This is a genomic window from Streptomyces sp. RKAG290 (assembly GCF_023701695.1).
GTDB lineage: Bacteria > Actinomycetota > Actinomycetes > Streptomycetales > Streptomycetaceae > Streptomyces.
The window spans coordinates 3,207,397-3,265,067 of record NZ_JAJOZC010000001.1; the positions used below are offsets into that span (position 1 = coordinate 3,207,397).

Consider the following 57,671-nt stretch of genomic DNA (forward strand, 5'->3'; position numbering starts at 1 on the left):
CTTCACCACCGACCAGGACACCTTCGCGGCCATCGGCAGCGGCAAGCCCACCTGGACCGTCGTCTACTCCGCCAAGGCCGCCGTCATGCCCACCGCCCGCACGGTCTTCCGCCCGTTCGCCCCGCCCGCACCCGCCATGCAGACCTACCTCGCCGTCCGCCCGACCACCTCCACGCGGCTCCTGGCCCCCCTCCTGAACGCCTGCCGCTCCCAGGAACCCTGACCGGAGCGGTCGGCCCGACCGAGCGAGCGCGAGCCGCGTCTCCGCACCGCGCAGTACGGGTGATCGCTACGCTCACCGGCATGGGGCTGGACATCACTGTGCTGATCGCCGACTGGGCATGGCTGGGGGAGGCTCCGCCCGGGGAGAGGCTGTCGCGGCTGAGGGATGCCTGGTACGCCGACGACACCGGCCTGTGGGATCACGACGCACCCGGGGCCGAAGGCGCCTGGGAACGGCCACGAGGGCCTCACAGCGACTCCTTCGACGTCTACGAGTTCCGGGGCACCCTCGGTTCGTTCAAGCCGCATTTCCGGGCCGGGGAGCGGTGGGAGTCCGTACGCGAACATGCCGACCCGCCGTTGCGGGCCGAGGTGGACACGTTGCTGCTCGGGCTGATCTGGGGAGGCCTGGACGGCGAGGCGGAGCACGTTGACCCAGGCTTCTTCTGCGATGACCCCGCCGTCAGCTACGGCGTACTGCTCGCGCGGTCGCCGGACAGCGTGCGGGACCTTGCAGCGACGTCGCAGCGGGTACGGGCCCGGCTCGGCGGGCTGCGTGGGAGCTACGACGAGCACGCTGCCGTTCCCCGAGGGTGGGTCGGCGACTTCGACCAGTTCGCCGTCCTGCTGGACGACTGGGACCGCGTACTGTCCGAAGCCGCCCGCCGGGGCTGGGGAGTCGTGGGGCTGAGCGAGTAGGCGGCCACCACCACCTGCCCTCAGGGCGCCTTCAGTAGGTCCCTGAGGTTGCCGACGAGCGCATGGATGTCGCGTGCGACGGGCGCCTCGGCGGGGGCGACGGTGTCAGGAACAGTGTCGGGGACGGGCGTGCGGCACTGCTGGCAGAGGCCGTCCGGGAGCGCTTCGGGCCTGCCGGGGGTGCGGCATTCGGAGCACTCGACCATGAGCCGCGGGGGTGGTGCCACCCCTGTTGCCGGGGCAGCGGGGATGTGGGGCGGGATCTTGTCGCGCAGGCGGCGGCGGAGGAAGCCCACCGGTGAGTCGACCCGCTCGGGAAGCCCGGCGACAAGGGCTTGGGTGAGGTATTCGGCGTCCACGCCCCGGGCGAGCCAGGCCGCGGCCAGCTCCTCCAACACCGCGCAGTCGGCGGCGGAGAGGGTAAGACGGGGCTCGACGCGGCCGAGCCGGGCCAGAGCGGCGTACGCGGGCGAAGGCACCACCGGCGCCGGCTGCGGGTTCCGCTGCCGAGGCAGCACGGGCGCGCGGGCGGGGGACGGGGTTTGCGCGTACGCGGCCTCGTCCTCGGCCTCGACCTCGACCGCGTCCAGGGCCGGGACGGAGACCGCGGCGGGGACCGGTCCCGTGACCGGGAGCGCGGCCGGGGCCGTGACCGGGAGCGAACTCACAGGCTCCGGCGCGGTGCAGGCCTCCTCGGCCGCGAGGAAGAAGGTCACCCACCACTCGTTGTCGCGGGCGGTGCGGGACCAGAAGGTACGCGTCACCCAGCGGACCTGGTCACCGTCGGCCGCGGGGCATCGCACATGGCGCAGATACCCGGCGACACCCAACGCCCTCAGCGCACTGCCGACCGCCATCTGCCCGTACAGCGGAAGGCTCTTGGCCAGCGACTTGATGTCCATGGCCGCGCCGTCGGGGAGCCTGTCGACGTACCCGGCGATGAACCTCTCCCGTTCCGGCAGCAACGCGAAGTCGTCGGCGCGCGGCGGAAGCTGGGAGGGTGCGGATCGCTTGCCGTAGCCGGGATTGGCCCTCGCGTACGGAGGCGAGCATTCGGGCGGGCGCGGGGCGGAGCTAAAGTTCTCGGTAGCCACGAGATCGGTTCCTCAATTAGTCGATCTTGGGTGAGACCCCGGCCGGTGCTGATAACACCGCGTCGGGGTCGTTACGTTGAGGGCACGGTAAGCAGCCGCGACGCTGCGCCGCAAGTCGGTCACAAACGGTCATACTTGCTCGTCGCGAGGGGGTAGGGGAGGTGGGGAGGTTTCCCAAACCCCTTCTTCTACCTACCGGTTGTACGACACCGCTCGAACCCCGAACCTCGCATCCCGACGCCCGGAACCCGAAGCTCAAGCGTCGGGCCGACACCCGGCCCGGTACCCACTGACCTGACGGATGTACGCCTCCATTCCGGCGCTCGAACCCCGAAGTCCGAGACTCGGCTCCCGAGGCTCGGTTCACGAAACTCGGAGCCCGAACCTCGGCTCCCGAACCCCGAACCCCGGGTCGCGGGGACCATGACGTTCGAACAACTCGCGTGCCAAGCCCGGCCCCGGACCCGAGACTCATGCCATGCCCCTCACCACCACCACACGCCTCAGACGGTCAGCCGCGGCAGCCGCCCTCCTCGCACTCACCGTGACCGCCTGCGGTACGGAACACGGAGGGCAGCAGGCACAGTCGGTGACCCCTCCCCCTTCGTACGCCCCCCGGCCGAAATGTGCCCAGCCCGCCGAGACTCCGCCGCCCCAGCCCTCCCCTTCAGCCACTCCGAGCGGGGCCGTGCCATCGCAGGAGGGAGACCGAGAGGGGGACAACGAGGACCGTCCCCCCAACTACGCCGACAACCACGCCTACCGCATGTCGGCGAAGCTCAGCCCGGACCAGCGCGCAAAGGGCGAGGCGTCGGCCGGGCTCATTCGCAAGGAGTTGGATAAGGCCCGGAAGGAAGGCGACCTCAGCGGGAAGCGGATCACGGCAGCGCTGGCACATCTCGGCTGCGGCGAGAAGCACGGGGTCTACATCGCCGACGGGTTCTACAGCGTCCACACGGGCGACGTCTGCGTGTCCGGGCACGTGACGAAGGAGGAGCTCAGCATCGAGGTGCACGGCGCGTACGCCGAACCCCAGCCCGGAACGGGGCCGTGCGTGGAGAACCGGGGAGGCCACTGACCGGGCCCCGACACCTGGGCAGGCCGAGCACGTGTCCGAAGACCTCGCCGCGGGCATGATCAATCGCATGAAAGCGGGCAAGAGGGACGTCGCGAGCAACGACACGAGAATCCACACGAGCAACCGCACCAGCAGGGGTCCGGGTCAGATCCTGCACTGGAACTTCTTCATAGGCGGCCACCTGAGCGCCTCCGTGCCCGTACGCCTGGTCGAACGCACGGCCGCGGGGCAGCTGGTATGGATGGAGACCGGCACACCGATGTGGCGCACCGCCCTGCCGTTCGGCACCACACACCTGCGGGACATCGCACCGCACGAGCGTCCCGCCGAGGGCTACCCGGTGGTCGCCGACCGGTGGCCGATGGGCAACGCGCTCTTCTACCAGCCGACCGGCGCGGCACACTCCGTCCTGTGGCTCTTCGGGCGCAGACAGAAGTTCCGCGGCTGGTACGTCAACCTGGAACGCCGGGTCCACCACGGCGACGACATCGACATCGCCGACCACGAACTCGACATCAACGTGACCCCGGACCGCACCTGGCAGTGGAAGGACGAGCAGTCCTTCGCCGATAAAACCGGCCACCCCGCGTACTGGACCGCCGAGGAAGCCGTCGCCATCCGGACGGAGGGCGACACGGTGGCACGGCTCGCCGAGGCCGGAACGTTTCCCTTTGACGGCTCATGGTGCGATTTCCGGCCGCCGTCGGCCTGGACGACACCACCTCGCCCGCCGAACCCGCCCCGCTCGCTCCTCTGATCGAACCGCGCCCCACCTGGTCACGCATCCCCTGATGGGTGCGGTTCGAGCGTCGATGCGGGTCTCGGTCAGGGTGGCGTGATGACAATCATTGCCCGGCGTCACCCTCCGTGATACACAGAGTAACGATACGAAATTCGCTCACACACCGATTCGAGCCGCAGGTCAGGGCGGTCAGACCGGTCAAATGTGCGAGATCCGGGTAAAGAGAGCCGTCAAGTCGTCGTGGAGAGCAGTTTCATCAGCGAAGATAGAGGGTGACTCGTGCCGTGCGGTACGGGCATTGAACTACCCAACAGGGGCGGTGACTTACATGATCCTGGCAGCTGAAAAGGGCGACATCACCACCATCATCGGCGGAATCGCCCCGAACTGGGGCCCGTTCGGGACCTTGGGCAACGAGGCCCGCGTAATGATCGAGGTCGTGATGGCGATCGCCATCCTGCTCTGTCTCGGCATCGCGGTCTGGGGAGCGGCAAAGCAGCGGATCGGTGCGACGGCTCTGCGCGACACGTTCAGCGCCGAGCAGGGCAAGGGGCTGATCGTTGCCGGTCTGACCGGTGTGTTCATCATCGGATCGCTCGGAACCCTGTTCACCATCGTCTACGGGATGGCCGTCTAACTCGTCGTCAGCCCCCGCCAGGGGCCGTCCGCTCGCCCGTCTCCCCCATCCGTCCGTCGTGCCCACCGGCAGAGGTTGCGTCTCCCTGATGTCGAGTCACCACACCGCGCCCGCGCGGAAACCAGCACGGCTACCGTCGTACTACGCGGTTCAGGCAATGGTTGAGGGGGCGTACGCGGCATGAGTTTCGGCGACGAGGACGGCTACGGCAACGACTCGGGGCGTTCGAACGACGGCTACAGCACCCTCGGCGGCACCCGCCAGACCCGCACCCGCCTCCCTGACGGCGAGGGCGGCGACGGCTACGGCCCCCGCCGACCGGCCCGGAACTCCCGCTCGCTCTTCACGGTCGTCGGCGTGGTCGTCCTGCTGCTGGGCGCTATCGCCTTCGCGAACATGGGCGGCGGCGGCGGAGACGACGGCGGAGACGGCACGTCGGGAAGCAACGGCAAGCAGGCCGGCGCGGCACCGACGGCTGCCACGGGGACGAAGCCGGTGACGGGGAAGAACGGCGGGATCGCGTCGGGGTTCGCGCATGACGCGCAGGGGGCGCAGAGCGCGGCCTCCAACTTTGCGGTGGCCCTCGGTTCAGCCGACATGTTCAACTCGGCCTCTCGTCGCACCATCGTTCAGGCCACTCATGACCCGGCAATCGTCGACAGGCTCGTCTCCGACCTGAACACGGCCTACTCGCCCAGCTTTCTCAAGAACGTCGGCCTGAACGATGACGGCAGCACCCCCAGTGGCCTGACGTTCGTCTCGCGGACGGTCCCGGTGGGCACGAAGATGATCGAGCAGAGCGGCGACACGGCCACTGTCGAGGTCTGGTGCACAGGTCTCGTCGGCATGGCCGGTCAGGGATCCACAAAGCCCGTTACCGAGACCTGGTTCACGATCTCGGAGAAGCTCAAGTGGATCGGAAACGACTGGAAGATCGAGTCGTCGAGCCAGACAGAGGGGCCCACTCCTGTCAGCGGCGACAACCGGGCGTCCACGGCCGATGACATCGCCGGCGCGGTTGAGGGATACGGAGGCTTCACTTATGCCCGATAACCGCCGCCGCGGCGGGCGCACTCTGTCGATCTTGAGCGCCCTTCCGGCCATGTTGATCCTGCTGGCTTCGCAAGCCGCAGCGGCGCCGTCTCCGTCGCCATCGCCCAGCAAGAAGGGCAACGAGGCGTGTGACCTCATCGTCGGGCTCGCCAAGGACTACTGCGAAGGTAACTCCTCCGCCAAGTCCACGCCCCCGCCCAGCACCGACCCCGCCCTCGACCCCCTCACCTCCCTGGGCCGAGGCTGTGCCGATGCCGCCGCGTGGATCGTGGGCAAGCTCAGCGAAGCGGTCAAGAGCACCGCGAACGTCGACTTCACGAACACCCGGTTCCTCCAGCAGTACGCGATCGTCTTCGCCGCCTCCACCGTGCTGACGCTCGTCCTGTGGCTGCTCGCCGTGGCTAAGCGGGCCATTCGGGGGTGCCGGTCACCACCGCGATCTCCGAGGCCATCGGGTTCCTGTGGCTGACGGTGCTCGCGTCCGCGTTCACGCCCCTGATCCTCTACACGATCGTCTCCGCGACCGACGGCGTCACCGAGGTCATCGCCTCGTCGTCCGGCGGGCAGACCGATGTCTTCTTCGGGTCGTTCGCCGAAGCGCTCAAGAAGGACTCCGACATCGGCGGCGGGCCGATCATGCTGATCGTCGTCTCGCTGGTGTCGATCCTCGCCGCAGGCATCCTCTGGCTCGAACTCGTGATCCGGGCCGCCCTGCTCTACGTGGGCGCCCTCCTCGGAACCGCCGTGTACGCGGGGCTCGTCGACAAGAACATGTGGGGACACGTGCGGCGCTGGGCGGGCATCATGATCGCGGTGATCATGGTGAAGCCGGTCATCGTCGTCGTGCTCGGCCTGGCCGGCGCACTGTCCTCCGACGACGGACCCGACGCCTTCTCCGCCGTGGTGTCCGGACTGTCCATCATCCTGCTGGCGATCTTCGCCTCCGGCATGATCTACCGCTTCGTCCCTGGATTCGGCGACGAGATCCAGGGCGCCCGGACCAACCGCAAGCAGGCCACCGACGGCTCCCAGGCCGCCGCGATGATCAGCTCGCCCGCCGCTCTCGTGTCCCAGGGCATCAAGACCCACAGCAGCCGCGGCGGCGGCGACAGCGGCGGCAACAACAGCGGCGGGGGCCGCCCCGCCAACCCGGTCAGCGGCGGGGTCGCCGCACACAGCTCCCGTAACTCCGGGAGCGGGGTCGGCGGCGGATCTGTCCCCTCCGCCGCACCTCCGCCCCGCAGTGGATCGGGTCCCACCTCCGGTACCCCGCACAGCAGCCGGGGCTCGCGCGGCGGGTCAGGCAGTTCAGGTAACAAGAGCACAGGAGGTGGCGGGCGTTGAGCACGCAGTCCCATCCGATCGCGCCCCGCCGTACGTATCTCATCGGCCGGGCCCGGCCGAACGCGATGGTCGGCAAGAACCGCGAGACCGGCGAGATCGCCCTGATCATCGGCGGGGCGTTCCTCGGCATGATGAGCGGGCTGCTCGTACCGGTCCTGTCCATGCGGATCGTGCTGCTCACCGGCTTCCCGCTGCTCGCCCTGGCCATCGTCTACGTCCCGTACAAGCACCGGACCTTCTACAAATGGTTCGAGATCAACCGCAGCTTCAAGCGCTCCCTGCGCCGCGGCACGACGTACCAGTCCGGCGCCATGGAAGCGGGCGTGAGCGCCGACGGGCGTGAGGTCGAGATCGGGCCGCCCCCCGGCATCGGCCGGATCAACTGGCTGGCCGCACCCTTCGGACCGGACGAGATCGCCGTACTGCTGCACGCCGACCGCCGCACCGTCACCGCGGCCATCGAGATCGAAGGGCCAGGCGTCGGGCTGCGCGACAGCGAGGACCAGGAGGCGCTCGTCGACCGGTTCGGCACGCTGCTCAAGCACGTCGCCAACGGCGACGGCTTCGTGAGCCGCATCCAGATGCTGGCCCGCACCCTGCCCGCCGACCCCGACGCGCACGCCAAGGACGTCGCCCAGCGCGGCGACAAGGCCTCACCGGGCTGGCTGCAGGAGTCCTACGAGCAGCTCCAGTCCATGGTCTCCACCTCCAGCGAGCAGCACCGTGCCTACCTCGTCGCATGTATGGAGTTCAACCGCGAGCTCGCCGCCGAGGCCAACGCCATGGCCCGCGCCGCCCGGCCCCACGCGGGCCGCAAGCTCGACCGGGACGCGGGGCTCGCCGTCGTCATGGCGCGCGAGCTCACCGACATCTGCGCCCGCCTCGCCGAGGCCGACATCCGGGTGCGCCAGCCGCTCGGCCAGAGCCGCCTGGCCTCCCTCGTCCACTCGATGTACGACCCTGATCACCCCATCGACCACATCCAGGCCATGACGAAGCGCAACGCATGGCCGGCCGAACTGGACGCGGTCGAGCCGACGTTCCTCCAGGCCAAGACCCGTGAGTCGTCTACCCGCGCGCCCTGGTGCCACTCCACGGCGTGGGTGAAGGAGTGGCCGATGACGCCCGTCGGCGTCAACTTCCTGGCCCCGCTCCTGGTCCACACGCCCGACGTGATCCGTACCGTCGCGGTCTGCATGGACCTCGAACCCACCGAGATCGCCATCGAGCGGATGCTCACCGAGAAGACGAACGACGAGGCCGAGGCCAGCCGTCAGGCCAAGATGAACCGCACCGTCGACCCCCGCGACATCGCCGCCCACGGCCGGCTCGACCAGCGGGGTGAAGATCTCGCCAGCGGCGCGGCCGGAGTGAACCTGGTGGGGTACATCACGGTGTCGTCTCGTTCGCCCGAGTCCCTCGCCCGTGACAAGCGGACGATCCGGGCCTCCGCCGGCAAGTCGTACCTGAAGCTGGAGTGGTGCGACCGCGAGCACCACCGCGCGTTCGTGAACACCCTGCCGTTCGCCACCGGCATCCGCCGCTAGCCCCACACGACCGAGAGAGACGAAAGGGAGGTCGGTCACGCCATGCGAGATCCGCTGTCCGCGTTGTCGGACGCCTTCACCGCCTTCCTCTTCGGGAAGGTGGAGACGACCAGGCTGCCCGTCCGCACCTCCACCGGACAGGCACAGGCGGTCTACCTGCCCACCGCGGCCCCCGGTCTCGGCGACTCCGGCGTGATCATCGGGCGCGAGGTGTACTCCGGCAAGGGCTACATCTACGACCCCTTCCAGCTGTACGGACAGCAGCTGCCCGCCCCGCACTGGCTGGTGCTCGGCGAGTCGGGGAACGGCAAGTCCGCGCTGGAGAAGACCTACGTGCTCCGCCAGCTCCGCTTCCGCGACCGCCAGGTCGTCGTCCTGGACGCCCAGGGCGAGGACGGCGTCGGCGAATGGAACCTCATCGCCCAGGAACTGGGCCTGACCCCCATCCGCCTCGACCCCACCTCCGCGCTCAACGGCGGCATCCGCCTCAACCCGCTCGACCCGGCGATCACCACCACCGGACAGCTCGCCCTGCTTCGCACGATCATCGAAGTCGCCATGGGACACGGCCTCGACGAACGGTCCGGCTTCGCCCTGAAGGTCGCGCACGCCTTCGTGAACGAGACGAAGACCGACCGCCAGCCCGTGCTCATGGACATCGTCGACCAGCTGCGCCACCCGGAACCCGAGTCCGCCGAGGCGATGAACGTCGACATAGACGACGTACGGGCCTGGGGCCTGGACGTCGCCCTCGTCCTGGACCGTCTCGTCGACGGTGACCTGCGCGGCATGTTCGACGGGCCGACGTCCGCCGACATCGACCTGGACGCCCCGCTGATCGTCTTCGACCTCTCCCACATCGACCGCAACTCGATCGCCATGCCGATCCTGATGGCCATCGTCGGCGTCTGGCTGGAACACACCTGGATCAGGCCCGACCGCAAGAAGCGCATCTTCCTGGTGGAAGAGGCCTGGCACATCATCAATTCGCCGTTCGTGGCGCAGCTCTTCCAGCGCCTGCTGAAGTTCGGCCGCCGGCTCGGCCTGTCGTTCGTCGCCGTCGTCCACCACCTCAGCGACGTGGTCGACGGAGCCGCGGCGCGAGAAGCGGCCGCCATCCTCAAGATGGCGTCGACCCGCACGATCTACGCCCAGAAGGCCGACGAGGCGAGAGCGACCGGGCGGGTGCTCGGGCTGCCCCGCTGGGCGGTCGAGATCATTCCCACGCTCACCCCCGGCATCGCCGTCTGGGACGTCAACGGCAACGTCCAGGTCGTCAAACACCTGATCACCGAGGCCGAACGCCCCCTCGTCTTCACCGACCGCGCCATGACCGAGTCCTCCCCCGTCGACCTGCTGCCGGAGGACGTACGCGCCGCCGAGCTGGAAGCGGAACAACGCGCGGCCCGGATGGAGAACCAGCAACGGCTGACCGAGTCGTCCGAGTCAACGGTGGCATGACATGGCAGGGCGCGGCGAGGCACGGCCAGGCGGCAACGGGAACGGCGGGGCGGCATCCCCGACGGGCTGCTGATCGGCCTGCTGGCCTTCCTGCTCGGGCTGACACTGCTGGCCTGGACGGCCACCGGCCTGGCTGGACTCCTGGCGCACGGCGGCTGGCCGCACGGCGTCACCCTCGGCGAGACCCCACTGGCCATGCGCCGGCTGGTGGAGGCCCCGCACGACCTGCCGGCCGCCTGGCCGACCGCGTCCGCGGGGGAGCTCTCCGGGTACGGGCTGTTCTGGGGCCTGTTCATCGGCGAACTGATGGTGCTCGTGGTGCTGGCCGTGTTCGTGATGGGTGTGGTCGCACGCTGGCGCGACGTACGGAGGCGGCAGCGCGCCGCCCGGCTGGAGCAGATGGAGCATCTGGAACAGCCGGATCGCAGAGGGCGGCGGGAGCACGAGCAGGAGTACGCCTACGAGCCTCCGGCACAGGCACAGGCACAGCCTCCGGCAACACCGGCGCCGGCGCCGGCAGCCCACACTGCCCCCCAGCAGCCCGCTCCCTATGCCGCCGAGCACCTCGCCGATCCCTGGCCGACGGCCGCGGGGCCGACGGCCGCGGGGCCGACGACTGCGGGACCGACGACCGCCGGACCGACAACTGCGGGGCCGGCCGAGACCACCGAACCCCTCGCTCCCGTACCCGCCCTCGTCCCCTCCCCACGCACCCCCCTCCTCGTCTACGGCCCCGCCGCCACCCGCCGGCCCACCGTCGTCCAGGCCATCCGCGAAGCCGACGGACCCGTGCTCGTCGTCACCTCCGACCCCAGCGTCTGGGCCGAGACCAAGGACGCCCGCGCCAAGCTCGGCCCCGTACTCGTCTACGACCCCGGCCACCTCTGCGACACCCCGGCCCGCCTCCACTGGGCCCCCACCGCCGGCTGCGAACAGCCGGACAGGGCGGCCGCCCGCGCCACCGCGCTCCTCGCCCCCGTCCGGCCGCAGGCCCGCATCGACGCGGCGACGGCAGACACCGCCGAAACCCTCCTGCAGTGCTGGCTGCACGCCGCCGCCGTCGACGGCCGCCCCTTCCGCCAGGTGCACCGCTGGGCGCTGGGCGGCAGCGCCCATGAACCGGTGCGGCTGCTCCGTACCCACCCCAAGGCCGCATCCGGACTCGCCGGGCTGCTGGAGTCCGCGCTCACCGCCCACCCCGAACGCCGCGAGATGGCCCAGGAACTGACCGTACGGGCCTTCGGCGCACTCTCCTCCGTCCACATCCGCGAGGCCTGCACACCGAATCGAGCCGATTCGCTCGCGCTGGAATCTTTCGCGGACGAGGGGGCAGCCTCTATGTGGTCGGTGAACCCATCGAGAACCCCCGATCAGGCCCCGGAGCGATGCCCCTGCTCACGGCGCTCGCCGCAGACGTGGTCGAGCACGGCCGCCGCATGGCCGCACGGTCATCCGACGGCCGGCTCGACCCACCAATGACGCTCGTCCTCGACGACGTCGCAGCCGTCGCGCCCCTGCCCGGTCTGCCCGACCTGCTGGCGGCCGGCCAGGCCCTCGGCCTGCCCACCGTCGCGCTCCTCCGCTCCCCCGAACAGGCCCGCGCCCGCTGGACCCAGCAGCTCAGCGCCCCGAGCACGCCCTGAACCCGAGCACCCCGATCCACCCGGACCGCTACGGCCGCGCCACCGCGTACTCCAGCTCGAAGGCCGCCGGATCACCCGGCGCCGGCAGCGTCCGGCCCGTCGGCGCGAACCCGATCCGGCGGTAGAACGCCGCTGCCCGCGGGTTGTCCTGGTGCACATACAGCCGTACGCGTTCGATCCGCGGCTCACCGAGCGACCACGCCCAGTCCGTCCCTGCCCCGAACAGCGCCTCGGCCACCCCCGTGCCGCGCGCCTCCGGCCGGACGAACACCCCGACCACATGGGCCTGGTGGACCTCCGCGGCCTCACCGAACCGCACCGCGGCGTCCGGCCGCTCGATCAGCACGGTCACCGAGCCCGCCCAGCTCCCGTCCGGCGCCTCGGCGACGAACTGCCGCACCCCGCCGTCCCCCGCCTCCGACGAACCGGCCGCCCGCTCCCGCCAGAAGTCGTCGGTCCGCTCCACGGCCAGCTCGTACGTCTCCACGAACGCCACCGGCGCCACCGGGTCCTGCAAGGCGGTCAGGCGGAGCTCCCTGACCAGTCGCCATTCCTCGGCCCGCACCGGGCGTATCACGTAGTCCATGCGCCGATCCTGACCCGCCGCCCACGGCCGCGCAAACAGATTCCCGCCGGACACCACGGCGTCGTACCCCGGTACTACGCGCGCCGCCACATCCCGCCCCCGGTCCGACGCCACGCACCCGCCCGCTCCGTAGCGTCGACCGCATGATCAGGGCATACGAACTCACCAAACGCTACGGGAACACCACCGTCGTCCACGGCCTCGACTTCACGGTCCGCCCCGGCACCGTGACCGGATTCCTCGGCCCGAACGGCGCCGGGAAGTCGACGACCATGCGCATGCTGCTCGGCCTGGACGCCCCCACCCGCGGCCGTTCGACCGTCGGCGGACGCGCCTACGCCACCCACAGCGCCCCGCTCACCGAAGTCGGCGCCCTGCTGGAGGCCCGCTCCGTCCACCCCGGCCGGACCGCCTTCCACCACCTGATGGCGCTCGCCCACACCCACGGCATCCCGCGCAGCCGCGTCGAGCACGTCCTCGACCTGGCCGGCCTGACCGCGGTCGCCGGGAAAAGGGTCAAGGGCTTCTCCCTCGGCATGGGCCAACGGCTCGGCATCGCCGCCGCGCTACTCGGCGACCCCGCCACCCTCATCCTCGACGAACCGGTCAACGGCCTCGACCCGGAGGGCGTGCTCTGGATCCGCAACCTGCTCAGATCCCTCGCCGTACAGGGCCGCACGGTCCTCGTCTCCTCGCACCTGATGAGCGAAATGGCACTCACCGCAGACCACTTGGTCATCATCGGACGCGGCCGCCTCCTCGCCGACACGACAGTCGCCGACTTCGTCGCCACGGCGGGCGGCGCCTCGGTCAAGGTCCGCACCCCGCAGGCCCCCGCCCTGCGCGAGCTCCTGCGCGGACCCGGCATCGAGGTCACCGCCGCCACCGGCAGCGAACCGGGGGAACTGGACGTCCGCGGCACCGACGCGGCCCACATCGGCCGCATCGCCGCCGCCCACGCCATCCCGCTGTACGAACTCACCCCACGAACCGCCTCCCTGGAGCAGGCCTTCATGGACCTCACCCAGGAGTCGGTCGACTACCGGGTCACCGCCCCCGAACCGACCGGAGCCCTCGCATGACCTCGACCACCGCACCCGCCCCCAGCCCCTACCGCGTCACCCCGGCCCGGGTACTGCGCTCCGAGTGGCACAAACTCCGGTCCCTGCGCTCCAGCTGGATCACCCTGGGATCCGCCGCCGCACTGGTCCTGGCAGTCGGCATCGTCATGGGCACGACCTACACCTCGGACGGCGGCGACTCCGACGTCGACACGGTCATCCTCGTCCTCTACGGCACCACACTCGGCACGCTCTGCACCGTCGTCCTGGGCATCCTGGTCACGGCGGGCGAGTACTCGACCGGCATGATCCGCGCGTCACTCACCGCGGTCCCCCGCCGGCTCCCGGTGCTGTGGGCCAAGGTGGCGGTCTTCGCCGGCACGGTGTTCACCGTCATGCTCGCCACCTCGCTGCTCACCTTCGTCGTCGCACAGATCTTCCTGGCCGACACCGACCAGGCCGCTTCCCTGACCGACCCCGGCGTACTCCACGCCATCGCGGGCAACGCGGCGGGGACCACGTTCCTCAGCCTGATCGCCCTGGGTCTCGGCGCCCTGCTCCGCTCGGTGCCGGGCGCGATCGGCGCCTTCATCGGAGGCGTCATGGTCCTTCCGGAGGTGCTCTCCATGCTTCCGTACGACGCCGTGGAGACCGCCGTCCGCTACTTCCCCACCCAGGCCGCCGGCGTACTGGGCTCCGCGACCCCGCTCCCCGACGCCGCGCCCGTGGGCGGGGCCCTGCTCGCCCTCGCCCTGTGGGCCGCGGCCACACTGATCGCGGCGGCCGCGCTGCTGCGACGCCGAGACGCATGACGCGGACGGAGCCCGGCGCGAGGATGGGGCGAGTGACGGACGACAAGACGAACCGGTCGGCGGCCCCCAGCCCGCTCACCGGGCACATACAGCGCCTGCTCCAGCGGATCCGCGCGTTCGACCGGCGCCGCCCCCTCGTCTGGAACGGGATGCTGACAGCCTTCTGGGTGGGGTTCGCCGTACTCGACTTCACCTCGGGCGGCTGGCGCACCGTCGCGGACAACCCGCGCGCCCCGGAGCCGGTGGTGTTCATGATGAGCGTGGCGTTCTCCGCCCCGCTGCTGTGGCGCCGGAGCCATCCGTCGGCCGTGCTCGGGTTCATGGTGCCGTTCGCCCTGATCAACGTCTGGACGGGTGCGGTCGTCCAGGCCGCCTACCTCCAGGACATCGCCGTCTTCAACATCGCACTGCGACTGCCGATGCGCGCCCTGGCATGGTCGGGCGCCCTCGTGCTCGTGCCGCTGCTGATCGGCTCCGGACGCTTCCCGGGCAACTGGGACCAGCTCTTCGTCCCGCACCTCTGGGCATTCGCGTTCGCCTGCCTGCTCGGCATCCTCGTCCGCACCCGCAAGGAGTACACCGAGGCCCTCGTCGACCGCGCCGACCGGCTCGAACTCGAACGCGACCAGCAGGCCCAGCTCGCCGCGGCGGCCGAACGGACCCGGATCGCCCGGGAGATGCACGACATCATCGGACACAACCTGTCCGTCATCACGGGCCTCGCGGACGGCGGCGCGTACGCCGCGGCCAGGAGCCCGGAACGGGCCGTCCAGGCGCTGGACGCCATCGGCACCACCAGCCGCCAGGCCCTCGCCGAACTCCGCCGCCTGCTCGGCGTCCTGCGCGACCACCCCGACCGTGCCGACCGCACCCCGCAGCCCGGTCTGGACGACATGGACGCCCTGCTGGCCGGAGTCCGGCGGGCAGGACTTCCGGTACGCCTCCGTCAGCACGGCACGCCACCGACCGTCGCGCCCACCGCAGGACGGCAGCTGACGGTCTACCGGGTGGTGCAGGAGGCCCTGACGAACACGCTGAAGCACGCCGCGACGGCTCCCGCTCTGGCGGCCGAGGTCACCCTGACCTATCGTCCGACGGAGCTGGAGGCCGTGATCACGGACAACGGCACCCCACATCCCGACGCCGCCCCTGCCGACGGCGCCGGACAGGGCATCACCGGCATGCGCGAACGTGCCTCCCTGTACGACGGCGCACTCGAAGCAGGCCCGCCGCCGACGGCACCCGGCTGGCAGGTACGGCTCCGGCTCCCCCTGGAGGACTCCCCCTCGTGACGACCGTGCTGATCGCGGACGACCAGCCGATGCAACGCTTCGGCTTCCGCATGCTGTTGGAGAGCCAGGACGACATGACGGTCGTCGGGGAGGCCGCCAACGGGCACGAGGCCCTGCAACTCGTCTCCCGGCACCAGCCGGACGTCGCGCTGATGGACATCCGCATGCCCCTGCTGGACGGCATCGAGGCCACCCGCCGGATCATCAGGGCGGGCTCCCGCACCCGCGTGCTCATCGTCACCACATTCGACCTGGACCGCTATGCCTACGACGGCCTGCGCGCCGGCGCCAGCGGCTTCCTGATCAAGGACGCGCTGCCGGAGGAACTCCTGTCCGGGGTACGGGCCGTGGCCAGCGGCGATGCGGTGGTCGCTCCTGGCCTGACCCGCCGTCTGTTGGACGCGTACGTACAGCATCTGCCGACGGTCCCGGGCGGACCGGCCACCCACGACCCACGCCTCGCGAGCCTCACGGACCGGGAGCGGGAGATCCTCACCGTCATCGGCAGGGGCTGGACCAACACGGAGGTCGCCGAACGCCTCCACCTGGCGGAATCGACCGTGAAGACACACGTATCCCGCATCCTCGCGAAGACGGGAGCCAGGGACCGCGTCCAAGCGGTAATCCTGGCGTACGACACCCACCTGGTCAGCCCGGCCTGAACGAACCCGCCGGCCCCTGCCGCGACACCCCGAATCGCTGATCCACCAAGTCAACACATTCATGCAGACCTGGAGTCGGCAATCCGGCCTGCTCACGGATCACGGCAATGGCATCCACCATCCGCCCGGCCGAAACGAGGCTGTCCACCTCCGCCACAACCGAAAGCCGGCCCCACAGCGGTTTCCCCATAGCCGCATTGAACCCCACGGGCCACGCCCAAGAGCGATCATGATCCGCTTGAACCACCGACTTGAGAAGTGGTCGGGTCAGCTCGCGTGGGGGACATGCGCCCGTGGGTCAGCCCCTGCGGTTGGAGCTCCACTCGTAGGTCATGGGTGCCGTCTCCACGACTTCGCTGGGCCAGGTCTCTCGGACCTGGTCAAGTCGCTGGTGGTGGTCCTGGATCCAAGTCTCCTGCGGTCCGATCCCTAGCGCGAGGTTCATGCGGTCGGGGTCCTGGACCGTCAACGACAACGTGCGGTCCTCGTGCATGAAAAGGCCGAGACTCAGTCCGCGGTCTCCACCAATGGTTGCGCCTTTGCCCGGTGCGAACTGGGTCAGGTCGTGCTGCCAGGTGTCGAGGTCCCGCTGGAGCAGGTACAGCCCAAGTCTGGCATCGACAAAGCTCGCGGAGACCAGGACATCGGCTTGCAGAATGTCGTGGCCGGTCAGCACTCCGGGTTGGTAGCGGCCCGTCACGCGGACAACGCAGAGGTTGCCCTCCGCGTCTCCCAAATTGATCAGGTCCACCGGGGCGGGTTCAGTCACCACTGGTCTCGCTCTCTTTCGTTCTGGTCCGGAACGCAGAAAAGCCCCGTGCCACAAGGGCACGGGGCTTAACTATTTTAAAAGGAGTTCGGCGGCGTCCTACTCTCCCACAGGGTCCCCCCTGCAGTACCATCGGCGCTGAAAGGCTTAGCTTCCGGGTTCGGAATGTAACCGGGCGTTTCCCTAACGCAATGACCACCGAAACACTATGAAATTAACCAACACCGGAACAAAACACGGCCGTTCGTTATTTCAGAACTAACACAGTGGACGCGAGCAACTGAGGACAAGCCCTCGGCCTATTAGTACCAGTCAGCTCCACCCGTTACCGGGCTTCCACATCTGGCCTATCAACCCAGTCGTCTACTGGGAGCCTTAACCCCTCAAGAGGGTGGGAATACTCATCTCGAAGCAGGCTTCCCGCTTAGATGCTTTCAGCGGTTATCCTTTCCGAACGTAGCCAACCAGCCATGCCCTTGGCAGGACAACTGGCACACCAGAGGTTCGTCCGTCCCGGTCCTCTCGTACTAGGGACAGCCCTTCTCAATATTCCTACGCGCACAGCGGATAGGGACCGAACTGTCTCACGACGTTCTAAACCCAGCTCGCGTACCGCTTTAATGGGCGAACAGCCCAACCCTTGGGACCGACTCCAGCCCCAGGATGCGACGAGCCGACATCGAGGTGCCAAACCATCCCGTCGATATGGACTCTTGGGGAAGATCAGCCTGTTATCCCCGGGGTACCTTTTATCCGTTGAGCGACAGCGCTTCCACAAGCCACTGCCGGATCACTAGTCCCGACTTTCGTCCCTGCTCGACCCGTCGGTCTCACAGTCAAGCTCCCTTGTGCACTTACACTCAACACCTGATTGCCAACCAGGCTGAGGGAACCTTTGGGCGCCTCCGTTACTCTTTAGGAGGCAACCGCCCCAGTTAAACTACCCATCAGACACTGTCCCTGATCCGGATCACGGACCCAGGTTAGACATCCAGCACGACCAGAGTGGTATTTCAACGACGACTCCACAACCACTGGCGTGGCCGCTTCAAAGTCTCCCACCTATCCTACACAAGCCGAACCGAACACCAATATCAAACTATAGTAAAGGTCCCGGGGTCTTTCCGTCCTGCTGCGCGAAACGAGCATCTTTACTCGTAGTGCAATTTCACCGGGCCTATGGTTGAGACAGTCGAGAAGTCGTTACGCCATTCGTGCAGGTCGGAACTTACCCGACAAGGAATTTCGCTACCTTAGGATGGTTATAGTTACCACCGCCGTTTACTGGCGCTTAAGTTCTCAGCTTCGCCGACCCGAAAGTCAGCTAACCGGTCCCCTTAACGTTCCAGCACCGGGCAGGCGTCAGTCCGTATACATCGCCTTACGGCTTCGCACGGACCTGTGTTTTTAGTAAACAGTCGCTTCTCGCTGGTCTCTGCGGCCACCCCCAGCTCATGGAGTAAATCCAATCACCAGTGATGGCCCCCCTTCTCCCGAAGTTACGGGGGCATTTTGCCGAGTTCCTTAACCATAGTTCACCCGAACGCCTCGGTATTCTCTACCTGACCACCTGAGTCGGTTTAGGGTACGGGCCGCCATGAAACTCGCTAGAGGCTTTTCTCGACAGCATAGGATCATCCACTTCACCACAATCGGCTCGGCATCAGGTCTCAGCCTTAATGTGTGACGGATTTACCTACCACACGGCCTACACCCTTACCCCGGGACTACCACCGCCCGGGCTGGACTACCTTCCTGCGTCACCCCATCGCTTACCTAGTACAAGTCTGGTTCGTCGGCTCCACCACTACCCTCAACTCCGAAGAGATCGGGCCGGCTTCACGGACTTAGCATCGCCTGATTCAGTATTGGGCGTTTCAAAGCGGGTACCGGAATATCAACCGGTTGTCCATCGACTACGCCTGTCGGCCTCGCCTTAGGTCCCGACTTACCCTGGGCAGATCAGCTTGACCCAGGAACCCTTAGTCAATCGGCGCACACGTTTCTCACGTGTGTATCGCTACTCATGCCTGCATTCTCACTCGTGAACCGTCCACAACTCGCTTCCGCGGCTGCTTCACTCGGCACACGACGCTCCCCTACCCATCCATACTCCCGTTGGGGATATGTGTATGAATGACACGACTTCGGCGGTACGCTTGAGCCCCGCTACATTGTCGGCGCGGAATCACTTGACCAGTGAGCTATTACGCACTCTTTCAAGGGTGGCTGCTTCTAAGCCAACCTCCTGGTTGTCTCTGCGACTCCACATCCTTTCCCACTTAGCGTACGCTTAGGGGCCTTAGTCGATGCTCTGGGCTGTTTCCCTCTCGACCATGGAGCTTATCCCCCACAGTCTCACTGCCGTGCTCTCACTTACCGGCATTCGGAGTTTGGCTAAGGTCAGTAACCCGGTAGGGCCCATCGCCTATCCAGTGCTCTACCTCCGGCAAGAAACACACGACGCTGCACCTAAATGCATTTCGGGGAGAACCAGCTATCACGGAGTTTGATTGGCCTTTCACCCCTAACCACAGGTCATCCCCCAGGTTTTCAACCCTGGTGGGTTCGGTCCTCCACGAAGTCTTACCTCCGCTTCAACCTGCCCATGGCTAGATCACTCCGCTTCGGGTCTTGAGCGCGCTACTAAATCGCCCTATTCGGACTCGCTTTCGCTACGGCTTCCCCACACGGGTTAACCTCGCAACACACCGCAAACTCGCAGGCTCATTCTTCAAAAGGCACGCAGTCACGACTGCATGTGCAAGCACATACAGCGACGCTCCCACGGCTTGTAGGCACACGGTTTCAGGTACTATTTCACTCCGCTCCCGCGGTACTTTTCACCATTCCCTCACGGTACTATCCGCTATCGGTCACCAGGGAATATTTAGGCTTAACGGGTGGTCCCGCCAGATTCACACGGGATTTCTCGGGCCCCGTGCTACTTGGGTGTCTCTTAAACGAGCCGTTAATGTTTCAGCTACGGGGGTCTTACCCTCTACGCCGGACCTTTCGCATGTCCTTCGCCTACATCAACGGTTTCTGACTCGTCTCACAGCCGGCAGACCGTGAAAAAGAGATCCCACAACCCCGCATGCGCAACCCCTGCCGGGTATCACACGCATACGGTTTGGCCTGATCCAGTTTCGCTCGCCACTACTCCCGGAATCACGGTTGTTTTCTCTTCCTGAGGGTACTGAGATGTTTCACTTCCCCTCGTTCCCTCCACACTGCCTATGTGTTCAGCAGCGGGTGACAGCCCATGACGACTGCCGGGTTTCCCCATTCGGACACCCCCGGATCAAAGCTTGGTTGACAGCTCCCCGGGGCCTATCGTGGCCTCCCACGTCCTTCATCGGTTCCTGGTGCCAAGGCATCCACCGTGCGCCCTTAAAAACTTGGCCACAGATGCTCGCGTCCACTGTGCAGTTCTCAAACAACGACCAGCCACCCATCACCCCGCCCTTACCGGGCGAGTTCACTGGGGCCGGCAACCGAAGGACGACCATGACGGCCGTACCTTCAGATACCCAACAGCGTGCCCGACCCGACCGATCACCCTCCACATTCCACGCCGAAGCAGTACTAGTGAAAAACAACCTGTCGTGCCGAATAGTCAACGTTCCACCCATGAGCTAACCACCGTCGAACATTTGTCGACGAAGTGGCTCTCGATTCCTTGCGGAATCTAGATGCTCCTTAGAAAGGAGGTGATCCAGCCGCACCTTCCGGTACGGCTACCTTGTTACGACTTCGTCCCAATCGCCAGTCCCACCTTCGACAGCTCCCTCCCACAAGGGGTTGGGCCACCGGCTTCGGGTGTTACCGACTTTCGTGACGTGACGGGCGGTGTGTACAAGGCCCGGGAACGTATTCACCGCAGCAATGCTGATCTGCGATTACTAGCAACTCCGACTTCATGGGGTCGAGTTGCAGACCCCAATCCGAACTGAGACCGGCTTTTTGAGATTCGCTCCGCCTCGCGGCATCGCAGCTCATTGTACCGGCCATTGTAGCACGTGTGCAGCCCAAGACATAAGGGGCATGATGACTTGACGTCGTCCCCACCTTCCTCCGAGTTGACCCCGGCAGTCTCCTGTGAGTCCCCATCACCCCGAAGGGCATGCTGGCAACACAGAACAAGGGTTGCGCTCGTTGCGGGACTTAACCCAACATCTCACGACACGAGCTGACGACAGCCATGCACCACCTGTACACCGACCACAAGGGGGGCACCATCTCTGATGCTTTCCGGTGTATGTCAAGCCTTGGTAAGGTTCTTCGCGTTGCGTCGAATTAAGCCACATGCTCCGCTGCTTGTGCGGGCCCCCGTCAATTCCTTTGAGTTTTAGCCTTGCGGCCGTACTCCCCAGGCGGGGAACTTAATGCGTTAGCTGCGGCACCGACGACGTGGAATGTCGCCAACACCTAGTTCCCAACGTTTACGGCGTGGACTACCAGGGTATCTAATCCTGTTCGCTCCCCACGCTTTCGCTCCTCAGCGTCAGTAATGGCCCAGAGATCCGCCTTCGCCACCGGTGTTCCTCCTGATATCTGCGCATTTCACCGCTACACCAGGAATTCCGATCTCCCCTACCACACTCTAGCCTGCCCGTATCGACTGCAGACCCGGGGTTAAGCCCCGGGCTTTCACAACCGACGCAACAAGCCGCCTACGAGCTCTTTACGCCCAATAATTCCGGACAACGCTTGCGCCCTACGTATTACCGCGGCTGCTGGCACGTAGTTAGCCGGCGCTTCTTCTGCAGGTACCGTCACTTTCGCTTCTTCCCTGCTGAAAGAGGTTTACAACCCGAAGGCCGTCATCCCTCACGCGGCGTCGCTGCATCAGGCTTTCGCCCATTGTGCAATATTCCCCACTGCTGCCTCCCGTAGGAGTCTGGGCCGTGTCTCAGTCCCAGTGTGGCCGGTCGCCCTCTCAGGCCGGCTACCCGTCGTCGCCTTGGTAGGCCATTACCCCACCAACTAGCTGATAGGCCGCGGGCTCATCCTTCACCGCCGGAGCTTTTAACCTTCCCCCATGAGAGGGAAAGTATTATCCGGTATTAGACCCCGTTTCCAGGGCTTGTCCCAGAGTGAAGGGCAGATTGCCCACGTGTTACTCACCCGTTCGCCACTAATCCACCCCGAAGGGCTTCATCGTTCGACTTGCATGTGTTAAGCACGCCGCCAGCGTTCGTCCTGAGCCAGGATCAAACTCTCCGTGAATGTTTTCCCGTAATCGGGATCACACACACGAGAGCGGAACGATCAAGTCGGAATAAGACCGACCGTCCACTGTGTCCTCGCTATGTGCATTGCCTGCCAGGTCAGTGACCTCGCAGGACTTTCAAAGGAACCTCGAACCTGCCGAAGCAGGTCGGGGTATCAACATATCTGGCGTTGACTTTTGGCACGCTGTTGAGTTCTCAAGGAACGGACGCTTCCTTTGTACTCACCGCAGAACATTTTCTGCGACTTTCCTCCGGGCGCTTCCCTTCGGTCTTGCGTTTCCGACTCTATCAGACTCTTTCGTGTCCGATTCCCGGTCGAAGCGGGCCTCGCATTTTCGCTTTCCAGTTCTTCGCTTTCGCGTTTCCCTTTCCGGCGAGTCCGACTCTATCAGATCCTTTCGGGCCTGATTCCCAGTCAGTGGGGCTTGTCTTCCCGGCTGTTGGGCCGTTCCGACGTCCAAAACTCTAGCGGATTTTCCCGGCGGCTCATAATCGAGCGTTCGAAATTGATTTCGGCACGCCGAAATCCTCCCGAGCGGGAGATCGTGATGAGTTTTGGTTGCCGCATTCGCGGCGGGATCGGTTGTCCAGGAACCGTTCCGGCTCCGTGACAACTCGAAGAACCTTACGGATCGCAGCGGGGGGTGTCAAGCCCTGTCTAGTACCCCCTGAACAGGGGTTCAGTCCAGGTCGGTGAGGCGGCCGCCGGCGTCCGGCTGGGCGTGCTCCACCCGGCGCAGGAGGCGGATCAGCATCTCGCCGAGCACCCCGCGCTCGTCGCCCGAGAGGTCCTGGAGCAGCTCCTCCTCGAAGTCCGAGGCCATCCGCATCGCCTCCAGCCACTTCGCGCGGCCCTCGTCCGTCAGCTCGACGATGACGCGCACCCGGTTGTTCTCGTCGCGGTCACGGGTGACCAGACCCTCGCCCGCCATCCGGTCGATGCGGTGCGTCATCGCGGCGGGGGTGAGACCGAGCCGCTTGGCCAGCTCCCCCGGGCCCAGCCGGTACGGGGCGCCGGCCAGCACGAGGGTCTTGAGGACCTCCCACTCGGCATTGCTGATGCCGAGGGCGGCGACCTGCCGTCCGTACGCCACGTTCATCCGGCGGTTCAGCCGGCCGAGCGCGGAGACGACCTGCTCGACCTGGGGGTCCAGGTCGCGGAACTCGCGCTGATAGGCGGCGATCTGCTCGTCGAGGCTCGGCTCATCGAGTCCGGGCTCGGTGGTGTCAGACATGGCGCGCAGTATGGCACGCCCTCCGTACCCATCGAAGTCCTTCGGTCTGTATTGTTGAGCTTCTAACTTTAGTGCTAAAGTCTTCGGGTTCGAGTCGTTCGATCACGTGGTTTCGAGAGCTTGAGGTAGGTGAGTGTGACCAGGGAAATGGGTGCAGCACTGCGGCGGATCCAGCTGGGGAGCGCGCTGAGCGCGTTCGGGCTGGGCTTCACCGTTCCCTATCTGTACGTCTATGTGGCGCAGGTACGGGATCTGGGTGCCGGTACGGCGGGAGTCGTACTGGCGGTCTTCGCCATGGCAGCGCTCGCCGTCCTGCCGTTCACCGGCCGGGCCATCGACCGTCGCGGGCCGCTGCCCGTGCTGGTCGTCGCCTCGGTCGTCGCCTCCCTGGGCGCTGCCGCGCTGGGCCTGTCCTCACAGGTGACCGCCGCCGTCCTTGCCGCCGCGGTACTCGGTGCGGGCACGGCCGTCATGCAGCCGGCCCTCGCCACGATGCTCGTCCGGTGCTCCGACGCCGGCACCCGCACCCGCGCCTTCGCCATGCAGTTCTTCCTGCAGAACCTGGGGCTCGGCATCGGGGGGCTGGTCGGCGGCCAGATCGTCGACACGGACCGGCCGGCGTCCTTCACCTTGCTGTTCCTGATCGAAGCGGTGATGTTCCTCGTGCTCGGCGCCATCGCGGCGACCGTGCGGATGCCTCGTAGTCCTGCCGTCGTGGCGGGGGCAGGAGGAACCGCCGCGCGGGGCGGCATGCGGGTGCTGCTCTCGCACCGGGCCATGGTGCAGCTGTGCGTGCTGGGTTTCGTGGTGTTCTTCGCCTGCTACGGACAGTTCGAGTCCGGGCTTGCGGCGTACGGCACCGAGGCCGCCGGGATCGAGCCCTCGACGCTCGGGATCGCGCTGGCCGCCAACACCGCCGTCATCGTCGTGGCGCAGTTCGTGGTGCTTCGTCTGGTGGAGCGCCGCAAGCGCAGCCGGGTGATCGCCGCGGTCGGTCTGATCTGGGCCTTCGCCTGGATCGTGGCGGGCTACGCGGGTCTCGGGCACGGCAGCCAGACCATGGCCACGGCCGCGATGATCTCCACGTACGCACTGTTCGGGCTCGGTGAGGCGATGCTGTCGCCGACCGTCGCGCCGCTGGTCGCCGATCTGGCGCCGGAGTCGATGGTCGGGCAGTACAACTCGGCCTTCGCCCTGTGCAAGCAGCTGGCCCTGGCGGTCGGCCCTGCCGTGGGCGGTCCGATGGGGGCCTCACTGCACGGGCCGTACATCGTGACGTTCGTGCTGTTCTCGCTCGGCATCACGGTGCTGGCGCTGCGGCTGGGCCGGCGGCTCACCCCCGTACAGGACCAGCCTTCGCTCGCGGCGGTGCCGTCGCGGGTGGTTGCCGTGTCGCTGCCGGAGACCGCGTCGGCCGAATTGCCGGCGCCGGTCGCCGCCGTGCACTGAGCGGCCGGGCCGCTACTGCGGCAGGGCGAATTCGCACCAGACCGCCTTGCCGCCGCCCGGTGTGCGACGGCTGCCCCAGGACGTGGCGATCGTCGCGACGATCGTGATGCCCCGGCCCGCCTCGTCCGCCGGGTCGGCGCGGCGGCGGCGCGGCAGGTGGTCGTCGCCGTCGGTCACCTCGATGATCAGGCGGCGGTCGGTGCGGCGCAGGCCGAGGCGCATCGGCGGGGTGCCGTGCTGCAGGGAGTTGGCGACCAGCTCACCGGCGGCGAGTACGCCCAGGTCACACAGCTCGACCGGGAAGCGCCACGACGTAAGGACGCCCGTCGCGAAAGCACGGGCCCGCGGCGCCGCTTCGATGCCGCCGAGCAGATCGAGCGAGGCGTTGTGGAAGAGTTCCGCGGTCGCTCCCGTGCGCGCCGGGTGCTGAACCACCAGGACCGCCACGTCGTCGTCGTGCTCCGCCGTGATGTTGAGGGACCGCATCAGGCGGTCGCACACCACCTGCGGCGACCCCTTCGCACCGGACAGCGCGCGCTCCAGCGAGGCCACGCCCTCGTCGATGTCCTCGCTCCGGCGCTCGACCAGGCCGTCCGTGTAGAGGACCGCCGTGGACCCGGGCGGCAGGGCGATCGTGCCCGAGGTGTGGATCCAGCCGCCGGTACCGAGCGGGGGCCCGGTCGGACCCTCGGCGCGGTGCACCGTGCCGTCCTCGTCGCGCACCAGGATCGGGAGATGCCCCGCGGAGGAGTAGACGAGCCGGCCCTCGTTGGGATCGTGGACCGCGTAGGCGCAGGTGGCGATCTGGCTGGCGTCGATCTCGGCGGCCAGTCCGTCGAGCAGCTGGAGCACCTCGTGCGGCGGGAGATCCAGGCGCGCGTACGCCCGGACCGCGGTGCGCAGCTGACCCATCACGGCGGCGGCGCGCACCCCGCGGCCCATCACGTCCCCGATGACCAGAGCGGTGCGGCCCGCGCCGAGGGTGATGACGTCGTACCAGTCGCCGCCGACCGCGGCGTCCGTGCCGCCCGGCTGGTAGGTGGCGGCGATCCGCAGGTCGTCCGGCTGCTCCAGCTCCTGCGGGAGCAGGGAGCGCTGGAGGGTGACGGCCGTTTCGCGATGGCGCCGCTCGCTGGTGCGCAGGCGCTCGGCCGCCTCGGCGTGGTCGGTGACGTCGGCGGCGTACACGAGCACTCCGCTCTCGTGCCCCTTGTCCTTGTCCTGCCGCACGGGGGTGCAGGTCACGGTGTACGAACTGCCGCTGCCGGCCTTGCGTGACTTGACCGTGCGGGGCGTGCCGCTGCGCAGGACCTGGTCCATCAGGGGGAGCAGGCTCAGCTCGGTCAGCTCGGGCATCGCCTCGGCCGCCGGGACACCGGACGGGCGGGGGCCGAACGCCGCGGCATAGGCGTCGTTGACGTACGCGATGCGGTGCTCGGGGCCGTGCACCAGCGCGACGAGGGCGGGCAGCTGGCCGAGGATGTCGCGGGCGGAGAGGTCCTCGAGGGCGGGCGCCCCCGTCCGGGTCGCGACGCCTGCCTGGTCGCCGTCCGGCGGGCCGGAGCCGGTATCGGCCTGTGCGTACTCGGCGCGGGCCGCCGGTACGGAGCTGTGGTCGTCCCGGGCGGCGCGACGCTGCGTACCGGGTAGGCGGGCGCTCCAACGCGTGAAGTTCACGGAAATTCTGGCCTCGTGTGTCGGTCTGGTCCGCTCGGGCGGGCTGCTTCCTCTGCCGGGGGGCGACCCAAGTATCAGGTCGCTGCTGCTGCCCCGGGGACGGTCGTCGATGGTCACTGGCGGTCGCTGCCGGCCGGGTCACTCTGTGCAGATGTGAGCCCACCCATGGTCACACGTTCAGTGTGCCGGACCCTACTGACAGTCGTCGTCGTCAGGCCTGGTGCGCCTTCCTGCGGCGAGTTCGAACTCTGCCCGGGGGTGTTCCAGGGAGCCGAGGGACACGATCTCGCGCTTGAAGAGGCCGGCGAGGGTCCATTCGGCGAGCACGCGGGCCTTCCGGTTGAACGTGGGGACACGGCTCAGGTGGTAGACGCGGTGCATCAGCCAGGCGGGGTAGCCCTTGAGCCTGCGTCCGTAGACGTGTGCGACGCCCTTGTGGAGGCCGAGCGAGGCGACGGAGCCCGCATAGCTGTGCCGGTACTCCTTGAGCGGTTCGCCGTTCAGTGACGCGACGATGTTCTCCGCGAGGACCTTGGCCTGGCGGACCGCGTGCTGGGCGTTGGGTGCGGTCTCCCGTCCCGGTTCGCCGGCGGTCAGGTCGGGGACGGCGGCGGCGTCACCGGCCGCCCAGGCGTGCTCGGTCCCTTCGACGGTGAGCCGGGCCGTGCAGATGAGCCTGCCGCGTTCGTTGAGCGGGAGGCCGGTGGCGGCGAGCAGCGGCGCGGGCTTGACGCCCGCCGTCCACACGAGCGTGCGGGTCGGGAAGCGGGAGCCGTCGCTGAGCACGGCCACCCGGTCCTCGTAGGACTCCAGACGGGTGTCGAGCCGTACGTCGATGTTGCGGCCGCGCAGCTCACGCACGGCGTACCTGCCCATCGACTCCCCGACCTCGGGCAGGATGCGGCCGGTGGCCTCGACGAGGATCCACTTCAGGTCCTCGGCCTTGATGTTGTGGTAGTACCGCGCGGTGTAGCGGGCCATGTCCTCCAGCTCGGCCAGCGCCTCCACGCCCGCGTAGCCGCCGCCCACGAAGACGAAGGTGAGCGCGGCGTCGCGGATGGCGGGGTCGCGGGTGGCGGAGGCGATGTCCATCTGCTCGATCACGTGGTTGCGCAGCCCGATGGCCTCCTCGATGGTCTTGAAGCCGAAGCCGTGGTCGGCGAGGCCGGGGACCGGGAGGGTGCGCGAGACGGAGCCGGGCGCGATGACGATCTCGTCGTACGGGATCTCGACGGCACCGGTGCCGTCCTCGCCCGAGGCCAGCGTCGTGACGGTCGCGGTGCGCTTGGCGTGGTCGATGCGCTGCGCCTCGCCGATGACGATCGTGCAGTGCGGCAGGACCCGGCGCAGCGGCACGACGACATGGCGCGGTGAGATCGAACCGGCGGCCGCTTCAGGAAGGAACGGCTGATACGTCATATAAGGATCGGGCGTGACGACGACAATCTCGGCCTCGCCGCTTCTGAGCCTCTGCTTCAGCTTCCGCTGGAGACGCAACGCGGTGTACATCCCTACGTAGCCCCCACCGACGACGAGAATGCGCACACCCGGCGGGGGCCGGGGGTGTTCCCCCGGAATCTGAAGCCATCACCACCCCATGACGCAACGCGCTCCGGAGTTTGTCCACAGCCCCGGCAAATTGTGTGACCGGAGGTTCAGTACGGAACCGTGCTGCCGATCGGTACGGCATTTCGGAAGCCCCGCAGGTCAGGGGATGCGGTGAGGGGTACGGACAGGAGGCGAATCGGTGACCAACCGGTCCTTGTTCCGATCGCGGGGCGCTCCGGGCGGAACTGCCCCCTTCTGAATTGACCCGGGCTCAACTATGTTCGTGTGTCGTCGGGGTGTCGGACAGTGACCATCGGTCCACCCTCGACTGACACGGCGGGAGTCTCCGGGGGGAGACGTCATAACCGGGGGAACAGAAATGCATATTCAGGAATCGCATTGGCAGACTGCTGCTGTCGCGTCCGACGGAAACGGGCGAATCGGGGCAGTCGGCACGGTGAGCGGCATCGGGTCATCAGGGACCGCGGTGCCGTCGGGAACGGTGAGCACGCTGGGTGCCGCGCTGGGCGCCGGATCCACCGGGGCCGGTGCGCACGGCCGCTCCGCGCCCCTGCGCGTGGACGCGCAGCGCAATCTGGAACATGTGCTGCGGGCCGCGCGCGAGGTGTTCGGTGAGCTGGGCTACGGCGCTCCGATGGAGGACGTGGCGCGTCGCGCCAGGGTCGGCGTGGGCACGGTGTACCGGCGCTTCCCCAGCAAGGACGTGCTGGTGCGCCGGATAGCCGAGGAGGAGACCTCCCGGCTGACCGACCAGGCCCGGTCCGCGCTCGGTCAGGAGGAGGAGCCGTGGTCGGCGCTGTCGCGCTTCCTGCGGACCTCGGTGGCCTCGGGTGCGGGGCGGCTGCTGCCTCCGCAGATACTGCGCGTCGGCGCGGACGCCGACGACTCGACGGTGGTCGGCGATGCCGGCGTCACCCTGGCGGCAGAACCGTCGGCCGGTGGCCCGCGGGACGAGCCCCGGGTGCCCCAGCAGCGGCAGGAGACCGGCCTGCGGGTGGCCGAGCCGCGCCCTGCGCCGGAGGCGGAGATCGACGACGTCGGCGTGGGTGCGGCCGAGCTCCTTGAGGTCGTGGGGCGGCTGGTGGACCGGGCGCGGACCTCCGGTGAGCTGCGCCGCGATGTGACGGTGGCCGATGTGCTGCTGGTCATCGCCACGGCGGCACCCTCACTCCCGGACCCGGCACAGCAGGCGGCGGCCTCGGCCCGACTGCTGGACATCCTGCTGGAGGGACTGCGCTCGCGCCCTGCGTGAGTGGGTGATCTGCGGCGCTTTACCGGCGGGGGCCGGCCCTGGCTCCGATGTCGCGCGCTCAATGCCGTCGCCCTCAACTACCCCGTGGCAGCGCTGGTCCGGCGCGGTGTGCGTGTCCGGGGTGGTGGGGCGGTGAGGCGTCCGGGCGGTGCGTGCGTCGGGGTCGTTGCGGTGCGTCGGTGCGCTCTCGCTGTCTGCGGGGGTGTACCGGCGGGCCGGTCCCGGCTCCGCTGTCGCGCGCTCGACTCGGTCGCCCCCAACTGCCCCGTGGGCGAATCCCGTTACCCCTTCCCCGAATGGGTGTCCGCTAGTGCTCACATTCGGGAAAACGCCCCGGATGAGTGGTTGGTGAGGCTGAGGGTTCGCCACTCATGCGCGCTGTGGCACGCTTGCCCGGTGTTCGGATCCGAAAGCGCATACGGGGGCATCCGGGATGAGCGGTGACGGGCAGCAGGAAGAGTCGTTCGACGGTGTCTCCACCGCGGACGGCGGCGCGGGGACGGGCGGTCTGTCCGCAGGCCAGGTGCCGAGCCAGGCCGGGCCCGGACGGCAGGGCGCCGGTGATGAGGGCGGCGGCACGGTGCTGCCCGGTCCGTGGCCGCCCGCGCCGGCGGAACACCCCGCACCGGCCGACACGGACACCATCGACACCGCAGCAGCGGCCGCGGTCCCCATGCAACGCGTGGGCCGCAGCTCGCCCACCGCGGACGCCTCCGGACTCGCGCCCGCCGACTCCCAGTTGATCCAGCAGATGCGGGACGGCGACGACCTCGCGTACGAGGAACTGTTCCGCAGGCACTCGGACGCGGTGCGCCGCTACGCGCGCACCTGTTGCCAGGACGCGCACACCGCCGACGACCTGACCGCCGAGGTCTTCGCCCGGACGTTGCAGGCGGTACGCGGCGGTAAGGGGCCCGAGGAGGCGGTACGGGCCTACCTGATGACCGCGGTCCGGCACGTCGCCGCCGCATGGACGAAGACCGCGAGGCGGGAACAACTCGTCGACGACTTCGCGGTGTTCGCGGCGCAGTCGACGCGGTCCTCGGACGCGTCGGACGCGGACACCCTCGACCTCGGCGCCGATGTGATGGCCATGCACGAGGCCGAGCAGTCGATGGCGATGCAGGCCTTCCGCAGCCTCCCGGAACGCTGGCAGGCGGTGCTGTGGCACACCACCGTCGAGGAGGAGTCGCCCAGCGACATCGCCCCGCTGTTCGGTCTGACCGCCAACGCCACATCGGTGCTTGCCAGTCGGGCCCGTGAAGGGCTCAAGCAGGCCTATCTGCAGGCCCATGTGAGCCAGGCGCTCACCTCGGGAGGAGACTGCGCCCGCTACGCCGACCGGCTCGGCGCCTATGCCCGGGGCGGCCTGCGGATGCGCGCCGAGCGCGGGCTGCGGGGGCACCTGGACGAATGCGCGAAGTGCCGGCTCGCAGCGGGCGAGCTGGCCCAGGTCAACGCCGGGATTCCGGCGCTGCTGCCGGTCGCGGTCATCGGCTGGTTCGCCGCCGGATACGCGCTCAAGGCCGCCGGGATCGTGGCAGGCGGCGCGGTCGGCGCCGCGGGTGCCGGTGCCGCCGCCGCGGCGACGGGTGGAAGTTCGTCCGCGGGGTCGGCCGGTGGCGCCGCCGCGTCCGAGGGGCTCGGCGCTCCGGCGAAGGCCGGCATCGCGGCGGCGGTCGCCGTCGCGGCCGCCGCCGGACTGGTGTGGGCACTGGTCGGTGACGACCAGCCGCGGCCCGAGGCGAAGCCGGCGGCCAGGCCGCCGGTCGTGGCGCCCGCGGTGCCGTCCCCGACACCGCCGAAGCCGAAGCCCACCCCGCCCGCCAAGCCCGCGCCGCCCGCTCCCGTAACCCCGAAGCCCACGCCCACACCCACCCCGACTCCCACTCCCACACCGACGCCGAAGCCCACGCCGCCGGCTCCGGTGACGCCGAAACCCACCCCGCCGCCGAAGCCCACGCCGCCCCCCGCTCCCCCGCCGCCCGCACCGGCGCCGGAGGTCTACCAGGTCAACGAGTTGAGCTACACCCTGCTCGGCGACCACACCCGGCCCGAGGTGGTGCTCGGTGAGAGCAGCTGGATCTGGCAGCGCTCCAGGATGTCGATCGGCGGCACGCAGTACGCCCACGGGGTGACCGTCCACAGCCGCTCCTCGGTGGTCATCCAGCTGAACCGCGCGTGCACCCGCTACGAGGCTCTGGTCGGGGTCGACGACCTGACGATGGGCCTCGGATCGGTGCGCTTCGCCGTGTACGACGGTGACGGGGCGCGGCTGTGGCAGTCCCCGGTGATGAACGGCGACGACCCGGCCGTGCCGGTCGGTGTCGGCATCGAGGGCCAGGACCGGATCCGGCTCGTCGTGGAGCCGATGAGCCCGTTCGGCGGGGTGGCCCTCGCCGACTGGGCGCAGTCCCGCATCAGCTGCCGCTGACCGGCGCGGGCAACGCCCCGCGGAGTCAGCCCGCCCCGGCCCCCGCCCCGGCCCCCGCCTCGGGCGGTGCGAGTTCCGCGGCGGGGTCGGGGATCGGTGGCAGCTCCGCCGTGATGCCCTGGAGCAGGTCGATGACCTCGTCGAGGGTCAGCGCCGTGCCCGCGGTGAGCTCCTCCTCGTACCGCCGCGCGCCCAGCTCCTCACGGGCCAGGCGCATGGCCGCGTCCACCTCGGACTGCTCCGCCGCGGTCCTGGGACCGGACAGCCGCCAGCTGTCGGCGGCAGCCAGGACGCGTACGGCGGCTCCGTACCGGCCCACCTTCGGCAGTACGGTCACCACGCCGTCCGCCAGGTACCCGGTGACGACCTCGGCGCACATTGCGTCCCTCGCCGCGGTCAGGGCCGCCGTCATGCCGTGCAGCCCGGCGACCGGACCGCCGGCGGGCTCCGGTTCGTGCACGGCGATGCGGGCCGACAGCCCCTCCAGCAGGGCGGGGAACTGCGTCGGCGGGGGGCTGGTGTCGTTCCTCTGCTGCGCCGTGGTGAGCCTGCGCCTCGCCCCCGCGATGTCGCCGCGGTCCAGCGCCATGGTGGCCCGGAGGTAGTGGACGTACACGGCCGCGTCATGCGCCTGGTAGCGCTCCGCCTCGTCCTCCGACCGGTCCAGGCCGCGCTCCGCCGAAGCCAGGTCGCCGGTGCGGTAGGAGAGTTCGGCGAGCCGGGCCAGGAGGAACGGGGCCTCGGCGTGGGCGCCGACCTCGCGGGCGAGCAGCAGCGCCTCCTCGTAGGCCGCGCGCGCCTCGTCGTACCGCCCGCGCATCATGCCCGCCTCGGCCGCCGCGCTCGCGACCTGTGCCATCATCCAGCGGTCGCCGACGCGGCGGCTCAGTGCGCGCAGTTCCGCCAGATCGTCGTCGACCCCTTTCATGCCGCCGGGCATGTCGACGGCCATGTGCGTCCGGAACATCAGGGCGACTCCGTACTCCCAGGCGCCGCCGTGGATACGGGCGTTGTCGACGACCGCGTCGATCTTCCGCCGTACGTCCGCCATGTCCGACGTGCCCAGGGTGACGAACGAGGTCATCGGCCAGAGCAGTCCGGGGAAGCGGGCGGCCTGCGGCCCGGAGGACACGAACGCGTCGGCCATCCGGCTCACGAACTCCTGGGAGCGGTGATCGTTGCGGCTCGCGTCGGCCGGACGGCTCTCCACCTCCAGGAAGAAACTCAGCATGTGCAGGTTCATCCAGGGCCAGTAGCGGGGGTCGGTGCCGTCTGCGGGCTCCGGGCCGAGCGCGAGAGCCCGCTCGGTCCAGGTGAGGCCCTCGGGGCGGTAGTTGCGCAGCCACCAGAACCACCCCATCCCAAGCACCAGCCGTGTCGCATCCGGCTCGGACGGCTGGGGCAGCTGGGAGGGCGCGGAGGGTCGGGAGGGCTGGGGGGATCGGGGTGATCGGGAGAGTGGGGAAGGCTGAGGAGGCTGGGAGAGCTGCTGCGAGGGCTCCGGATGCCGGCACGGGCCGGACCTCTCGGACGGAACGTCGAGGGTGGTGGTGCGGTGGAGTGCCGCCCGGATGTTGTCGAGGTCCGTCTCCAGACGCTGGATCCAGCGGAGCTGCTCCCCGGAGCGCAGTCGCGGCTCGGCCTCCTCGACGAGCGCGAGGAAGTGTGCCGTGTGTGCACGCCCGGCGGCGTCCCGTACGTCCGGAGCCTCGGCGCAGCGCTCGATGGCGTACTCGTGGATGGTCTCCAGGAGGCGGTAGCGCATCTCCCCGTCGAGGGTCGGGGTGGCGACGACGAGGGACTTGTCGATGAGCGCCCCGATGAGGTCCGCGGTGAAGGCCGCCGCGTCGGCGGCGGTGTGCCGTGCGGTGGCGGCCGCGGTCGTGAAGACCGCCTCGGCGGCCGACAGGTCCCAGCCGCCCGCGAAGACGGAGACCTGGCGCAGGGCGGTGCGTTCGGCGTCCTCCAGGAGGTCCCAGGACCAGTCGACGACCGCGCGCAGGGTCTGCTGGCGCGGCAGCACGGTGCGGCTGCCGCCGGTCAGCAGCCGGAACCTGTCGTCGAGCCGGTCGGCGATCTGGCGCGGGGTGAGCATCCGCAGCCGGGCTGCGGCGAGTTCGATCGCGAGCGGCAGACCGTCCAGCCGCCGGCAGATCTCGGCGACGGCCGCCGAATCCTGTGCGGACTCCCGCTCGGGGTCGAAATCGGGGCGCACGGCACGGGCCCGCTCGGTGAAAAGGCGGCGGGCGAAGTCGGCGGTGAGCGGGCCCACCGGGCGCACGGATTCTCCGGGCACGCCGAGCGGTTCGCGGCTGGTGGCGAGGATGCGCAGCTGTGGGCACCGGGTCAGCAGGGTCTCGGCCAGCGCTGCCGCCGCACCGATGACGTGCTCGCAGTTGTCGAGGATGAGCAGGAAGGGACGGGACCTGCTGCGGTGCGCAAGGTGATCGGCGAGCAGGTCGACCGGGTCGGTGCGCGGATACGTGCCGTCGTGGCCGCTGTCCCGCAACAGGGTCGTCTCACGCAGTCCGAGCGCGGAGAGTACGGCTCCGGGGACGGCGTGGGGGTCCTCCACCGGGGCGAGTTCGGCGAGCCAGACATCGCCGGGGGCGTCGGCCCGGTCCTCGTGCGACGCGGACTCCTCCGCGAGGCGGGTCTTCCCCGAACCTCCCGGCCCGGTGAGGGTGACCAGCCGGGAGCAGGTCAGGTCGTCCCGGATGGCCCGGAGTTCGGGCTCGCGGCCGACGAATGAGGTGAGCCGACGCCGGAGGTTGCCCTGTGAGGGCCTCGCCCCGGCGGGCCCTGGCGCGGGTGCGGGGACGGGGTCGAGCAGTTCGCGGTGGAGTGCGGTCAGTTCGGGACCGGGGTCGGTGCCGAGACCGTCGGCGAGGGCACGGCGCGCGTCCTCGTACGCGGCGAGCGCATCGGCCTGCCGACCGTCGGCGCGCAGGGCGCGGATGAGGTGCGCCCGGAAGCGTTCGTCGTACGGGTGAGCCGCGGTCAGCTCCAGCAGCTCGGGGACGAGGGTGGCGGGCGTGGCAGGCGCGACGGGAGGGGCGGACGGGGCGGACGTCGTGGGCAACGCGGACATCGTTGGCGGGACGGACGCCGTGGGCGGGACGGACGCCGTGGGTGTCGTGGCCATCGTTGGCGTCGTGGGCCCCACCCCCGTCCCGGCAGAAGCTGCGGCAGCCGTCCCGGCCTCCGCGCAGCGCAGGTCGGCCTCGATGCGACGCTCCAGCGCGGCCAGCCGGTGGCCCTCCGGACGCAGGGCGTGGCCGTGGCGCGGGTCGGGCAGGTCAGCCAGGGCGGGTCCACGCCAGAGCGCGAGTGCCGCACGGAGCGTGCGGGCGGCCTCCGCGGGGGCATCGGCCTCCAACTCGGCCGTGCCCTGCCGGGCGAGCCGCTCGAACACGTGCAGGTCGATGTCGTCCGGGCGGGCCGCGAGGCGGTAGCCGCCCGGGGTTCTGTCGAGCGCGTCCCTGCCCAGCACCCGGCGCAGGCGGCCGACGAGAGCCTGGACCGCGGCGGGTGCGTCCGCCGGGGGATCGTCCGCCCATACGTCGTCGACGAGCTCGGTCATCGGCACGGAGCGTCCGGGGCGCAGGGCGAGGGCAGCGAGAAGGGCGCGCAGGCGCGTGCCGCTGAGGGGCAGCGCGCCACCCCTCTCGTCTCGCGCCTCCGTGGCGCCCAGGATCAGATACCGCACCCCGCCATTGTGTCCCGCCGGTCGGACAGCGGACGGCGGATGGCCTGGCTCCGCAGGCGAGACCGGTCCGAGAACACCGCGGACAGCGGATGCCGGATGGCGGACGGCGGACGGCGGATGGCCTGGGCCCGCAGGCGAACCGGACCGAGAACACCGTGACCGTGGCCTCTGCCCGCCCGTCACCGCGCCCGCGCCCGCGCTGCCCGCGTCCCGAGCCAATCCGTATGTGCGCGCATGGCTACCGCGACCGCCCACCCCACCCAAGGCGGCCTCCCAGCGCCCCCGCCCAAGGCTGCCGCCTAACGCCCCCGCCTACGGCTGCAGTGTCCGCCGAGCCGGGACCACGCCGCCGGCCACCGCGCGCTGGCGCGGTGCCGCCGTGCCGGTCCAGCAGGTGCCGCGGCGCGAGACGAGGCGGCGCAGCCACAGCTCGGTGGAGGCGAGGTCCGCGAGGCCGTCCAGGGGGAGGGGCTCGCCCTCGGCGGCCGCGCGCAGGGCCTTCCGTACGACTCGGGCCTCGACCAGCCCCGCGTCGGCGAGCAGCGGGGCGTCGAAGAGGGCGATCAGCTCGGGCAGCGCGGCGCGCAGGCCGGTACGGGTGACCGCGGTCGTGGTGGCCTGGGACGGAGTGCCCCATCCTGGTGGCAGCTCGTGGATGCCGGCGCCGGCCAGCACCCGGCGCAGAACCGCGGCACGGGCGCCGGGTTGCACGCGGAGGGATTCGGGGAGCGCACGGGCGGCGCGTACGACCTGGTTGTCGAGGAAGGGTGCGTGCAGCCGTTGGCTGCGGACCTCGGCGGCCTGCTCCAGGATCCGGTGGTCGGCCGCGTTCCGGGCGAGCGCGGCCCTGGCGCGGGCCTCGCCGGGGCGCTGGACGGAGGTGGGCCGGATCGCCGCCGCCTGCAGGCGAACCGATACTTCAGCGAGTGCCTCCCCGGTCAGCCACCGGGCGGCCGGCCCCGGACGTGACCAGGTCAACGCGGCGAGCGAGGCGTCGGCGGGGGTGCCGAGGTCAGGCGTGAGGCGGTTGGCGTCGGGCAGCCGGGCGGCCGCGGTTTCGAGGCCGGTGCGGTACGAGGTGCGGGCCAGCCGGCGGGCCGCCCGGTAGAGGGTCAGCGGGACGAACAGGGAATGCGCGGACGGGCCTTCGGCCTTGGCGAGTGCGGCGACCGGGCGCACCAGGTGACGTCTGCGCCGGTCGATCAGCAGGTCGGCGAGGCGGGCCGGGTGCGCGTCGAGCACCTGCCGGGCGCCGTCACCCACGAAGTGGTCGGCGCTGCCTGCGGAGAGCCGCCGGCGATGGCGTTCGACGACCACGAGCGACGGAGCCGGTTCGTCGGTCAGCGGGCCGTTGTCCAGGTCGGCGTACGGCAGGGCCTCTTCACCCGCGGCGACGACCACATGGTGCAGGCGCGGGTTGGCGGCGATGACGCGGGCGCGTTCGAGTTCGTCCTCGTGGGCGCGGGTGGTCAGGTCGTTGAACGTGACGGCGAGGAGCCGCTCCCCCGCTCCCGTGCCGTGGCCCAGGAGCGTGCCGGGCAGGCCGGGCAACCCGGCGGCGAGCAGGGCGAGGGTGGCCGACGCGCTGCCTCCGGAGAGGTCGGAGCCGATGCCGGGGACGGGTGCCCCCGGGCGGCACGGCGTTCGGCGGGGCCCATGCCGGGGACCGGGCCGGGGTCGGGCGGCAGCGTCTCCGGGGCGTGGCGGGGCGCCAGGAGCCTGGCACGCACGGCCTCGACCAGCGCGTCGCGCACCCCGTCGACAGCGCTCACCGGGTCGAGCTCGGGCGCGGCCACGGCGAGCGAGGCCACCGCCTCGTAACCGGTGATCTCCCGTGAACCCTCGCGCAGGATCAGCGCGTGCCCCGGCGGGATGCGCTTCACTCCGGCGTACGGCGTGCCGTCGCGCAGCGCCTCCGGGGATTCGGGGCAGGCGAGCAGGGCGGCGAGGTGGCCGATGTCGAGCTGCGCCTCGATGAGGTCGGCGAGCGGGAGCGCGGCCGTGGCGTACGCCGTGCCGCCTGCCCAGGGCGTGTAGAAGACGGGGCGGGCTCCGGCGAGGTCACCCACCACGGTGATCCGTCGGCCTATCTGGACGACGGCCGTGTAGCTGCCGGTCCATGCGGTGAGGTGGCGCAGGGCTCCGCCGCGTGCGGCGAGCAGGCCGACCCGCAGCTGTTCGTCGGTGGCGCCGCAGCAGCCGAGTACGGCGAGCCGGGCCGTGGGCGCGCCCTCGGCCGTGTCCACCCGGATGGTGCGGATCTCGTCGGGCCGCCAGTCGCCGACCGCCCAGAGCGGATCCGGGTCCCCCCAGAGGAGTTGGGAACCCACGGGGTGCATCGTGCGCCCCTCGTCACTCGCGCCGACCGCCCCGACCGTGCCGAAGCTCGCGGCGATACTGCTCCAACCCACCAACCAACGCATCGCCGCCTCCACAGGCTGTGGACAAAACGGCGCGGCAGGGCGGTATCGGGAGAACTCCGGTAACGCGCGGCGCCGTTGCGGACATGCTGCCACGACAACGGCGTGCAGGAGTGGCTACGGACGGCGCACGTCGCGAGCGCATGCGCCCCTGGCAAAGGCCGGAACGGGGCCGCCGGTCGCACCGGTCGGCGCGTAGCCCGCGCGCGTCGCCGTCGGCAGCAACGGAGTTGACCATTCCGCACGCGGCGCCCCTTTGCGCGTACCCCTCCGTAGGACGGGAAACGACCCGGTTCCGGCCACCGCCCGCACCCCGGACGCGCGGCCGACGGAATGTCCCCGAATCGGTCGGCCCAACCTCACCGGACCGACGACATTCGGCCAATCTCGGAGCGTGTTGGAACCGTGCGGCCAGGAAGTCATGGCCACCTTCATCCCTATTCGCACCGGATCGTTCCCGGCCGCATCGGCCGGCGCCAGGAGCTGCGGCGGGTTGCCGGAGGGGTTCGACGGCCCGCCCCGCGCCGCCGGGCGAGGCCGGCTCCGCGAGGGCGGCCATCGGCCACGACCTCCGCGTCCGGCCCCGACGCACAGTCCGGGAGGCACAGTTCGCCTCCCGGACCGGTCCGCCGCCTGCGGGGAATGAGGCGGCAGTTTCCCCCAGCCCGCCGTGTCCAGTGCGGCGGGCCGACCCACGCAGCACCCATGCAAGCGCTCCCGCAAGGACCGGGCCAGAGCGCACGGCCGGGCGCACGGCCACACACGAGGAGCACGCACGGACACCGCGAACAGGGCCTCCACAGGGGCCGACCGGACGCCGCAAACGGCTGCCGAGCGTGAGGCTCGGGCCGGAGGTCCGTGCTGGTCAGCGCCTCGGGCGCGGTGGCCGCACGACTCCTCCCCCCTCCCGGCCGCGCCGCCCGCGCCCTCGCCACGCCCACGCCGCCGCGGGCCCGCTCCGGCGGGCTCCACACCGCCTCCCCTCTCCCCCCTGCTTCCTCCGCCTTTCCTCCGCGCTTCCTCCGCCTCCCGCTCGCCACATCCGCCCCGAGGGCCCCTCGCGCCCGCCCGCTCCCCGCCGTTCGCCATCGCGCGGTCCGGACGGACAACAATCCCGCCATACGGACGTCTGCCCCTTAACGGTAGGGATGCGGCGAACTACGCTGGGTTTACTGCTGTTCTCGGCAGGGCGGCATATTCCTCGGGGCTCGGCCAAATGCGTGTGCGGCCGGAGTGCCGGGGTTCGTCCCTGGGGAGAACACGGTACGAATGCCGCGCGCCGCATCGGTGACGCGGCTGCCGTCTGTGTGTCGAGGGGTGGCGCATGTCCAGGGAGCAACGCGGGCCGAACGAGAAGCTCGGAACCGTTCTCGCCCTCGCGGGAATCAGCAACGCCGGGCTCGCCCGGCGGGTCAACGACCTCGGGGCGCAGCGCGGACTGACACTTCGGTACGACAAGACCTCGGTGGCCCGGTGGGTCTCCAAGGGCATGGTGCCGCAGGGTGCCGCGCCCCATCTCATCGCTGCGGCGATCGGTGCCAAGCTCGGCCGGCCGGTCCCGCTGCACGAGATCGGGCTGGCCGACGCCGACCCGGCGCCGGAGGTCGGTCTGGCGTTCCCGCGCGACGTGGGTGAGGCGGTCCGCTCGGCGACCGAGCTGTACCGGCTTGATCTGGCCGGGCGGCGGGCCGGCAGCGGCGGGATCTGGCAGTCGCTGGCCGGCTCCTTCTCGGTGAGCGCCTACGCCACCCCCGCGTCCCGCTGGCTGATATCCCCCGCCGACCCGTCGGTCGCCCGTGCCTCGGTGGCCGCCGAGGCGGCGCTGCTCGGCACACAGGGCGCACGGGGCGCAGCAGGGGCGCAAGGAGTATCGAGTGCATCCGATGCCGTGGCACCGTCCGGTGCGTCGGCGCGGCAGAGCCCGTCTGGAGCCGCGCTCGTACCGGGTCAGGCGGGTTCGTCGGCGGCCCCCGGGCAGGGCGGTCAGCCGGTCCCGGGGCACAGTGCCTCGATCCCGGCCCAGCCCGGCCCCGACTCCGCGCACACCGGCTCCCCGCTGCGGGTCGGCCACAGCGACGTGTCCAAGCTGCGGGAGGCCGCCCAGGACGCCCGCCGCTGGGACTCCAAGTACGGCGGCGGGGACTGGCGTTCGTCCATGGTCCCGGAGTGCTTACGGGTCGACGCCGCACCGCTGCTGCTCGGTTCGTACAGCGACGAGGTGGGCCGGGCGCTCTTCGGCGCGGCGGCCGAACTGACCAGGCTCGCCGGCTGGATGGCCTTCGACACCGGCCAGCAGGAAGCCGCACAGCGCTACTACATCCAGGCCCTGCGCCTGGCGCGGGCCGCCGCCGACGTACCGCTCGGGGGTTACGTCCTCGCCTCCATGTCGCTACAGGCGACCTACCGCGGCTTCGCCGACGAGGGCGTCGACCTCGCGCAGGCCGCCGTGGAGCGCAACCGCGGCCTCGCGACGGCACGCACGATGAGCTTCTTCCGCCTGGTCGAGGCACGGGCCCACGCCAAGGCGAGCGACGCACCGGCCGCAGGGGCCGCGCTGAAGGCCGCCGAGGGGTGGCTGGAGCGCTCCCGGGACGGCGACGCGGACCCGTCGTGGCTGGGCTTCTACTCGTACGACAGGTTCGCGGCCGACGCCGCGGAGTGCCACCTCGACCTGAAGGCGCCGCGGCAGGTGCGGCGCTTCACCGAGCAGGCGCTGTCCAGGCCGACCGAGGAATTCGTCCGTTCGCACGGACTGCGGCTCGTGGTGTCGGCCGTCGCCGAGCTGGAGTCCGGGAATCTGGACGCGGCCTGCGCGGCGGGGACCCGGGCGGTGGAGGTGGCGGGCCGCATCTCCTCGGCACGGACCACCGAGTACGTCCGCGACCTGCTGCACCGGCTGGAGCCCTACGGCGACGAGCCGCGCGTGGTCGAGCTGCGGGAACGCGCCCGCCCCCTCCTGGTCGCCCCGGCATAACCCGCATGCCCGGCGGGCCCGGCAGCCGGGCCCGCCGGGCATGGGATGCGCCACGCTGTCCCGCTTCGGGTTTGAGCCCGTTGTCAGTGGGTCAGTGCACTATCGGGGTGGGAGGTGGCGTGATGATGACGCACGCGGCGTACGACTGCGATGTGCTGGTGATCGGCGGCGGGATCGTCGGTCTGTCGACCGCGTATGCGATCACGCGGACCGCGCCGGGCACGCGGGTGACCGTGCTGGAGAAGGAGTGGGGCCCCGCGCGCCACCAGACGGGGCGCAACAGCGGCGTCATCCACAGCGGCATCTACTACCGCCCGGATTCGCTCAAGGCGCGGTACGCGGTGCACGGCGGCGCCGAAATGGTCGACTTCTGCCGGGAGCACGGCATCGCGCACGCGGTGACCGGCAAGCTGATCGTGGCGACCGGGCGCTCCGAGCTGCCCCGGCTGCACGCGCTGGTCCAGCGCGGCCGCGAGCACGGGCTGCCCGTGCGGGAGCTCGGGCCCGCGCAGATCGCGGAGTACGAACCACGGGTGCGCGGCCTCGCCGCGATCAGGGTGGGCACGACGGGGGTGTGCGACTTCGGCGCGGTCGCCGAGCGGTTCGCCACGGAGGTGCGGGCCGGCGGCGGACTGATCCGGTTCGGCGCCGAGGTCACGGCGATCGACCGGCGGCCGTGGGGCGTCGCGGTGCGGACGGCGGACGGTCTGGTGGTGCGAGCCCGGGTGCTGGTCAACTGCGCGGGGCTGCACTGCGACCGGGTGGCGCGGCTGGCGGGCGACGACCCGGGGATGCGGATCGTGCCCTTCCGGGGGGAGTACTACGAGCTGGCCCGGCCCGACCTGGTGCGCGGCCTGGTCTACCCGGTGCCCGATCCGGCGTTCCCGTTCCTCGGCGTGCATCTGACCCGCGGCCACGACGGCAGCGTCCACGTCGGGCCGAACGCGGTGCCCGCGCTGGCCCGCGAGGGATACGGCTGGCCGGTCGTGCGCCCCCGCGAACTGATGGACACGCTGAGCTGGCCCGGCTCCTGGCGGATCGCGCGCAAACACTGGCGGTACGGGGCGGGCGAGGTGCACCGCTCGCTGTCGAAGCATGCGTTCACGGCGGCTGTGCGGCGGCTGCTGCCCGAGGTCACGGAAGCCGATCTGCGGCCCGCCCCCGCCGGGGTCAGGGCCCAGGCGGTGCTCCGGGACGGCACCCTGGTGGACGACTTCCTGATCCGCGAGGCCCCGCACACGGTGCACGTGCTGAACGCACCCTCGCCCGCCGCCACCGCGTCGCTGCCCATCGGGCGGGAGGTGGCACGCAGGGCCCTCGTCCGGGCACAGGGGACGGGGTGGAAACCACCCGCCGTAGAATCAGGGCATTGTGTCTGAGCCCCTGAACCCCTCCCCCGTGACGCCCGGCGACGTCGCGCCCGCAGGAGACCGCACGGCCGCCGTGCCCGCCACCGCCGGTATCCCGGACGAGCTGCGCGCCGCGGCCATGGACCGCCAGCGCAGGCTGCGCCAGGCGCCCCGCTTCCCCGGCGGCCCCGCGGCCGACCCGGCCGGTTCGCACCACGAGCGCCGGATCCGCAGCTTCCAGCCGCGCCGCAGCCGGGTCACGCCCGGCCAGCAGGACGCCCTGGAGCGGCTCTGGCCGAAGTGGGGCCTGGACATCGACGGGCTGCGCGTCCTCGATCTGCCCGAGCTGTTCGACGGGCTGCCGGTGGTGATGGAGATCGGCTTCGGCATGGGTGAGGCCACCGCGCAGATGGCCGCCGACGACCCGGGCACCGGCATCCTCGCCGTCGACGTGCACACCCCGGGCCAGGGCAACCTGCTCCGTCTCGCGGACCGGAACGGCATGTCCAACATCCGGGTCGCCAACGGCGACGCGATCATCCTGCTGCGGGAGATGCTGCCCCCGGACTCACTGGACGGGCTGCGGGTGTACTTCCCCGACCCGTGGCCCAAGTCCCGCCACCACAAGCGCCGGCTTATCCAGCCGGAGTTCCTCGACCTCGTGGCGCAGCGGCTGAAGCCCGGGGCGGTCCTGCACTGCGCGACCGACTGGGAGCCGTACGCCGAGCAGATGCTCGAGGTGCTGACCGCCCATCCCGGCTTCGAGAACACGGCGGCGGACGGCGGCTACGCCCCACGGCCCGCGTTCCGGCCGCTGACCCGGTTCGAGGGCCAGGGCCTGGACAAGGGCCATGTCGTGCACGACCTGCTCTTCGCCCGCCACTGATCCACCGCACCGGCGAGCGGCCCGGACGCCACCCCGCCCCTGCGCCATGGCCGTTGTCAGTACTCCTCGTTAGGGTCGGGGGGTGTCCGACGGGTCTGTTCAGCAACAACGGCAGTCGCAGCCGGCCGTCCCGGTGCTCGAGGAGCAGCGGGTCGGCGAGATCCTGGCTGCCGTGCCGGAGCGTGGCCAGTGGCGCTACCGGCCGCGCCGCGTAGGCATGCTGTGGCGGAGCAAGACGCTCCGCGTCGTCGCCGTCTTCACCGTGCTGGCCCTCTGCGGCCTGGTCATCCTGGCGCTGGTCCGCGACCAGACGGGGACTCAGGGCTTCCTGGTGGGCCTCGGCCTGGCGGTCCTGCCCGTACCGCTGCTGATGACGGCGTTCCGCTGGCTTGACCGGGTCGAACCGGGCCCGTGGCGCAACATGCTGTTCGCCTTCGCCTGGGGAGCCTGCGCGGCCGCCCTGGTCGCGATCATCGCGAATTCCTTCGCGACCCAGTGGATCGCCACGGCCACCGCCGACCCGGGCGGCGCGGACACCCTCGGCGCCACGGTCATAGCGCCCGTCGTCGAGGAGAGCTCCAAGGCCGCGGCCGTGCTGTTGCTCTTCCTGTTCCGAAGAAGGGACTTCAACGGCGTCGTCGACGGCGTCGTCGTGGCCGGCTTCGCCGCGACGGGCTTCGCCTTCACCGAGAACATCCTGTATCTGGGCAACGCCTTCGGCGAGGACCAGGAGATGGGCTCGGGCTTCGCGTCGGTGACCGTGGCGACGTTCTTCGTACGTGCGGTGATGTCGCCGTTCGCGCATCCCCTCTTCACCGTCATGACGGGCATCGGCTTCGGGATCGCGGCGAGCAGCGCACGCCGCCAGCGGTTCCGCCGTTTCGCACTGCCGGTGTTCGGCCTGCTCCTCGCGATGGGCATGCACGCCCTGTGGAACGGGTCGTCGACCTTCGGCCCGTACGGCTTCTATGCCGTGTACGGGGCCTTCATGGTGCCGGCCTTCGGCCTGGTGACCTGGCTGGCGATCTGGTCCCGGCAGCGGGAGCTGCGCACCCTGGCCATCGAGCTGCCCGCCTACGCCACGGCCGGCTGGCTGTCCGCCACCGAACCGCTGGCCCTGTCCTCGATGCGCGCCCGCGGGCTGGCCCGGGACGCCGCCCGCCGGTGGCACGCGGCAGCCGCGGGCGGCGGGCCGTACGGCCCCGGCCCGTTCGGCCCCGCCCATCGGCCGGCCCCGGCCGGGGCTCAGCTCCGGAGCCAGGCCAAGGCCCGGGGCAAGGCGGCGGCGCGGACGGTCGCCGAGTACGAGTCGTTCGCGACGTCACTGGCCTTCCTGCGCCGACAGGCCCGCCGCGGCACGGCGGGCCCGGACCTGGCCGAGCGCGAGCTGGAGCTCCTGCACCACCTGTGGCAGCGCAAGGAGATCGCCGGACCCGCCCTGGCGTACGCGGCGCAGGCGACCGGCCGCCTGCGCCCCCGCTTCATACCCCGGCCACCCCAGCCGTATCAGGGCTACGGGGCGCACCCGGGCTACGGGACGTACGGGCCGCAGGGCAACCACGCCCCGCACCCGTACCCCGCGCATCCGTACGGCGGACAGCCCTACGCGGCCCCGCCCTACGGAGAGCCGTACAACCAACAGGCGTACAACCAAAAGCCGTACGGCCAGGAGGCGTACGACGGACAGCCGTACAGCCAACAGCCGCACAACCCCGGGCCCTACAGCCCTCCGCCGTACAACCCCCAGCCGTACAGCCCTCCGCCGTACGACCCACAGGCCTAGGGCCGCTCGTTCGGAGCACGCAAACGCAAAGGCACTAGGCGGACGCCTCGGTGAGCTCGGTCAGGTCCTGGTCCGTCAGCTGCAGATCGGCGACGGCCACCAGCGCGGGAAGCTGCTCGACCGTGCGGGCCGAGGCGATCGGTGCGGCAACGGTCGGCCGGCCGGCCAGCCACGCCAGCGCCACGGTCGCGATCTCCGCGTCCCGCTCCTGCGCCACCTTGTCGAGCGCGGCAAGGACCTTCCGGCCGCGCTCGGACTCCAGGTGCTTGCCCGCGCTTCCGGCGCGCGCGCTGTCCACGGCCGTGCCCGGACGGTACTTGCCGGTGAGGAAGCCGGAGGCGAGGGCGAAGTACGGGACGGCGGCGAGCCCGGCGTCGGCTGCGGTGTCCTGGAGTTCACCCTCGTAGGTGTCCCGGGAGACGAGGTTGTAGTGCGGCTGCAGTGCCACGTAACGGGCCAGCCCCTCGCGCTCGGAGAAGGCCAGTGAGGCGCGGAGCCGCTCCGGGCTGATGTTGGAGGCGGCGATCTGACGCACCTTGCCGTCCTTCACCAGCTGGTCGAGAGCGGTGATGATCTCCTCGACCGGGACCGTCTCGTCGTCGAAGTGCGTGTAGTAGAGGTCGATGTGGTCGGTACCGAGCCGGCGCAGCGACTCCTCGGCCCCGGCCTTGATGGTGTGGGCGGAGAGCCCCTTGTACGAGGGGTGGGCGCCGACCTTGGTCGCCACCACGACATCGGAACGGTTGCCCCGTGCGGCGAGCCACTTGCCGATGAGGGTCTCCGACTCGCCGCCCTCGTTGCCGGGGACCCAGGCCGAGTACGAGTCGGCGGTGTCGACGAAGTTGCCGCCCGCCGCCACGTAGGCGTCGAGAACGGCGAAGGACTGCGCCTCGTCGGCGGTCCAGCCGAAGACGTTGCCGCCGAGGGCGAGCGGGAAGACCTGGAGGTCGGAGGAGCCGAGCGTGCGTAGAGAAGTCATGGGTGGCACAACCCGTTCCACCCGCCCCGGTATTCCGTGCCCCATGCAGCTGAAGGGGTGACGGCCGGACAGACCGGCAGCCCTGACGTCGGTGGGTGAGCGTCAGGACTTGCCGGGGTCAAGTGACCGGGAGACCGGCTCAGGGGCACGGCTGGGAGCCGGGAAGCCCCGGCTCCGGGCCGTGCGGCGGCCTCAGACGGTCAGGCCCCGGTCGCGCAGCCACGTCATCGGGTCGATCCCGGTGCCGTCCGGGGTGTGGACCTCCAGGTGGAGGTGCGGGCCGGTCACGTTGCCGGTCGCGCCGACGCGCCCGATGGTGTCGCCGGTGGTGACCTTCTGGCCGACGCTGACACCGATCGAGGACTGGTGGCAGAACCACAGCTCGGTGCCGTCCTCGAGTTCGAGGACGGTGCGGTAGCCGTACGAGCCGGACCAGCCGGCCGACTTGATGGTGCCGCCGTGGATGGCCTTGATCGGGGTACCGGTCGGCGCCGCGAAGTCGAGGCCCGTGTGGTAGCCGGAGGACCACATCGAACCGGCCTCGCCGAAGGTCGACGTGATCGTGTACGAGGAGGTCGGGATGGCGTAGCTGGCGGCGAGCTTGGCGAGCCGCAGGGCCTCCGCCTTCTTCTTGGCCTCTTCCGCCGCCTTCTTCTTCGCGGCGGTGACCTTGGCCTCGGCGGCGTCCTGCTGCTTCTTCGCCTCGGCGGCGGCCTTCTCCGCTGCGGCCTTCTCCTCGGCCTCCTTGGCCACGGCATCGGCCGAGTCCTGCTGCTGCTCGGCCTGCTGGAGGATGCGGGCGCGGAGTGCCTCACCGGCGTCCGTGGTGCCCTGCTCGGCCTCGGCGGTGGTGATGCCGGCCGTCGTCAGCGGGGCGGCAGAGGTCTCGGCCCCGGCCTTGTCCGCCTCGGACTCACCGGCGAACAGCGCGCCGACGCCCGGAAGAGATTTGGCCTCGGGGAGGTTGTCCGAGATCGCATCGGGAAGGGAGATAGAGACCGGCGGCTTGGTCTGCGCGGAGGCCATGCCACCCGCGCCGACGGCCGCGATGACGCCGACGCCGAGGACGGTGGAGCTGCGGGCCAGACCATTGCGCTGCTTGGCGACGCGGTGCTTGCCGCGTACGGGACGGACGGACTCCTCGGTGGGGTTCCATTCCTCCCACGCCCTGTCGGGCTCGGCCGCGCCGGCGCGGAAGCCGTTGCCGAACTCGCTGCCCCGATCGGTCCGGTGATCGGATCCGTAGTCGGTGCCGTAAGCGGCACCGGGCCCGGTTCCGAAGTCATTTCCGGGTTCGGGCACGAACCGGTAGGGGGCTTCGGGGGCAGGCTTGTTGGACGCCACTGGGGCGCACTCCTTTCCTTCCTTCTCGCCTACCGGGTTAGCTGACGGGTTCGGAGCAGGAAGGTCTCCTACGGGTCCCTCCGTCTCTTGACGAGACAGAGATGCCCGATTCACCCCATGTAGGTGGTTCCCCGGTTCCCTTGCGGAATTCGGCGCTCGCGCACGGTGCCGCCTCTGACGGCGGCAGGGACAACCGCGCTGCGTTATCGAACGTTAATAGACACACGGGTCCGATTCCAAGCTGTTCCCACTTATCGTTCACTTCTTGGGCCTGGACTTTACGGGACAGAACCGGGTGGAATCGGGCGAGTTGATCGCCCCTCAGCCATTAGCTGTTTTCTGACGTTGCGTCAAATGTTATGCGGAGTGGTGCGCTTCGGTTACGGACCGTGGCATCCATGACGGGTCACCCTTCACACCCGCTTCACCGCGTCCGCAACCGTCACCCCTCGCCGCCACCCAGTCCCACGATCTTCACGGTCGTACGCCGGTCGGGCTGCCCCTCCGCGGGGCGCAGGACGGCGAGCAGCGCCATGTCGTCCGTCGTCTCGCCACCCGTGTGCAGCCGTACGTCGTCGGTCAGCGCGGACAGCAGCTCCTCGGGCCCCGGGAAGATCCGTCCGCGCAGCCGCTCGGCGGGGTTGTAGAAGACCCCGCGGGCGTCACGGGCCTCGGAGAGGCCGTCCGTGTAGAGCAGGAGCGTCGACCCGGCGGGCAGCTCCCACTCGTCGGCACGGTCCGGCCACACGCCCAGGTCCATCCCCAGCGGCAGGGTGGGCACCGAGGGCCCCAGCACCTCCAGCGCCCCGTCCGTGTGCAGCAGCAGCGGCTCGGGGTGGCCGCGGTTGACGATCCGCACCACGGAGGCACCCGGCGGGATCTCGGCGAGGGCGGCGGTGACGAAGCCCTCGACCGCGTCGAGCCCGCCGCGCCGGTTCGACTCGCGCGCCAGCGCGTGTTCCAGCCGCTGCGCCACCCCTTCGAGCGTCGGCTCCTGCTCGGCCGCCTCCCGGAACGCCCCGATGACCACCGCGACGGCCTCCACCGCATCCAGGCCCTTGCCCCGCACGTCACCGACCACCAGCCGCACCCCGTGCGGGGTGTCCGTGACCGAGAAGAGGTCGCCGCCGACGAACTCGTCCGCCTGCGCCGCCTCGTACCGCGCGGCCACGTGCAGCCCGCCGATCCGGTCGGAGGGCGTCGGCAGCACCGCACGCATGGCGGTCTCCGCGATGACCCGCGCGGACGCCAGCTGCTCGTTGCTGCGCCGTACGACCCCGTTGATCACGACGGCGAGGACCGAGACGGTGAGAACGGTGAGGAGCTCGATGGACGGCACGACCTCGAACAGGTTCTCGTTGTACAGCCGCACCGCGATGACGGCGAGGAACGCGGCGACACCGGTACGGACGGTGCTGGCCAGCGAGAAGAACGGGGCGGCGATCAGCGGGGCCGCCGCGAACAGCGGAATGGCGGTGAAGGCGGGCGGCGTGAGGACGTCGAACACCAGCCCCCCGACGATCATCAGGGCAGGCAGCGCCCGGACGAACCGGCGGGTCCGGGTCTCCCCGGCACCCCTCCCCCGCCGCATTTCCCGCTTCCCCACCTGTGGTCTCCTGCCCGGTGCATCCACGGCCGCGGACGGTACCGCGCACCACCCCCAGACTTCCCGGAGCGCGGTCGCAGGGCGACTCCTCGACGGCCAATGGGGGTACGTGCACGGTGCGGGTCGCACCGGCCGGCGGGCCGACGGCCCGGCGAACGTACGAACGAATCAGACCCGGCACGCTGTATGCATGCCGGGCCTGATTCTTCAGTAGCGGGGACAGGATTTGAACCTGCGACCTCTGGGTTATGAGCCCAGCGAGCTACCGAGCTGCTCCACCCCGCGTCGGTAAACACAACTCTACGGCATGTTCGAAGCACTCATGACCATTCCCCGCACCCGCCCCCAGCTTCCTCGCCGGGTGCGCTTGAGCAGGCAGGCAGGCGGGCGGCCGCGCACGGGAGCACGTACGAGAAGCAGAGCCCGCACCCGGCCATCCCCGCGCCCAGAGCCCAACGTGTCGAAAACGAGAAGGTGTTGCGAGGAACGCGTGTTCTGCCGCAAGGTATCTGCTTGCATCCCCCGGACCGGTGGGCTGCCCGTGTGAGCAGGCTCCGGCGCACGCATGTCACCATGCCCGCGAACCGCTCCCGGTCTCTCATCGCAGCCTGTCTGGAGGGCCTCCGACGATGACCGCACCGCTCACCTCAGCTCCCGCCCCTGCCCCGTGGCCACTCCGGCCTCACCCGTGCGCGGCGCCGTCATCAGCGGCGTGATCGGCGGTGCGTTCGGGGCCGTGATGAGCGCGGGAGTCAACTACGCGGTCTTCGGCATGCCGGACAGCGCGTCCGTCAACGCCGTGAACCACGCGATGTCGGGCCTGATCAGCGGATTCCTCGCAGGCTTCATAGGAATCCTGATGCACCACCGGAAGACCGCCGCGACCGCGCAGGCGGGCTCGGTCGCCCGTACGGAGGAGGCGGTGGCCGCCGCGCCGTCGACCTCAGCGGCTCCCGCGCCCGCCGGAGCGGCCACGACCGTGGAGACCCTGGACGGGGACCCCGTCCAGGCCGCCGCCTCCGTACCGGAGAAGTAGCCGACTCCGCCTTCGTACGGAGGAGCAGCCCACCCCGCCCTCCGTACGGAGGAGCCCAGGGCGCCCCCGCACCCGGCAGCAAGCCTCCTGGCACACCGCACCACCCGCCGCACCACCCGCCTCGCGCCACGGCCGCCGCCCGCGTCATTCGGATTCGGCGATGCGGGGGGTGCCGTCGCCGGGGGCCGGCTTCTCCGCCGCGGTATCCGTGCCGCGCTGGAGCGACTGCAGGATCGCCAGCCCCTGGCCGACGACACCCGCCGCCACCTCGTTGACGCCCTCGGTGCCGTTGAGCACCGTGAGGGAGGCACCGGACATCCCGCGGGCGGCCGCGTCCGCCAGGGCGGGCAGGTTCTCCACGATGCGGTTGGCCGCGATGAGCTCCTGATTGCCGTCCCGCAGCGAGGCGGCGCGAGCCGTGTTGGCGTCCGCCTGGGCCTGGGCGAGGGCCCGCTCCGCGTACGCGCTGCCGTCCGCCTGGAACTTCACCTGGTCACGGGCGGCCTCGGCCAGAGTCCGCTGCCGGTACGCCTCGGCGTCCGCCGGGCGCCCGACCTCCGCCTCCAGCCGCTGGGCGGCCAGACCCGCCTGGCGCTGGGCCAGCGCGGTCTGCTCGTCGATGACCTCGTGCGACGCCCTGGCCTGCGCGAGCGGTCCCGCCTGGGCCGCCCGGGCGTTGTACTGCTCGGTCTCGGCGAGGAAACCGGCCCGCTTGATCGCGGTGTCCCGTTCGTACTCGGCCTTGAGCGCGGCCGCCTGCTGTTCCCGTTCGGTGGCTTCCTGGTCGGCCTTGGCCCGGGCGATCCGCGCCTGACCGGCGACGGCGGCGGCGTGCGGGGCGGCCAGGTTGTCGATGTAACCGGTGGTGTCCTCGATCTCCTGGATCTGGAGCGCGTCCACGACGATGCCGAGCTTCTCCATCTCACCGTGGCTGCCCGCGATGACCTCCTGGGAGACCCGGCTGCGTTCCCGGATGATCTGCTCGACGGTGAGGCCGCCGACGATGGAACGCAGGTGGCCGGCGAAGATCCGGCCCACGAGCTCCTCCATCTGGTTCTGCTCGGACAGGAAGCGCCGCGCCGCGTTGGCGATGGACACGGCGTCGTCGCCCACCTTGAAGACGGAGACTGCCCGGACGGTGAGGCGGATGCCCTGCTGGGTGACGCAGTCCTCGGTGATCTCCGCCTCCCGCAGCGCCAGGGACAGCATCCGCGCCTTCTGCTTCACCGGCAGGACGAAACTGCCGTGGCCGGTGACGATCCGGAACTGCGTGTCCTGCGTCTGCCGTTTCGAACCGGATATGAGCATCGCCTCGTTGGGGGCGGGAACGTGCCAGAACAGCATGAGAGGACTCCTGTCCTACTTCACTTCACAGTCAGGTCGGCAGGCTCTCCACCACCACGGTGCGTGCCGATACGGAGTCGACGACCACGACGCGTACGTCCCTGCCGATCGGCGACGACGACCACGCGGTGTAGGACTCGGACCCGCCCCTCACGGCCACCAGCACTTCGCCCGGTCCGTCCGGCGGGATCGGCACGGTGACCCGGCCCGTCGCCCCGACCGGACTGCGGGCGGACTCATCTGCCGCGCGCACGCGCACACCACCGCAGCAGACCCACGCACGGACACGCCTTCACAGTCACGAGGCGACCGCCTCCCGGAGGCACACGCCTCCCTCGACACGTCAACCGTACTCCTCGCACCTCTCGGACAAAGCTCGCGAAACCCACCGGGCGAGTGGGTGAATGCGGTGGTATGACTTATTTCGTATTCACCCATTCGACGCGGCGCCCTGGAGTGGACGATGGACGACTACCCCCTGCTGAACCTGTTCTGGACCATGCTCTGGTTCTTCCTCTGGATCATGTGGCTGTTCCTGCTCTTCCGGGTCATCACGGACATCTTCCGCAGCCACGACCTGGGCGGCTGGGCCAAGGCCGGCTGGCTGATCCTCGCCCTGGTGCTGCCGTTCCTGGGTGTCCTGATCTACGTGATCGCCCGCGGCAAGACCATGGGGCAGCGCGACGTGAAGGAAGCGAAGGACCGTGACGCCGCCTTCAAGGCGTACGTGAGAGAGGCCGCGGCCACCGACGACACGAACGGCGCAAAGAAGAGCAGCCACGTCGAGGACCTGGCGAAACTCGCCGACCTGAAGGACAAGGGCGCGATCTCCGAAGAGGAGTACCAGCGGGCGAAGACCAAGCTCCTCGTCTGAGGCCCCGCACCCCGGCCCACGGCGCCGGTGCGGACCGGTCACCCCGGCCCGCACCGGCGCCTTCGCCGGCCCCGGCCCGAACCCGCCTTGACCCGGCCGGGGTCCCGCGGCCCGTCCGGGCGCAGCCGGTACCAGCGGCAGACGTACGCGATCCCGATGCGGTGGTTCTCCACGACCGCGTCCCCGGCAGCCCGCCTCGGCCAGCCAGCCCGGCACCGGGGAGCGGCGCCCGCCGGCATCCACCACCAGGTCCGCGTCGTGGCGCCCCGACGCGGTCCGCACCCCCGTCACCCGTGGGACATCGCCGTGCCGGTCGAGGACGAGCCCTCCGGCGGGCTCCCCGAGCCGCACGTCGACGCCCGTTTCACGGTGCACCGCCGCGTGCAGGGCGGCTTCGAGCACGATGCGCCGGGTCTGCACCGTGACCAGGTCCTCGTCCCCCGGGCGGGCCGGGGGCGGCGCGTCGAACCACTCGAACTCGTTGCGTTCGCGCGCACCCATGCGCAGCATCGCGTCGTACACGTCCGGCGTCTCCGCGCAGCACGGTGCGGACCGGAGCCAGCAGCCCGTGCGGCTGGTTCGCCTGCGGCACTCCGGGACGCCGCCAGGCGAAGAAGTCCTCGTCGAGATCGCTCCCCGGCCGCCGCGCGTCCCGCTCCAGCACCGTGACCGGATGCCCCCGCCGCGCCAGGAACAACGCGGCGGCCAAGCCGGCGATCCCGCCCCCGCCCATCGCGACCCGTGTCAATGCGGCCCCCTCCACGCCGTGTTGCACAGCAACCGTAGCCCAGGCACCTCCTTGCCCGGGAGGCGCCGGAACCGGGCCGGCGACGCTCGCTGCCAGGCCGAGGTGAGCGTTCACCATGCGAATGAGCGCCGCCGGAGCGTGCGCGCGAGATGACCTCGGACACAAAGCAGCCCCAGACCAGAAGCAAGTTCTGACCTGGGGCTGAGGCGTAGGCCGTGTGGGACTCGAACCCACAACCAACGGATTAAAAGTCCGCTGCTCTGACCAATTGAGCTAACGGCCCTCGGCGAATCACCCCCGAGCATAGCCCGCCGCGGCCCGGCCGCCGATCGGGTATCGGTTGCCGGGCCCCGTCAACGTGGAGGTGACCCGCTCAGCGAGGCGTGGTGCGGGCGATCGTGCGCTTGTGATCCGGATTGAGGAACCAGTGACGGGCCGAGGCGAGCCACCAGGTGGCGGCGAAGCCCAGCACCACCAGGACGGCGATCGGGGCGTAGTTGAAGGTCTCCCAGGTGACGGGTGAGACCTGGGGGAGCATGAAGAGCACCGTGATGACCGCCACCCAGACCACCGCGACGACGCCGATGGGCCGGGACCAGCGGCCCAGGTGCCAGGGGCCGGGCCGGAAGTCGTCGCCGCGCAGGAGCCGGAGCAGGGTGGGGATGACGTAGGCGATGTAGAGGCCGATCACCGCGATGGAGGTGACGGCCGCGTACGCGGTGACGTTGATCAGATACGGGAGGCCGAGGGCCAGCGCGCCGATGGTGGCCAGCCAGACCGCCGCCACGGGGGTGCGGGTGCGGGGGCTGACCGTGTGCCAGACGTGGGAGAACGGGAGGGCGCCGTCCCGGGAGAACGCGTAGATCATCCGGCTGTTGGCGGTCACGGACGCCATGCCGCAGAAGAGCTGGGCACCGATCACCACCAAGAGCAGCAGCTTGCCCGTGGTGGCGCCCAGGGCGTCCAGGAGGATCTGGGCGGGCGGGGCGCCGGTCGGGGAGGCCAGGGCTCCGTCGTACGACTGGATGGCGAAGGTGAAGCCGAGCAGCAGCACGAAGCCGGCGATCCACGAGGTCCAGATCGACTGGACGATGCCGCGTGGGCCGGCGGTCGCGGCGTCGTGGGTCTCCTCGGTCATGTGGGCGGAGGCGTCATAGCCGGTGAAGGTGTACTGGGCCATCAGCAGCCCGATCATCACCACGTAGAAGCCGTTGCCCCAGCCGGTGTTGTTCACGAACTCCGTGAAGACGAACGACACCGACTGGTGGGAGTCCGGCACGAAGGTGAGCGCCCCGACGATGACCGCCACCCCGAGCACGTGCCACCAGACGCTCACGCTGTTGAGGAGGGCGACGATCCGTACGCCGAAGGTGTTCAGCAGGCCGTGCAGGAGCAGGATCGCGGCGAACAGCAGGATCGTGCGGCCGGGCGTGATCCCGAAGCCGAACTGAAGGTTCAGGTACGCGCCCAGGAACGACGCCGCCCCGAAGTCGATACCCGCGGTCACCGCGACCTGACCCAGTACGTTGAACCAGCCGGTGAACCACGCCCACGCCGCCGCCGAGCGTGGCGGCGCGAGCCGGTGGGCCCAGAAGTACAGGCCCGCGGAGGTCGGGTACGCCGAACAGATCTCGGCCATCGCGAGGCCGACGAACAGCGTCATCAGGCCGACTCCGACCCAGCCCCAGGTGATCAGGACCGGGCCGCCGGTGTTCATGCCGAACAGGTAGAGCGTCAGGCAGCCGGAGAGCACGGAGATGATCGTGAACGAGACCGCGTAGTTGGAGAAGGCCGACATCCGGCGGGCGAGGACCTGGGTGTAGCCGAGTTCGGCCAGCCGCTCCTCGTCGGAGCCGGCGGACGGGGCGTTCGTCGGGGCGTTCTTCGAGGTGTCCGTCGGGGTGGTGGGGGTGGGGTCCGGGGGTGGGGCACCAACCGAGTCAGTTGTCATGCCCCCAGCGATTCCCTCGCCGGGGGCACGACATGCGCCGATTGCCGGGCCGCATGGGAGCAGGGCGGCCCGTCAGCCCCTCAGAAGATCCCCTTGTACGTCTGCCACCCGGTGGCGATCTGCGTACGGGCCCCGAACGACCCCTTGCCGTTGCCGTTGTTGCGGAACAGCTTCCCCGCCGGATCGCGTACGACGATGTCGTTCCTTCCGTCGCCGGTCAGGTCGCCGACGCCCACCAACGCGTCGTACGAACTCCCCCAGTCCGAGAACACCTTCACCCGCGGCGCGAAACTGCCGTTGCCCAGGCCGTCGTAGCGCCACAGACCGCCGTCGCGGTCGTGACCGAGCAGGTCGGGGCGGCCGTCGCCGGTGATGTCGCCGACCCCGGCGATCTGGGCGTACGTCTTCCAGTTGGTGAAGATCCTGGCCTTCGGCGCGAACTTCCCCCCGGCCACCGCCGCGTAGAAGTACATGTCGCCGGTGGACTTCTGCCTGGCGACGAGGTCGGCCCTGCCGTCCCCGTTCAGATCGCCGGGCGAGGTCAGCACGTCGTACTGCTGCCAGCCCGTGCCGATCGTGGTGTGGCTGCTGCTCGGCGTGTAACCCGAGTTGCCGCAGCGGCCCGCGTACTGGCGCAGCTCGCCGCCCGGCATCCGTACGAGCAGTTCGGAGCAGCGGTCGCTGCCGGTGTCCGCGAGCGGTACGGCGAGGGTGCCGGCCGGCCAGCCGGAACCGGACGACTTGCCCGAGAAGGTGCCCGGGATCTGTCCGAACTGGACGGTCAGCCCGCCGGAGGAGTTGAGGGTGACCAGGTCACCGATGCTGAAGCGGCCCTGGTCGTGGAAGCCGGGCTGACCGCCGCTCATCGCGATGGTCCCGCTCGTGGTGTACGCCCCCGACCCGTCCTCGGCGGTCGCCCGCAGGGTCCAGGTGTGCGGGCCGTTGCCGGTGAACGCTCCCGCGTCCGTCCGGCCGTCCCACGCGACGTCCGCCTCGGTGCCGGAGCCGCCCTTGAGGGTGCGTACGGTGCGGCCGGTCCAGTCCTTGACGGTGTACGTCCAGGTGACGGGCTTGTTGAACTGCCAGGTGCTCAGCCACGCCTCCGGGCCGTTCACACCCTTGGGGTCCATGTACGGTTCGCCGACATCGGAGGCGATCTTCGCGAGGGGCTGCGCCGGTACGCCGCTGGGCACGATGTGGACGGAGTGCGAAGCGTCGACGTACGCGATGTCCCCGCCGAACTTGTCCACCGCCCAGGTCAGCCGGCGCTGGTCGGCGGTGTTCCCGGCGGGCAGGTCGGCCACCGCGCGGGGAGCCGCGGCGCTGCCCGTGTGGAAGTCGGTCAGCAGCAGCTTCCCCGCGGTCCGGTCGTGCCGGACGAGGTACCCGTCGCCGACGAGGGCGGGCCCGGACGGCACGGTGAACGACTTCTTCGCCGTGCGGTCGTACACACCGGCCGCGCCCGTGGTCCCACAGTTCCAGTAGAGCCAGCGCCCGACCGCTCGCACCTCCTTGATCACACAGGGGGCGCCGGTGGCGAGCGTCTCGACGACCTTCCGCTGTCCCAGATCGGTGGCGCTGAGCGCACCGGTGGCCGGGGTCGCCGCCCAGAGCGTGGTGCCCCAGACGGAGGCGGCGGTGGGCTTACGGACGACGGGGTCGGCGGTGACCCTGTGGTTCGGGTGGACACCGGCCTGCTGTTCGGCGGGGGAGCCGCCGTTGACGACCCATGAGCGGCCGCTCAGATCCACGAGCTCGGCGGTACCGGCCGGGTAGTGGGTGCCCCCGAAGTACGAGCTGCCCGACGTCCAGTACTGCACGCTCTCCTGGCCGGCGTTGGCGCCGTCGCCGTCGCCGTCGACGAACACGACTCCGTAGCTCCCGTTGCCCGCGCCGACCAGCTCCACGCAGTCACCGAGGTCACAGGGCACCCTCCTGAGATGAGCGCCATTGGCGAGAGAGCCGGCGTAACCGCGGCTCTCCCGCTCCCCCGTCGTCACACCGTCGGCGGACACCCGGCGCTCGTACACCACCTGATCACCGCTCGGGCTCCGCTCCACGGTGTTCAGCCGCCCGCCGGCGAAGTCGAGGCCGTGGACGCCGGTGGTCGCGACCGTGGCCGGGGCTGGGGCGGTGGCAGGGTCGGCCGTGGCCGGTACGGAGGCCGTCGCGAGGACCGTGGCCCCCACCACGGACCCCACCAGTGCGGCACGGCAACGAACGAACGCGGTCAATGAAGTCAAAGAAGTCCCCTCCCGGGTGACGGATCGGTCGAGATGGAGGCGCATCAGGAGAGCCGGGCGTACATCTGCCAGCCGCCGCCGACCTTCACCCGCGCGGCGAAGGCGCCCTTGCCGTCGCCCCGGTAGCTCCACAGCGCGCCGGACGTGTCCCGCGCCAGCAGGTCCGCCTTGCCGTCGCCGTTCAGGTCCCCGGCCCCGACCAGCGAGTTGTACATGGTCCAGCCCCAGCCGGTCTTGACACGTGTTCCGAACGTCCCCTTGCCGGTGGTCGGGTAGCGCCACACCGTTCCGGAGGCGTCGCGGGCCAGCAGGTCGCCGTTGCCGTCGCCGTCCAGGTCGCCCGTTCCGGCGAGCAGGTAGCTCTGCCAGCCGTAGCCGATCTTCACCCGCGCCTCGAAGAGCCCGTTGCCCTTGCCGCGGTACAGGTACAGATCGCCCGCCGGTGTCCGGCCGAGCAGGTCCGCCCTGCCGTCGCCCGTCATGTCGCCGGGCGAGGTCAGCGCGTTGAACATGTTCCAGCCCGTACCGACCTTCGTGTACGGGGTGGTGGGCTTCAGTGCCGCACCGCAGGCCGGCTTGTACGTGCGCAGCTCGCCGCTCTTCGTACGCACCAGCACGTCGTTGCAGCGGTCGCCGCTGACGTCCTCGAACGGGACGGAGGCCGTCACGGTGTTCGCGCCCGTCCAGCCGGAGCCGGAGACCTTCTTCTCGACCCGGCCCGTCCCCGTGCCCGTACCGGCACGCCAGTCGGCCACCCCGGCCGGCGTGAACGCCAGCAGGTCGCCGAAGCCGTCGTTGCCGACGAAGTCCCGCGGCGCGGCCGCGGCGCCGGACAGCTTCAGGGTGCCCGACCTGGTCAGGGCAGCGCCC

At 70.2% G+C, this 57,671-nt stretch carries 36 protein-coding genes, 2 tRNA genes, 3 rRNA genes, 4 pseudogenes and 1 riboswitch (2 of these 46 only partly in view); of the genes and pseudogenes, 23 read left to right on the forward strand and 22 right to left on the reverse strand.

The genetic code is table 11. The features are described 5' to 3' along the window. Nucleotides 1–223 carry the 3' portion of a LysR family transcriptional regulator gene (locus tag LNW71_RS13920; protein WP_250968534.1) on the forward strand. The gene continues 662 nt to the left of window position 1, outside the view, so only the last 223 of its 885 coding nucleotides appear in the window; the start codon falls outside the window, past its left edge; its stop codon occupies nucleotides 221–223. A gap of 80 nt (nucleotides 224–303) precedes the next feature. Then, a complete protein-coding gene (locus LNW71_RS13925; protein WP_250968535.1) occupies nucleotides 304–921 on the forward strand; it encodes a hypothetical protein in 618 nt (205 codons plus the stop codon). Between the two features lie 20 nt (nucleotides 922–941). Here LNW71_RS13925 and LNW71_RS13930 read toward each other — a convergent pair whose 3' ends face one another. Further along, nucleotides 942–2,015 (reverse strand): MarR family transcriptional regulator, encoded by a 1,074-nt coding sequence (locus LNW71_RS13930; RefSeq protein ID WP_250968536.1) that lies wholly within the window; start codon nucleotides 2,013–2,015, stop codon nucleotides 942–944. A 688-nt stretch (nucleotides 2,016–2,703) separates the two neighbouring features. On the opposite strand from LNW71_RS13930, the gene LNW71_RS13935 reads away from it, so the two are divergent. The 8 genes and pseudogenes from LNW71_RS13935 (at nucleotide 2,704) to LNW71_RS13970 (ending at nucleotide 11,520) form a co-directional block, all read left to right on the forward strand. Continuing rightward, nucleotides 2,704–3,093 (forward strand): hypothetical protein, encoded by a 390-nt coding sequence (locus LNW71_RS13935; RefSeq protein ID WP_250968537.1) that lies wholly within the window; start codon nucleotides 2,704–2,706, stop codon nucleotides 3,091–3,093. Nucleotides 3,094–3,160: 67 nt separating this feature from the next. Continuing rightward, nucleotides 3,161–3,850, forward strand: a complete 690-nt coding sequence (locus LNW71_RS13940; protein ID WP_250968538.1) for a DUF402 domain-containing protein — start codon at nucleotides 3,161–3,163, stop codon at nucleotides 3,848–3,850. 313 nt (nucleotides 3,851–4,163) lie between these two features. Then, nucleotides 4,164–4,472: a hypothetical protein gene (locus tag LNW71_RS13945; RefSeq protein ID WP_018101695.1), complete on the forward strand. Its 309-nt coding sequence runs from the start codon at nucleotides 4,164–4,166 to the stop codon at nucleotides 4,470–4,472. A gap of 180 nt (nucleotides 4,473–4,652) precedes the next feature. Next, complete coding sequence (locus LNW71_RS13950; RefSeq protein WP_250968539.1) at nucleotides 4,653–5,525, forward strand: hypothetical protein; 873 nt, start codon at nucleotides 4,653–4,655, stop codon at nucleotides 5,523–5,525. Nucleotides 5,526–5,574: 49 nt separating this feature from the next. After that, nucleotides 5,575–6,869, forward strand: a pseudogene (locus LNW71_RS13955) (hypothetical protein). After that, complete coding sequence (locus LNW71_RS13960; protein WP_250968540.1) at nucleotides 6,866–8,416, forward strand: SCO6880 family protein; 1,551 nt, start codon at nucleotides 6,866–6,868, stop codon at nucleotides 8,414–8,416. Before LNW71_RS13955 ends, LNW71_RS13960 begins: the two are co-directional and overlap by 4 nt. Before the next feature lie 42 nt (nucleotides 8,417–8,458). After that, entirely contained in the window at nucleotides 8,459–9,877 is a 1,419-nt protein-coding gene (locus tag LNW71_RS13965; RefSeq protein ID WP_250968541.1) for an ATP-binding protein, read from the forward strand. Nucleotides 9,878–9,931: 54 nt separating this feature from the next. Further along, nucleotides 9,932–11,520, forward strand: a pseudogene (locus LNW71_RS13970) (type VI secretion protein). A gap of 28 nt (nucleotides 11,521–11,548) precedes the next feature. On the opposite strand, the gene LNW71_RS13975 reads toward LNW71_RS13970, so the two are convergent. Next, the gene (locus LNW71_RS13975) at nucleotides 11,549–12,106 is read right to left on the reverse strand and encodes a GNAT family N-acetyltransferase (RefSeq protein WP_250968542.1); all 558 of its coding nucleotides are present in this window, start codon (nucleotides 12,104–12,106) and stop codon (nucleotides 11,549–11,551) included. Nucleotides 12,107–12,249: 143 nt separating this feature from the next. On the opposite strand from LNW71_RS13975, the gene LNW71_RS13980 reads away from it, so the two are divergent. Genes LNW71_RS13980 through LNW71_RS13995 form a run of 4 tightly spaced genes read left to right on the forward strand, consistent with a single transcriptional unit; the run spans nucleotide 12,250 to nucleotide 15,933 of the window. Beyond that, the gene (locus LNW71_RS13980; RefSeq protein ID WP_250968543.1) at nucleotides 12,250–13,188 is read left to right on the forward strand and encodes an ABC transporter ATP-binding protein; all 939 of its coding nucleotides are present in this window, start codon (nucleotides 12,250–12,252) and stop codon (nucleotides 13,186–13,188) included. Beyond that, nucleotides 13,185–13,979: an ABC transporter permease gene (locus LNW71_RS13985; protein ID WP_250968544.1), complete on the forward strand. Its 795-nt coding sequence runs from the start codon at nucleotides 13,185–13,187 to the stop codon at nucleotides 13,977–13,979. Before LNW71_RS13980 ends, LNW71_RS13985 begins: the two co-directional genes overlap by 4 nt. Before the next feature lie 23 nt (nucleotides 13,980–14,002). Beyond that, entirely contained in the window at nucleotides 14,003–15,271 is a 1,269-nt protein-coding gene (locus LNW71_RS13990; protein WP_374119407.1) for a sensor histidine kinase, read from the forward strand. After that, entirely contained in the window at nucleotides 15,268–15,933 is a 666-nt protein-coding gene (locus tag LNW71_RS13995) for a response regulator transcription factor (protein WP_250968546.1), read from the forward strand. Before LNW71_RS13990 ends, LNW71_RS13995 begins: the two co-directional genes overlap by 4 nt. Nucleotides 15,934–16,231: 298 nt before the next feature. Here the strand turns inward: LNW71_RS13995 and LNW71_RS14000 are convergent, their stop codons facing one another. From LNW71_RS14000 to LNW71_RS14020, 5 genes are all read right to left on the reverse strand, one after another. Then, complete coding sequence (locus tag LNW71_RS14000; RefSeq protein ID WP_250968547.1) at nucleotides 16,232–16,705, reverse strand: DUF5959 family protein; 474 nt, start codon at nucleotides 16,703–16,705, stop codon at nucleotides 16,232–16,234. A gap of 83 nt (nucleotides 16,706–16,788) precedes the next feature. Next, nucleotides 16,789–16,905: ribosomal RNA gene (gene rrf / locus LNW71_RS14005) — 5S ribosomal RNA — on the reverse strand. 79 nt (nucleotides 16,906–16,984) lie between these two features. After that, nucleotides 16,985–20,109, reverse strand: a 23S ribosomal RNA gene (locus tag LNW71_RS14010). Nucleotides 20,110–20,408: 299 nt separating this feature from the next. Continuing rightward, nucleotides 20,409–21,934: ribosomal RNA gene (locus LNW71_RS14015) — 16S ribosomal RNA — on the reverse strand. Together the 16S, 23S and 5S rRNA genes form the textbook arrangement of a ribosomal RNA operon. Before the next feature lie 685 nt (nucleotides 21,935–22,619). Continuing rightward, complete coding sequence (locus LNW71_RS14020; RefSeq protein WP_250968548.1) at nucleotides 22,620–23,174, reverse strand: MarR family transcriptional regulator; 555 nt, start codon at nucleotides 23,172–23,174, stop codon at nucleotides 22,620–22,622. A 147-nt stretch (nucleotides 23,175–23,321) separates the two neighbouring features. Here LNW71_RS14020 and LNW71_RS14025 point away from each other — a divergent pair, with 147 nt between their 5' ends. Continuing rightward, a complete protein-coding gene (locus tag LNW71_RS14025; RefSeq protein WP_250968549.1) occupies nucleotides 23,322–24,623 on the forward strand; it encodes an MFS transporter in 1,302 nt (433 codons plus the stop codon). A gap of 12 nt (nucleotides 24,624–24,635) precedes the next feature. Here LNW71_RS14025 and LNW71_RS14030 read toward each other — a convergent pair whose 3' ends face one another. Beyond that, nucleotides 24,636–26,300, reverse strand: a complete 1,665-nt coding sequence (locus tag LNW71_RS14030; protein WP_250968550.1) for a SpoIIE family protein phosphatase — start codon at nucleotides 26,298–26,300, stop codon at nucleotides 24,636–24,638. Between the two features lie 192 nt (nucleotides 26,301–26,492). Next, nucleotides 26,493–27,809 (reverse strand): NAD(P)/FAD-dependent oxidoreductase, encoded by a 1,317-nt coding sequence (locus LNW71_RS14035; protein WP_250971995.1) that lies wholly within the window; start codon nucleotides 27,807–27,809, stop codon nucleotides 26,493–26,495. A 418-nt stretch (nucleotides 27,810–28,227) separates the two neighbouring features. Here LNW71_RS14035 and LNW71_RS14040 point away from each other — a divergent pair, with 418 nt between their 5' ends. Together LNW71_RS14040 and LNW71_RS14045 are read left to right on the forward strand one after the other, a co-directional pair. Continuing rightward, nucleotides 28,228–29,121 (forward strand): helix-turn-helix domain-containing protein, encoded by an 894-nt coding sequence (locus LNW71_RS14040; protein ID WP_250968551.1) that lies wholly within the window; start codon nucleotides 28,228–28,230, stop codon nucleotides 29,119–29,121. Between the two features lie 433 nt (nucleotides 29,122–29,554). Further along, a complete protein-coding gene (locus LNW71_RS14045) occupies nucleotides 29,555–31,555 on the forward strand; it encodes a sigma-70 family RNA polymerase sigma factor (RefSeq protein WP_250968552.1) in 2,001 nt (666 codons plus the stop codon). A gap of 25 nt (nucleotides 31,556–31,580) precedes the next feature. Here the strand turns inward: LNW71_RS14045 and LNW71_RS14050 are convergent, their stop codons facing one another. Then, nucleotides 31,581–35,264, reverse strand: a complete 3,684-nt coding sequence (locus tag LNW71_RS14050) for a BTAD domain-containing putative transcriptional regulator (RefSeq protein WP_250968553.1) — start codon at nucleotides 35,262–35,264, stop codon at nucleotides 31,581–31,583. 312 nt (nucleotides 35,265–35,576) lie between these two features. Next, a pseudogene (locus tag LNW71_RS14055) lies at nucleotides 35,577–37,687 on the reverse strand (asparagine synthase-related protein). Nucleotides 37,688–39,008: 1,321 nt separating this feature from the next. On the opposite strand from LNW71_RS14055, the gene LNW71_RS14060 reads away from it, so the two are divergent. The 4 genes from LNW71_RS14060 (at nucleotide 39,009) to LNW71_RS14075 (ending at nucleotide 44,676) form a co-directional block, all read left to right on the forward strand. Then, complete coding sequence (locus LNW71_RS14060) at nucleotides 39,009–40,658, forward strand: sporulation protein (RefSeq protein ID WP_250968554.1); 1,650 nt, start codon at nucleotides 39,009–39,011, stop codon at nucleotides 40,656–40,658. A gap of 122 nt (nucleotides 40,659–40,780) precedes the next feature. Beyond that, a complete protein-coding gene (gene lhgO, locus LNW71_RS14065) occupies nucleotides 40,781–42,037 on the forward strand; it encodes an L-2-hydroxyglutarate oxidase (RefSeq protein WP_250968555.1) in 1,257 nt (418 codons plus the stop codon). Then, nucleotides 42,030–42,893 (forward strand): tRNA (guanosine(46)-N7)-methyltransferase TrmB, encoded by an 864-nt coding sequence (gene trmB, locus LNW71_RS14070; RefSeq protein WP_374119408.1) that lies wholly within the window; start codon nucleotides 42,030–42,032, stop codon nucleotides 42,891–42,893. Before lhgO ends, trmB begins: the two co-directional genes overlap by 8 nt. 82 nt (nucleotides 42,894–42,975) lie before the next feature. Then, a complete protein-coding gene (locus tag LNW71_RS14075) occupies nucleotides 42,976–44,676 on the forward strand; it encodes a PrsW family intramembrane metalloprotease (protein WP_250968556.1) in 1,701 nt (566 codons plus the stop codon). A gap of 34 nt (nucleotides 44,677–44,710) precedes the next feature. On the opposite strand, the gene LNW71_RS14080 is transcribed toward LNW71_RS14075, so the two are convergent. The 4 genes from LNW71_RS14080 to LNW71_RS14095 form a co-directional block, all read right to left on the reverse strand. Continuing rightward, nucleotides 44,711–45,655, reverse strand: coding sequence for an aldo/keto reductase (locus tag LNW71_RS14080; protein WP_250968557.1), 945 nt, complete (start codon nucleotides 45,653–45,655; stop codon nucleotides 44,711–44,713). A gap of 192 nt (nucleotides 45,656–45,847) precedes the next feature. Then, the gene (locus LNW71_RS14085) at nucleotides 45,848–46,999 is read right to left on the reverse strand and encodes a M23 family metallopeptidase (protein ID WP_250968558.1); all 1,152 of its coding nucleotides are present in this window, start codon (nucleotides 46,997–46,999) and stop codon (nucleotides 45,848–45,850) included. A gap of 11 nt (nucleotides 47,000–47,010) precedes the next feature. Further along, nucleotides 47,011–47,164: riboswitch (cyclic di-AMP (ydaO/yuaA leader) on the reverse strand. 277 nt (nucleotides 47,165–47,441) lie between these two features. Beyond that, complete coding sequence (locus LNW71_RS14090) at nucleotides 47,442–48,590, reverse strand: PP2C family protein-serine/threonine phosphatase (RefSeq protein ID WP_250971997.1); 1,149 nt, start codon at nucleotides 48,588–48,590, stop codon at nucleotides 47,442–47,444. 226 nt (nucleotides 48,591–48,816) lie between these two features. Continuing rightward, a tRNA-Met gene (locus LNW71_RS14095) sits at nucleotides 48,817–48,890 on the reverse strand. A gap of 382 nt (nucleotides 48,891–49,272) precedes the next feature. Between LNW71_RS14095 and LNW71_RS14100 the strand changes: the two genes are divergently transcribed. Further along, nucleotides 49,273–49,641, forward strand: a complete 369-nt coding sequence (locus tag LNW71_RS14100; RefSeq protein ID WP_250968559.1) for a hypothetical protein — start codon at nucleotides 49,273–49,275, stop codon at nucleotides 49,639–49,641. A gap of 144 nt (nucleotides 49,642–49,785) precedes the next feature. On the opposite strand, the gene LNW71_RS14105 is transcribed toward LNW71_RS14100, so the two are convergent. Together LNW71_RS14105 and LNW71_RS14110 are read right to left on the reverse strand one after the other, a co-directional pair. Further along, nucleotides 49,786–50,985, reverse strand: coding sequence for a flotillin family protein (locus LNW71_RS14105; protein ID WP_250968560.1), 1,200 nt, complete (start codon nucleotides 50,983–50,985; stop codon nucleotides 49,786–49,788). 31 nt (nucleotides 50,986–51,016) lie between these two features. Next, nucleotides 51,017–51,238 carry a hypothetical protein gene (locus LNW71_RS14110; RefSeq protein ID WP_250968561.1) on the reverse strand — a complete coding sequence of 74 codons (222 nt, stop codon included), beginning with the start codon at nucleotides 51,236–51,238 and terminating at the stop codon, nucleotides 51,017–51,019. 210 nt (nucleotides 51,239–51,448) lie between these two features. Here LNW71_RS14110 and LNW71_RS14115 point away from each other — a divergent pair, with 210 nt between their 5' ends. Beyond that, nucleotides 51,449–51,859: an SHOCT domain-containing protein gene (locus LNW71_RS14115; protein WP_250968562.1), complete on the forward strand. Its 411-nt coding sequence runs from the start codon at nucleotides 51,449–51,451 to the stop codon at nucleotides 51,857–51,859. A gap of 77 nt (nucleotides 51,860–51,936) precedes the next feature. Here the strand turns inward: LNW71_RS14115 and LNW71_RS14120 are convergent. The 5 genes and pseudogenes from LNW71_RS14120 to LNW71_RS14140 form a co-directional block, all read right to left on the reverse strand. After that, a pseudogene (locus LNW71_RS14120) lies at nucleotides 51,937–52,607 on the reverse strand (FAD-dependent oxidoreductase); the annotation flags it as partial. A gap of 209 nt (nucleotides 52,608–52,816) precedes the next feature. Beyond that, nucleotides 52,817–52,890, reverse strand: a tRNA-Lys gene (locus tag LNW71_RS14125). 90 nt (nucleotides 52,891–52,980) lie between these two features. Beyond that, a complete protein-coding gene (locus LNW71_RS14130; RefSeq protein ID WP_250968563.1) occupies nucleotides 52,981–54,558 on the reverse strand; it encodes an amino acid permease in 1,578 nt (525 codons plus the stop codon). An 80-nt stretch (nucleotides 54,559–54,638) separates the two neighbouring features. Further along, nucleotides 54,639–56,750, reverse strand: coding sequence for a VCBS repeat-containing protein (locus tag LNW71_RS14135; protein ID WP_250968564.1), 2,112 nt, complete (start codon nucleotides 56,748–56,750; stop codon nucleotides 54,639–54,641). A gap of 95 nt (nucleotides 56,751–56,845) precedes the next feature. Beyond that, a protein-coding gene (locus LNW71_RS14140) for an FG-GAP-like repeat-containing protein (RefSeq protein WP_250968565.1) crosses the window boundary here: on the reverse strand, nucleotides 56,846–57,671 show its end. 2,225 nt of this gene lie beyond the right edge of the window; 826 of the gene's 3,051 nt are visible here — the last part of the coding sequence; the start codon falls outside the window, past its right edge; the stop codon is at nucleotides 56,846–56,848.

Coding starts and splice junctions, on each gene's coding strand:
- LNW71_RS14020 (WP_250968548.1), bottom strand. CDS start 23,174: ATGTCTGACACCACCGAGCCCGGACTCGATGAGCCGAGCCTCGACGAG.
- LNW71_RS14130 (WP_250968563.1), bottom strand. CDS start 54,558: ATGACAACTGACTCGGTTGGTGCCCCACCCCCGGACCCCACCCCCACC.
- LNW71_RS13975 (WP_250968542.1), bottom strand. CDS start 12,106: ATGGACTACGTGATACGCCCGGTGCGGGCCGAGGAATGGCGACTGGTC.
- LNW71_RS13980 (WP_250968543.1), top strand. CDS start 12,250: ATGATCAGGGCATACGAACTCACCAAACGCTACGGGAACACCACCGTC.
- LNW71_RS14025 (WP_250968549.1), top strand. CDS start 23,322: ATGGGTGCAGCACTGCGGCGGATCCAGCTGGGGAGCGCGCTGAGCGCG.
- LNW71_RS14035 (WP_250971995.1), bottom strand. CDS start 27,809: ATGTACACCGCGTTGCGTCTCCAGCGGAAGCTGAAGCAGAGGCTCAGA.
- LNW71_RS13990 (WP_374119407.1), top strand. CDS start 14,003: ATGGGGCGAGTGACGGACGACAAGACGAACCGGTCGGCGGCCCCCAGC.
- LNW71_RS13985 (WP_250968544.1), top strand. CDS start 13,185: ATGACCTCGACCACCGCACCCGCCCCCAGCCCCTACCGCGTCACCCCG.
- LNW71_RS13940 (WP_250968538.1), top strand. CDS start 3,161: ATGAAAGCGGGCAAGAGGGACGTCGCGAGCAACGACACGAGAATCCAC.
- LNW71_RS14115 (WP_250968562.1), top strand. CDS start 51,449: ATGGACGACTACCCCCTGCTGAACCTGTTCTGGACCATGCTCTGGTTC.
- LNW71_RS13965 (WP_250968541.1), top strand. CDS start 8,459: ATGCGAGATCCGCTGTCCGCGTTGTCGGACGCCTTCACCGCCTTCCTC.
- LNW71_RS13945 (WP_018101695.1), top strand. CDS start 4,164: ATGATCCTGGCAGCTGAAAAGGGCGACATCACCACCATCATCGGCGGA.
- LNW71_RS14045 (WP_250968552.1), top strand. CDS start 29,555: ATGAGCGGTGACGGGCAGCAGGAAGAGTCGTTCGACGGTGTCTCCACC.
- LNW71_RS14090 (WP_250971997.1), bottom strand. CDS start 48,590: ATGCGGCGGGGGAGGGGTGCCGGGGAGACCCGGACCCGCCGGTTCGTC.
- lhgO (WP_250968555.1), top strand. CDS start 40,781: ATGATGACGCACGCGGCGTACGACTGCGATGTGCTGGTGATCGGCGGC.
- LNW71_RS13950 (WP_250968539.1), top strand. CDS start 4,653: ATGAGTTTCGGCGACGAGGACGGCTACGGCAACGACTCGGGGCGTTCG.
- LNW71_RS14040 (WP_250968551.1), top strand. CDS start 28,228: ATGCATATTCAGGAATCGCATTGGCAGACTGCTGCTGTCGCGTCCGAC.
- LNW71_RS14080 (WP_250968557.1), bottom strand. CDS start 45,655: ATGACTTCTCTACGCACGCTCGGCTCCTCCGACCTCCAGGTCTTCCCG.
- LNW71_RS14060 (WP_250968554.1), top strand. CDS start 39,009: ATGTCCAGGGAGCAACGCGGGCCGAACGAGAAGCTCGGAACCGTTCTC.
- LNW71_RS13925 (WP_250968535.1), top strand. CDS start 304: ATGGGGCTGGACATCACTGTGCTGATCGCCGACTGGGCATGGCTGGGG.
- LNW71_RS14105 (WP_250968560.1), bottom strand. CDS start 50,985: ATGCTGTTCTGGCACGTTCCCGCCCCCAACGAGGCGATGCTCATATCC.